The 56,467-nt window shown below is 63.0% G+C and carries 59 protein-coding genes (1 of these 59 running past the window's edge); 32 read left to right on the top strand and 27 right to left on the bottom strand.

All coding sequences use genetic code 11. From position 1 onward, the window contains the following. Positions 1-56: 56 nt before the first annotated feature. The gene (locus tag RR_RS05140) at positions 57-935 is read left to right on the top strand and encodes a carbohydrate kinase family protein (RefSeq protein ID WP_049938731.1); all 879 of its coding nucleotides are present in this window, start codon (positions 57-59) and stop codon (positions 933-935) included. Here RR_RS05140 and RR_RS05135 read toward each other — a convergent pair. Both RR_RS05135 and RR_RS05130 read right to left on the bottom strand, forming a co-directional pair. Further along, positions 932-1,948 carry a phosphotransferase family protein gene (locus tag RR_RS05135; protein WP_004962837.1) on the bottom strand — a complete coding sequence of 339 codons (1,017 nt, stop codon included), beginning with the start codon at positions 1,946-1,948 and terminating at the stop codon, positions 932-934. The two genes, RR_RS05140 and RR_RS05135, sit on opposite strands and share 4 nt — an antisense overlap. Before the next feature lie 96 nt (positions 1,949-2,044). Beyond that, entirely contained in the window at positions 2,045-3,217 is a 1,173-nt protein-coding gene (locus RR_RS05130; RefSeq protein ID WP_232508548.1) for a sensor histidine kinase, read from the bottom strand. A 135-nt stretch (positions 3,218-3,352) separates the two neighbouring features. Here RR_RS05130 and RR_RS05125 point away from each other — a divergent pair, with 135 nt between their 5' ends. Beyond that, a complete protein-coding gene (locus RR_RS05125) occupies positions 3,353-4,510 on the top strand; it encodes a dihydropteroate synthase (RefSeq protein WP_011222913.1) in 1,158 nt (385 codons plus the stop codon). Positions 4,511-4,645: 135 nt separating this feature from the next. On the opposite strand, the gene RR_RS05120 is transcribed toward RR_RS05125, so the two are convergent. After that, positions 4,646-5,299: a potassium channel family protein gene (locus tag RR_RS05120; protein WP_004962845.1), complete on the bottom strand. Its 654-nt coding sequence runs from the start codon at positions 5,297-5,299 to the stop codon at positions 4,646-4,648. Between the two features lie 3 nt (positions 5,300-5,302). Then, entirely contained in the window at positions 5,303-6,757 is a 1,455-nt protein-coding gene (locus tag RR_RS05115) for an APC family permease (RefSeq protein ID WP_007188349.1), read from the bottom strand. Between the two features lie 211 nt (positions 6,758-6,968). Here RR_RS05115 and RR_RS05110 point away from each other — a divergent pair, with 211 nt between their 5' ends. Next, entirely contained in the window at positions 6,969-7,622 is a 654-nt protein-coding gene (locus RR_RS05110) for a potassium channel family protein (RefSeq protein ID WP_007188348.1), read from the top strand. Between the two features lie 353 nt (positions 7,623-7,975). Here the strand turns inward: RR_RS05110 and RR_RS05105 are convergent, their stop codons facing one another. Together RR_RS05105 and RR_RS05100 are read right to left on the bottom strand one after the other, a co-directional pair. Next, complete coding sequence (locus tag RR_RS05105) at positions 7,976-8,656, bottom strand: haloacid dehalogenase type II (protein ID WP_049938727.1); 681 nt, start codon at positions 8,654-8,656, stop codon at positions 7,976-7,978. 108 nt (positions 8,657-8,764) lie between these two features. Continuing rightward, a complete protein-coding gene (locus RR_RS05100; protein ID WP_049919248.1) occupies positions 8,765-9,097 on the bottom strand; it encodes a DMT family transporter in 333 nt (110 codons plus the stop codon). Positions 9,098-9,348: 251 nt separating this feature from the next. On the opposite strand from RR_RS05100, the gene RR_RS05095 reads away from it, so the two are divergent. Continuing rightward, the gene (locus tag RR_RS05095) at positions 9,349-10,347 is read left to right on the top strand and encodes a TIGR04024 family LLM class F420-dependent oxidoreductase (RefSeq protein ID WP_049938725.1); all 999 of its coding nucleotides are present in this window, start codon (positions 9,349-9,351) and stop codon (positions 10,345-10,347) included. A gap of 15 nt (positions 10,348-10,362) precedes the next feature. Here RR_RS05095 and RR_RS05090 read toward each other — a convergent pair whose 3' ends face one another. Continuing rightward, positions 10,363-11,055 carry a 6-hydroxymethylpterin diphosphokinase MptE-like protein gene (locus RR_RS05090; protein ID WP_011222909.1) on the bottom strand — a complete coding sequence of 231 codons (693 nt, stop codon included), beginning with the start codon at positions 11,053-11,055 and terminating at the stop codon, positions 10,363-10,365. 329 nt (positions 11,056-11,384) lie between these two features. Between RR_RS05090 and RR_RS05085 the strand changes: the two genes are divergently transcribed. Further along, the gene (locus RR_RS05085; RefSeq protein ID WP_049938724.1) at positions 11,385-12,845 is read left to right on the top strand and encodes an alpha,alpha-trehalose-phosphate synthase (UDP-forming); all 1,461 of its coding nucleotides are present in this window, start codon (positions 11,385-11,387) and stop codon (positions 12,843-12,845) included. A gap of 22 nt (positions 12,846-12,867) precedes the next feature. Here RR_RS05085 and RR_RS05080 read toward each other — a convergent pair whose 3' ends face one another. Next, entirely contained in the window at positions 12,868-13,704 is an 837-nt protein-coding gene (locus RR_RS05080; protein WP_011222907.1) for a DUF7537 family lipoprotein, read from the bottom strand. A gap of 174 nt (positions 13,705-13,878) precedes the next feature. On the opposite strand from RR_RS05080, the gene RR_RS05075 reads away from it, so the two are divergent. Continuing rightward, complete coding sequence (locus RR_RS05075) at positions 13,879-14,997, top strand: polymer-forming cytoskeletal protein (RefSeq protein WP_011222906.1); 1,119 nt, start codon at positions 13,879-13,881, stop codon at positions 14,995-14,997. Positions 14,998-15,040: 43 nt separating this feature from the next. On the opposite strand, the gene RR_RS05070 is transcribed toward RR_RS05075, so the two are convergent. Next, complete coding sequence (locus tag RR_RS05070; RefSeq protein WP_011222905.1) at positions 15,041-16,120, bottom strand: dipeptide epimerase; 1,080 nt, start codon at positions 16,118-16,120, stop codon at positions 15,041-15,043. Further along, on the bottom strand, positions 16,117-17,160 hold the full coding sequence (locus RR_RS05065; protein ID WP_011222904.1) for a DUF1611 domain-containing protein: 1,044 nt from the start codon (positions 17,158-17,160) through the stop codon (positions 16,117-16,119). The genes RR_RS05070 and RR_RS05065 overlap by 4 nt, the downstream gene beginning before the upstream one ends. Before the next feature lie 120 nt (positions 17,161-17,280). On the opposite strand from RR_RS05065, the gene RR_RS05060 reads away from it, so the two are divergent. Continuing rightward, positions 17,281-18,027 carry a helix-turn-helix domain-containing protein gene (locus RR_RS05060; RefSeq protein ID WP_011222903.1) on the top strand — a complete coding sequence of 249 codons (747 nt, stop codon included), beginning with the start codon at positions 17,281-17,283 and terminating at the stop codon, positions 18,025-18,027. 105 nt (positions 18,028-18,132) lie between these two features. On the opposite strand, the gene RR_RS05055 is transcribed toward RR_RS05060, so the two are convergent. Then, the gene (locus RR_RS05055) at positions 18,133-18,885 is read right to left on the bottom strand and encodes an IclR family transcriptional regulator (protein ID WP_004962892.1); all 753 of its coding nucleotides are present in this window, start codon (positions 18,883-18,885) and stop codon (positions 18,133-18,135) included. 330 nt (positions 18,886-19,215) lie between these two features. On the opposite strand from RR_RS05055, the gene RR_RS05050 reads away from it, so the two are divergent. The 9 genes from RR_RS05050 (at position 19,216) to RR_RS22270 (ending at position 27,560) form a co-directional block, all read left to right on the top strand. Next, complete coding sequence (locus RR_RS05050) at positions 19,216-20,769, top strand: Na+/H+ antiporter NhaC family protein (protein ID WP_004962895.1); 1,554 nt, start codon at positions 19,216-19,218, stop codon at positions 20,767-20,769. Next, positions 20,766-21,038 (top strand): DUF7513 family protein, encoded by a 273-nt coding sequence (locus RR_RS05045; RefSeq protein WP_004962897.1) that lies wholly within the window; start codon positions 20,766-20,768, stop codon positions 21,036-21,038. Before RR_RS05050 ends, RR_RS05045 begins: the two co-directional genes overlap by 4 nt. A gap of 78 nt (positions 21,039-21,116) precedes the next feature. Then, a complete protein-coding gene (locus RR_RS05040; RefSeq protein ID WP_011222902.1) occupies positions 21,117-22,130 on the top strand; it encodes an alanine dehydrogenase in 1,014 nt (337 codons plus the stop codon). 116 nt (positions 22,131-22,246) lie between these two features. Continuing rightward, positions 22,247-23,206, top strand: a complete 960-nt coding sequence (locus tag RR_RS05035; protein ID WP_011222901.1) for a nucleoside hydrolase — start codon at positions 22,247-22,249, stop codon at positions 23,204-23,206. 130 nt (positions 23,207-23,336) lie between these two features. After that, a complete protein-coding gene (locus RR_RS05030) occupies positions 23,337-24,419 on the top strand; it encodes a M24 family metallopeptidase (RefSeq protein ID WP_011222900.1) in 1,083 nt (360 codons plus the stop codon). Positions 24,420-24,517: 98 nt separating this feature from the next. Continuing rightward, on the top strand, positions 24,518-26,215 hold the full coding sequence (locus RR_RS05025; RefSeq protein WP_011222899.1) for a glycoside hydrolase family 13 protein: 1,698 nt from the start codon (positions 24,518-24,520) through the stop codon (positions 26,213-26,215). 80 nt (positions 26,216-26,295) lie between these two features. Beyond that, positions 26,296-27,066 (top strand): creatininase family protein, encoded by a 771-nt coding sequence (locus tag RR_RS05020; protein WP_004962915.1) that lies wholly within the window; start codon positions 26,296-26,298, stop codon positions 27,064-27,066. Positions 27,067-27,141: 75 nt separating this feature from the next. Next, on the top strand, positions 27,142-27,306 hold the full coding sequence (locus tag RR_RS22275; RefSeq protein ID WP_167467343.1) for a hypothetical protein: 165 nt from the start codon (positions 27,142-27,144) through the stop codon (positions 27,304-27,306). 89 nt (positions 27,307-27,395) lie between these two features. Next, entirely contained in the window at positions 27,396-27,560 is a 165-nt protein-coding gene (locus tag RR_RS22270; protein ID WP_004962921.1) for a hypothetical protein, read from the top strand. A gap of 92 nt (positions 27,561-27,652) precedes the next feature. On the opposite strand, the gene RR_RS05015 is transcribed toward RR_RS22270, so the two are convergent. Beyond that, positions 27,653-27,853, bottom strand: a complete 201-nt coding sequence (locus RR_RS05015) for a hypothetical protein (RefSeq protein ID WP_004962924.1) — start codon at positions 27,851-27,853, stop codon at positions 27,653-27,655. Positions 27,854-28,012: 159 nt separating this feature from the next. Continuing rightward, positions 28,013-28,300 (bottom strand): DUF5789 family protein, encoded by a 288-nt coding sequence (locus RR_RS05010; protein ID WP_004962927.1) that lies wholly within the window; start codon positions 28,298-28,300, stop codon positions 28,013-28,015. 133 nt (positions 28,301-28,433) lie between these two features. Between RR_RS05010 and RR_RS05005 the strand changes: the two genes are divergently transcribed. The 3 genes from RR_RS05005 to RR_RS04995 all read left to right on the top strand — a co-directional run bounded on the left by RR_RS05005 (position 28,434) and on the right by RR_RS04995 (position 30,592). After that, positions 28,434-29,528, top strand: a complete 1,095-nt coding sequence (locus RR_RS05005) for a DUF7139 domain-containing protein (RefSeq protein ID WP_011222898.1) — start codon at positions 28,434-28,436, stop codon at positions 29,526-29,528. Between the two features lie 116 nt (positions 29,529-29,644). Next, a complete protein-coding gene (locus RR_RS05000; protein ID WP_011222897.1) occupies positions 29,645-29,971 on the top strand; it encodes a transcription factor S in 327 nt (108 codons plus the stop codon). A gap of 9 nt (positions 29,972-29,980) precedes the next feature. Then, positions 29,981-30,592, top strand: a complete 612-nt coding sequence (locus RR_RS04995) for a hypothetical protein (RefSeq protein WP_004962935.1) — start codon at positions 29,981-29,983, stop codon at positions 30,590-30,592. Here RR_RS04995 and RR_RS04990 read toward each other — a convergent pair. The 4 genes from RR_RS04990 to RR_RS04975 form a co-directional block, all read right to left on the bottom strand. Continuing rightward, on the bottom strand, positions 30,573-30,953 hold the full coding sequence (locus RR_RS04990; protein ID WP_049938720.1) for a hypothetical protein: 381 nt from the start codon (positions 30,951-30,953) through the stop codon (positions 30,573-30,575). The two genes, RR_RS04995 and RR_RS04990, sit on opposite strands and share 20 nt — an antisense overlap. A 2-nt stretch (positions 30,954-30,955) precedes the next feature. After that, complete coding sequence (locus tag RR_RS04985) at positions 30,956-31,165, bottom strand: hypothetical protein (protein WP_004962941.1); 210 nt, start codon at positions 31,163-31,165, stop codon at positions 30,956-30,958. 75 nt (positions 31,166-31,240) lie between these two features. After that, the gene (locus RR_RS04980; protein WP_004962944.1) at positions 31,241-31,963 is read right to left on the bottom strand and encodes a methyltransferase domain-containing protein; all 723 of its coding nucleotides are present in this window, start codon (positions 31,961-31,963) and stop codon (positions 31,241-31,243) included. 1 nt (position 31,964) lies between these two features. Then, positions 31,965-32,357: a nascent polypeptide-associated complex protein gene (locus RR_RS04975; protein WP_011222893.1), complete on the bottom strand. Its 393-nt coding sequence runs from the start codon at positions 32,355-32,357 to the stop codon at positions 31,965-31,967. A 146-nt stretch (positions 32,358-32,503) separates the two neighbouring features. Between RR_RS04975 and RR_RS04970 the strand changes: the two genes are divergently transcribed. After that, complete coding sequence (locus RR_RS04970) at positions 32,504-33,454, top strand: AEC family transporter (RefSeq protein WP_007188326.1); 951 nt, start codon at positions 32,504-32,506, stop codon at positions 33,452-33,454. On the opposite strand, the gene RR_RS04965 is transcribed toward RR_RS04970, so the two are convergent. Next, positions 33,455-33,940 carry a hypothetical protein gene (locus RR_RS04965; RefSeq protein ID WP_011222891.1) on the bottom strand — a complete coding sequence of 162 codons (486 nt, stop codon included), beginning with the start codon at positions 33,938-33,940 and terminating at the stop codon, positions 33,455-33,457. Between the two features lie 119 nt (positions 33,941-34,059). Further along, complete coding sequence (locus RR_RS04960) at positions 34,060-34,527, bottom strand: PUA domain-containing protein (RefSeq protein WP_011222890.1); 468 nt, start codon at positions 34,525-34,527, stop codon at positions 34,060-34,062. 589 nt (positions 34,528-35,116) lie between these two features. Here RR_RS04960 and RR_RS04955 point away from each other — a divergent pair. Next, positions 35,117-35,299, top strand: a complete 183-nt coding sequence (locus RR_RS04955) for a hypothetical protein (protein ID WP_049919236.1) — start codon at positions 35,117-35,119, stop codon at positions 35,297-35,299. 147 nt (positions 35,300-35,446) lie between these two features. Here the strand turns inward: RR_RS04955 and RR_RS04950 are convergent, their stop codons facing one another. Continuing rightward, positions 35,447-35,944: an NYN domain-containing protein gene (locus tag RR_RS04950; protein WP_004516675.1), complete on the bottom strand. Its 498-nt coding sequence runs from the start codon at positions 35,942-35,944 to the stop codon at positions 35,447-35,449. Positions 35,945-36,137: 193 nt separating this feature from the next. On the opposite strand from RR_RS04950, the gene RR_RS04945 reads away from it, so the two are divergent. From RR_RS04945 to dapB, 3 genes are all read left to right on the top strand, one after another. Then, on the top strand, positions 36,138-36,425 hold the full coding sequence (locus RR_RS04945) for a hypothetical protein (protein WP_004962960.1): 288 nt from the start codon (positions 36,138-36,140) through the stop codon (positions 36,423-36,425). A 388-nt stretch (positions 36,426-36,813) separates the two neighbouring features. Continuing rightward, entirely contained in the window at positions 36,814-37,734 is a 921-nt protein-coding gene (gene dapA / locus RR_RS04940) for a 4-hydroxy-tetrahydrodipicolinate synthase (protein ID WP_004962963.1), read from the top strand. Next, positions 37,731-38,480, top strand: coding sequence for a 4-hydroxy-tetrahydrodipicolinate reductase (gene dapB, locus RR_RS04935; RefSeq protein ID WP_007188322.1), 750 nt, complete (start codon positions 37,731-37,733; stop codon positions 38,478-38,480). Before dapA ends, dapB begins: the two co-directional genes overlap by 4 nt. A 380-nt stretch (positions 38,481-38,860) precedes the next feature. On the opposite strand, the gene RR_RS04930 is transcribed toward dapB, so the two are convergent. Next, positions 38,861-42,109: a glycoside hydrolase family 97 catalytic domain-containing protein gene (locus tag RR_RS04930; protein ID WP_049938716.1), complete on the bottom strand. Its 3,249-nt coding sequence runs from the start codon at positions 42,107-42,109 to the stop codon at positions 38,861-38,863. A 184-nt stretch (positions 42,110-42,293) separates the two neighbouring features. Between RR_RS04930 and RR_RS04925 the strand changes: the two genes are divergently transcribed. Further along, positions 42,294-43,124, top strand: a complete 831-nt coding sequence (locus RR_RS04925; RefSeq protein WP_007188320.1) for a 2,3,4,5-tetrahydropyridine-2,6-dicarboxylate N-succinyltransferase — start codon at positions 42,294-42,296, stop codon at positions 43,122-43,124. A gap of 283 nt (positions 43,125-43,407) precedes the next feature. Beyond that, the gene (locus RR_RS04920; protein WP_049938714.1) at positions 43,408-43,935 is read left to right on the top strand and encodes a hypothetical protein; all 528 of its coding nucleotides are present in this window, start codon (positions 43,408-43,410) and stop codon (positions 43,933-43,935) included. Positions 43,936-43,963: 28 nt separating this feature from the next. Here the strand turns inward: RR_RS04920 and RR_RS04915 are convergent, their stop codons facing one another. After that, complete coding sequence (locus RR_RS04915; protein ID WP_011222887.1) at positions 43,964-45,085, bottom strand: bactofilin family protein; 1,122 nt, start codon at positions 45,083-45,085, stop codon at positions 43,964-43,966. Positions 45,086-45,569: 484 nt separating this feature from the next. On the opposite strand from RR_RS04915, the gene RR_RS04910 reads away from it, so the two are divergent. The 5 genes from RR_RS04910 to RR_RS04890 all read left to right on the top strand — a co-directional run bounded on the left by RR_RS04910 (position 45,570) and on the right by RR_RS04890 (position 50,637). Then, positions 45,570-47,096, top strand: a complete 1,527-nt coding sequence (locus tag RR_RS04910) for an aldehyde dehydrogenase family protein (RefSeq protein WP_004962982.1) — start codon at positions 45,570-45,572, stop codon at positions 47,094-47,096. Between the two features lies 1 nt (position 47,097). After that, positions 47,098-47,469 carry a hypothetical protein gene (locus RR_RS04905; RefSeq protein WP_049938713.1) on the top strand — a complete coding sequence of 124 codons (372 nt, stop codon included), beginning with the start codon at positions 47,098-47,100 and terminating at the stop codon, positions 47,467-47,469. A 121-nt stretch (positions 47,470-47,590) separates the two neighbouring features. After that, complete coding sequence (locus RR_RS04900) at positions 47,591-48,070, top strand: Tfx family DNA-binding protein (RefSeq protein WP_004962990.1); 480 nt, start codon at positions 47,591-47,593, stop codon at positions 48,068-48,070. A gap of 204 nt (positions 48,071-48,274) precedes the next feature. Beyond that, on the top strand, positions 48,275-49,510 hold the full coding sequence (lysA, locus tag RR_RS04895) for a diaminopimelate decarboxylase (protein ID WP_049938710.1): 1,236 nt from the start codon (positions 48,275-48,277) through the stop codon (positions 49,508-49,510). After that, positions 49,510-50,637 carry a M20 family metallopeptidase gene (locus RR_RS04890; protein WP_011222883.1) on the top strand — a complete coding sequence of 376 codons (1,128 nt, stop codon included), beginning with the start codon at positions 49,510-49,512 and terminating at the stop codon, positions 50,635-50,637. The genes lysA and RR_RS04890 overlap by 1 nt, the downstream gene beginning before the upstream one ends. Before the next feature lie 25 nt (positions 50,638-50,662). On the opposite strand, the gene RR_RS04885 is transcribed toward RR_RS04890, so the two are convergent. The 5 genes from RR_RS04885 to RR_RS04865 form a co-directional block, all read right to left on the bottom strand. Next, a complete protein-coding gene (locus RR_RS04885) occupies positions 50,663-51,307 on the bottom strand; it encodes a phosphoribosyltransferase (protein ID WP_011222882.1) in 645 nt (214 codons plus the stop codon). A 92-nt stretch (positions 51,308-51,399) separates the two neighbouring features. Then, positions 51,400-52,707 (bottom strand): MFS transporter, encoded by a 1,308-nt coding sequence (locus tag RR_RS04880; RefSeq protein WP_011222881.1) that lies wholly within the window; start codon positions 52,705-52,707, stop codon positions 51,400-51,402. 93 nt (positions 52,708-52,800) lie between these two features. Continuing rightward, positions 52,801-54,183, bottom strand: coding sequence for an adenylosuccinate lyase (purB, locus tag RR_RS04875; protein ID WP_004963008.1), 1,383 nt, complete (start codon positions 54,181-54,183; stop codon positions 52,801-52,803). A gap of 130 nt (positions 54,184-54,313) precedes the next feature. Beyond that, positions 54,314-55,381 (bottom strand): zinc-dependent alcohol dehydrogenase family protein, encoded by a 1,068-nt coding sequence (locus tag RR_RS04870; RefSeq protein ID WP_004963011.1) that lies wholly within the window; start codon positions 55,379-55,381, stop codon positions 54,314-54,316. Positions 55,382-55,627: 246 nt separating this feature from the next. Next, positions 55,628-56,182, bottom strand: coding sequence for a hypothetical protein (locus RR_RS04865; protein WP_011222880.1), 555 nt, complete (start codon positions 56,180-56,182; stop codon positions 55,628-55,630). A gap of 145 nt (positions 56,183-56,327) precedes the next feature. Between RR_RS04865 and purH the strand changes: the two genes are divergently transcribed. Beyond that, positions 56,328-56,467: the beginning of a bifunctional phosphoribosylaminoimidazolecarboxamide formyltransferase/IMP cyclohydrolase gene (purH, locus tag RR_RS04860; RefSeq protein ID WP_011222879.1), read on the top strand. Its footprint extends 1,441 nt past the window's final position; only the first 140 of its 1,581 coding nucleotides appear in the window; it begins with the start codon at positions 56,328-56,330; the stop codon falls past the right edge of the window.

Below are 56,467 nucleotides of genomic sequence, written 5' to 3'. Positions count from 1 at the left end.
TGCTGCATAGACCGCAGTGGGAAACTGCTATGATAGCGCCCCTCCCAGCCGTGGATATGCGCGTCATCTGTGCCGGCCACGTCAACTGGGACGTGACGCTCCACGTCGACCACCTTCCGAAGCCCGACGGCGAGGGGCGCATCACTGACCGGTCACAGTCTAGCGGGGGGAGCGCATCGAACGCGGCCGTCGCACTGGCCGGACTTGATGCGGACCCGCTAGTCCTCGGTAGCGTCGGCCGGGACGACCACGGCACCATGGCCCGTCGCGAACTGGCAGCCACCGGCGTCGAGACGTTGCTGATCGAGTCGGACGAGGCGACGGCCGTGAAATATCTCATCGTGGACGAGAACGGCGATGTCGCGGTGCTTGGAAACGACGGGGCCAACGAGGCGTTCAACGCGTCGGACCTCCCGGCCGAGACCCTAGCCGAGGCCGACCACCTCCACCTGACCGGCCAAAATCCGACGACGGCTGCGACGCTCGCACGCGACGCCGCGGCCGCGGATGTTCCGGTGAGCTTCGACCCCGGCCGGCGGCTTCCATACCGCGATTACTCATCGGTGCTCTCACATGCGGAGATCCTGTTTTGCAACGACCGGGAGGCCGACCACGCCAGAGACAGCGGGCTCTTCGAGACAGTGCCGACAGTTGTGGTCAAGCACGGGGACTGCGGCGCAACGGCCCACATCGGCGACCAAACGGTCACGAACGCTGGGTATCCAATAGAGTCTGTGGACACTGCAGGCGCGGGCGACGCGTTCGCTGCCGGGTATCTGCTCGCCAGCGCACAGGAGACTGACCCGGAGCGTGCGCTCGCAGTCGCCAACGCCTGTGGCGCACTCGCAGCGCAGTCATCCGGCGCACGGACGACACTCGACTGGGAGTCCGTGTGGGAGCTTGTCGACAGCGGCCAACCGCCCGAAACGGCCTAATTCGTCTGTATCTCCTCGACGAGCCGCTCGAACTGCTGGCGGTACTGGGCTTCGGCCCGAGCGGCGGCAAGGCCTGACTTGTCGTCGAAGACGGCCTCGAAGCCGGCCATCCGCCACAGGAGCGTCGAGAGCTGGTAGAGGGGCCGTCGCTGCTCGTACCCCTCGTCGAACTCCATCGGGCGCATCTCCTGATATCCCTCGTGGAACACCGTTCGGAGCGATTCGCGCCGTTCCGGGTCCTGAAACGACGAGTCAATGAAGAGGAACTCGGTCTGTGCGAGGTTGTACTCCGGTAGCGCCGCGAGTACGTCCTGCCAGTCGAGGACAGCTGTAATCGGCGATTCCTCCGTCTGCTCGAACATCAGATTTGCCGGCCTGAAATCGTCGTGTACCAGCCGCGGAACGCCGTCTTCGGGCACCATACTCAGGGCCGGTTCGATACAGTCCCACGCCCGGTCTGTCATGTCCTCGAAGGGCGTCCCATCGAGGTGGGACAGGTGGGATCTAGTGAGACTCTCGAAGTACTCCTGCCAGTTGCCCATCCAGTCACTCACGATGATCCGGTCGTCATGAAGCGTGAGCCGACCGAACGCCTCAAACCCGATCTCGGAGTGCATATCGCCGAGTATCCGGCCGGACTGGGCCAGCACCCGCCGTCGGTCCGCAGTCGAAAGCCCGGCGAACTCCTCGGCCAGATTCTCGCCGTGGATACGCTCGGTGACGAAATACGGCGGGACATCGGCGTCGGGGTTGTCCTCGTAGACAAGGATGCGTGGAACAGGGACATCGGTCCGGCCGGCGACGAAGTCGTGGAGACAGGGTTCGACAGCAAACGGGACATCGCCCTGTGGCTTGAACTTCACGACCACCTCGTATGCCTCGCCGTTGTGGCGCAGCGTTACCATGTAGACATCGCTCTGGTGGCCCCCACCCGGGGTCTCGAACTGGAACCCCTCGTACTCCGGACCTGACTCTTTGAGCACGGCTTCGATGTCCTGTTCCGGGGTCTGCACTGACTTACCATACAGTGGGCGACCAAATAAATCTGTCAATCCCACCACGGACAGCACTGGCACCCAGTTCAGACGCTGTCAGTCGCCAGTTCCGTGCTACCAGGAGTGAAACGGTGAGACTGGTTTCGTCCCGTCGGTCACTTCGAATCGTGCGCCGCCGGCCCTGCTCTCAGACACCGAGATGTCCCAGCCGTGGGCGTCGGTGATCTGGGCAACGATAGACAGGCCGAGGCCGTTGTTACTGCCTGAGAAGGCGTCGACCGAGAGAACATCGTTCAGTTTGTCGGCTGGAATACCCGGTCCGTCGTCAGCGACGTAGAAACCTGTCACTCGGCCCTCGCCTCGCTCGTTCGCACTGTCTCTCTCGGCTGCCCCGTCGCCGACAAGCGGACCGACCCAGACGGTCACGTCATCGCCAGCGTGGTCCGCCGCGTTCCGAAAGAGGTTCTCGAACACCTGTTTGAGGCGGTTCTGGTCACCGAACACCGGGGCGGACCCTTCGATCTTTAGCGTTGCGTCGGCTGTTCTGGCCATCTCCCACGTCCGTTCGACAATGGTGTCAAGTGAAATCGTTGTTCGGTCTTCGACCGCATACCCCTTCTTTGCGAGGGTCAGCAGGTCATCGATGAGCGATTTCATGCGAGCCACGCCTTCTGCCGCATCGTCGAGATGGGACAGGTCGCCGGTCTCTCGAACGAGTTCGAGTCGCCCCTCGACAACGTGAAGCGGGTTTCTGAGATCGTGTGAAACGACGCCAATGAGCTGTTCCATCCGGTCGCGCTGGACGCGGAGGTCGTGCTCGCGCTCGGCTTTCTGCAGTGCCGCCTGAACGTGCGTTGCGTACATCCGCGCGAGTCGAACCGTTTCATCGTCGAATGTAGCTGGGGTCAGCGACCCGATGTTGATAACCCCGTACTCGGCGAGCGGCAGAATGATCTCGCTACTGACGGGGGAGTTTTCGTTGTACTGGCTTCGCTCGTCGTCGAGTTCGGAGTACGTCCGGACATCGTCCTGCTCGAACGCCTCCCACGAGAGGCTGTTGCCGGGTCGGTACGTCACCGGCCGGTCGAACACCTCGTCCGCCCGCTCCGTCGACGCAGCCAACTGCAGTTCCGAAGCGTCGCTATCATACAGCCACAGCGCTCCGAGTGGCACGTCGAACACAGACGAAACTCCGGACATTGCGATCTCACAGATCTCCCGCTCGGACTCCGCAGCCATCAGCTGCTGTGTTACAGCCTCGAACGAATCGAGATCGAATCTGATCATTAACTCCCCACCCATCCCGTACAATTCATGCATGAATATAAAAACTCGGTGATTCTGTATCAGTGATATGTCGCGTGGCGTTGCCGTTTCGCCGATGCCGCGAGACCTTTGTATCCACAGTCCTCAGAGAGCGGTATGCGAACGGTCGAAATCGATGGCCTCCCGGTGGGCGATGGTCACCCGACACGCGTCATGAGCGTGCTGAACATGAGTTCGAACTCCGGGTACAAGCCGAGCGTGTATCTGGACCCCGCGGAAGCCGCCGAGGCTATCGAGGAGAACCTCGTCCCCGCCGGCGCGGACATCATTGATGTCGGCCTCCAGTCAGCGAACCCCAAATACGAGTCCAAACCGGTCGAGATGGAGAAAGACCGACTCGAAGAGGTCGCGCCGCTCGTCGACGAACTCGACGCCGACGTGCCGCTGTCGCTCGAAACGCGCTATGCTGAGGTGGCCGAGGAAGCGATCGGCCACGGTTTCGACGTTATCAACGACGTGTGTGGCTTCGCCGACCCGGAGATGAAAGGTGTCGTCGAAGACCACGATATGCCGGTCGTCAAGATGGCCAGTCCGCCGGACCTGGCCAGTCCCGGTGCGCTGAAAACCATCGACGACATCTTCGAGGCGCTCCAGCGGGACGGGTTCACGGATAAGACCATTATCGACCCGGCGTTCGGCGGCTGGTACGACGGCAAGGAGTTCGAGGACAACTGGGAGATGTTCCGCCGCCTCCGGGAGTTCCGCGCCTTCGACCGGCCGATGCTCACCGCGACCAACCGCGAGGACTTCCTCGGCGATCTGGCCGACCAGCCCGAGACGGAGAACCAGCTCGCCGTATCACTGGCCGCGGCGACGATGGAAGCGGAACGCGGCGCACACATCATCCGAACCCACGACACTCGTGAAACCCACGACGTGGTCAAAGTGGCCGACGCGCTCGGTGACGAGCGGACGACACGACCGGAGACCGACTCCGGTCCCACCGTGGCGGAACTGACCGACGTGACGCTGCGGGAAGTGGCGCGTCATCAGGCGCTCGGCGAGACGGTCGCCGGCGGGACCGACGACGGCGCGACACTCACGTTCCTGCTCGGGGATGTGACCGACGACGCCCGGGCAAGCCTCCGGGCCGTCGCCGAAGTGACTGATGTAGTGGTGGTCGAGAAAGACGGCGGGAGTCTCTACGTCGGCGGCTCCGCGGCTGCGCTGAAGGTCGTCACCGACAGCCTCGCCGAAGACGGGCACCGGGAGCTTGCCGGCGAACTACGGACCTCGCTATCCCGGCGCGTCTAAGTGCCGCGGCTGGTCGTACTGCAGCGACAAATTTTCACGCACTCCTGCGTCGCATCCTGACTGCCCGCGGCTGTCCGTGGAAAAGAGCGTATCACACGGAGCGCGCAGCGATGAGGGAAGGCTGACTGCGGGTCACTAGCCGCGCATCAAGTTCAGTACTTCATCGACGACATCAGGTTCAACGGCGATAACGTAGCGGCTCCCCGGTGTCAGGGTCGTGTCGGCACGGGCGATCCGCTCACCGTTATCGTCGGACACAACGACGGTGCCTTCGGGAAAGCGGACGTCTGTGAGTGCTTTTCCGGCGGCCGGAGCGCCGTCAGTAACGCGGACGAGCATGATATCGAGGGTGCCAGTCACGTCGGCAAGCGTCTGGACATCGCTCCCCAGGATTTCGTTTGCTGCCACCCTCGCACCGGCTCGTTCGGGAAAGACCACCGCGTCGACAAATCGGGTGTACGCCTCACCAGCTGTGCGGTCGATGCGTGCAATCGTTCGGATGTTGGGCGTCAGCTCCGCAGCAGCTAAACAGACCGCAAGGTTCAGTCCGGTTTCACCTGTGAGCGCGGCAATTGCGTCCGCTCGCTCGATGCCTGCCTGTTCGATGATGTCCGGATTCGTCGCGTCACCCTGGATAACCGTTGCTACCCACTGATCGGCGATATCCGAAACCATCCGCTCGTCGCGTTCGATAATCGTCACATCGTGACCGCGGTCGGCGAGTATCTCGGCTGTCTGGAAACCGACGCGTCCACCGCCTGCGATGATAATATCGAGTGTTCGGGTCATGAGTTAGTCTTCAGCCTCGGGTTTTATTTCGCTGACGGCAGTCGCTTGTTCACGGTCCGATTGCTGTCTTATCCGTTTGAGGGCGAAATACACGACTGCGCCGAGCAAGATCCATGCGACGCTGAGTCCCAGTGCCAGTGGATCCGTCCGGAGCAGGAACTCTATCAGCACCCCCGTCAGAATCAGATTGAGTGCGATACCGATTATCGGCGGTGCCGGGTAGAACGGCATCTCGTACGGCCGGTTCATGTTCGGTCGTTCCCTGCGGAGTCTGATGACCGCGACGTTGACGATGATAAACGAGAGCAGGAAGAACAGGCTCGACATATTGCCGGCGCTCTGTGTCGGCAGTGCGACTGAGCCAAGCATCACGATGGCACTGGTGAGGATGGCGACGAACGGCGTCCCGTAGCGATGGTGTATCTGGCCAATCGAGGGGAGTAACTGCCCTTCACGCCCCATCGAGAACGCGACGCGTGACGACGCGATAACGACGGCGTTGAGGGCAGTGAGCGTCGAGAACACAGCGCCAAAGACGATGAGTGCCCCACCGTTCTGGATAATCGGTAACCCGGTCGGCATGAACGATGTTGCTGCCGTGGCGATGCCGGCTTCGCCAGCGTCGGCGAGTCCCTCGGCCCCGAGCGTCCCGATGGCGACTGTCACAACGGCCAGATAGACGACGACAGTCACAGCGAGGCTAATAAAAATCGCTTTGGGGATGTTTTCCCGCGGGTTCTGTACTTCCTCCGTGACAGTGGTGATGAGGTCGTATCCCTCGAAAGCGATGAAAGTGAGTCCCATCGCCGGCAAGACGGCAGCCGCTCCACTCCCTTCCGGAAACAGCGGCTGAAATTCGGCCCCCGAAAACATCGGTGAAGTGAGCCCGAACGCGACGAACACGACCAGAATGGAGACTTTGATGATTGTGAAAATCGTCTCGACACTACCGCTGGCAGCCGTCGAGACGGCGTTGAGCGCCACGAGGCCCAGAACCGCGATAAACGCCAGCAAAAAGGCCGGTGGGAGCCCGACATCAATGACCGGAACTGCAACAGCGCCGATCTCGTCCGGTGACGGGACCACGTCGTAGACGTGCAACAGTTCGAGAAAGTTCGGCGCAAAGCCCAGCGCATACAGTGCCCCCGCAATCATGTAGGCGAACCAGAGCATCCAACCCATGATGAACGAGGCGAAGTCGTCGAATATCTCCCGCACGAACGCGTAGCCACCGCCGCTCTTCGGAATCGAGGCGGCAAGCTCCGCGTAGGACAGTCCCGTGAATGCCGTCACGACGCCGTTCAGTGCGAAAACGAGGATCGCGGCTGGTCCAGCGATTTCGGCGGCCAACCCCGTTAACACGAAAATACCGGCCCCGATCATCGCACCCATCCCGATCATCGTCGCGTCAAGTAGCCCAAGTTCAGCTTCGGGCGACCGCGTCTGGCTCTTACTCATGCATCCTGTTTGTAATCGGCGCGCCGTCCATCATACGCTGTATGTACTCTATTCGGTCCATTTGAGTACCGGGGTGAGTTCTTCTATTGTAAGAACTGTGAGGGGATTTGATAAAAGCTTCTGCTGACTGGCCCCCAGTACGGCCGACTGTGTTCTCAGTCGGTTGGAACTGTCGGGGCATTGAAGATGGCACGTTGTCAACAGTAGGCTAATGGCCCAGACAAAGCGATTCGTCATCGCCGGCGGCGGCCGCGTCGGGAAACAGACCGCCGAAAACCTCGTCGATCAGGGTCACGACGTACTGCTGATCGAGTCCGACGAGGAGCGCGTCGAGGCGCTGTCAGATGCGTATATCGGGCCGGTCATCCACGGTGACGCCACGCGACCGTCGATTCTGCAACAGGCCGACCTGGCCGAGGCCGACGCTATCGCAGCGCTCACCGACGAACCGGGCACGAACCTCGCCATCTGCATGGAAGCCCAGCAGTACGCGCCCTCGATTCGGACCATCGCGAGAGCGGAGACGGAGGCGGATCATGAGTACGATGAAGTCGTCGACGCAACGCTGCTACCCGAATATCTCGGTGGGGACCACGCGGCAGATATCCTGACCGGGGAAGACATCCGGACACTCGTCTATCCGACCGCAGACCTCGATATCATCAAGGTAACCGTCGCCCCGTCCGCTCCTGTGGCGGGGCGTCGTCTCGACGAAATTGCGCTTCCGTCCGGCAGCCTGCTGATCTCGACGGCGGACCGAACGGAACTCGCGGGAGCTGATACGGTTCTGAAGGCTGAGGAGCAGTATATTCTCGCCGTCGAAACCGATGTCGTCGACGAAGTGTTGAAGCTTATGCGCGGGTAGTGATACTGAATTGTCGGACTGGTAGCTTGCTATGTTGATCCGAGATAGTGGATACATGCGCTTGACGGCGAATAGCTTCACCCACCACTGTGAGCGGTGAGACACGGATGAGGACCTGATTGAGCGACTGTTCTGATTGGGACAGTTTCCTCAAGCCACCTCCAACACGTCTCCTGACCGAACGGCTATCCTCGCTCTCACTCGAAGGTTGTTCGGCCGAGAGTGCCGCTCCGATCGACTCCATTGGTTTTCTAGCAATTCTACGCCGGGTACGGACAGTGATTCCGAACAGGGCGTTCTGCCTCCCTCGATAGACCCGCCCAACCGGAACCACAATATACCGGTTCGACTCCTCAGGTCAGTTCGTCGTGAAGGTCGTGGAACGACCCGATAGTGAGGTCTGGCTGGCCGGCGAAGGCGTCCCACGGGCCGTCGTCGCGGTTGACCCAGACACCCTGCATCCCGGCGTGCATCGCCCCGTACACGTCGAAATAGCCTGCGGTGACGTGGGCGATCTCCTCGATGTTGGTCGCCGTTCGCTCCGCTGCGTGACGGTACAGCTCTGCTGCTGGCTTGAACGTCTGGATCTCGTCGGCGCTGACGGTGTCTTCGAGCAGGCCGCCGATGCCGGCGAACTCAACCATGGAGTCGAGCATCTCGGGGTTGCCGTTCGAGACGACATAGAGGTCGTAGCCGGCGTCGTAGAGTTTGTTCATGCCGTCACGAACGTCGTCGAACACGTCGAGTTCGTGATAGACTGCGAGAATCTCGTCGCGCTCTTCGGTCGTGATGTCGACACCGTGAGCATCTACTGCGTACTGGAGCGCATCGCGGTTCATCTCGTAGAACGGCTTGTAAGCGTCAATCTGGTTCGCGAGGAACGTGTACGCCAGCGAGCGGGAGCGCCAGAGCCGGGATACCGGTTGGGGGTCGTCTACCCGGTCGGCGAGGGCTTTCTGGGCGGCCTCAACGTCGACGATGGTGCTGTACGAGTCGAATGTGATCGTCGTCACGCGGTCCGGGTCGAACGGCATAGGCACCCGTAGAACCGGGTGCCTCATATAGCCGGTCGCCGAGTCAGGCACACAGCCGTCAGGCACGGGCGCGCTCTCGACGCTGGGCGTGTCGTGACCGGGTCCCGCTCAGTGCGCAGACATCTCCGAGAGGACGTTGACACAGTACACACCGATGATGATGAGCAGGATGCCGACAGCACCGGGGAGGTCGATAGGCTCGTCGAACACGACAATTCCGATTGCGGCCACACCGACGATTCCCAGCGCGGCCCAGGTGCCGTAGACAACGCCGATGGGGAGGTCTTCAAGCGTCAGCGACACCAGATAGAACGCCAGGCCGTAGCCGACGACGACCCCGAGGCTGGGGACAGGGCGTGAGAAGCCTTCCGAGAGTTTCAGCGACGTTGTCCCGAGCAGTTCGGACACAATCGCGGCTCCGAGGAGGGCATAGGGATTCACGGGTTCACTCGCCGAGAATTGAGAACAGATAATATACATTTCGGCTGCCGTCAGGTCCGCAGTCTCCTCTCCCGAAACGCTGCCAACCCGGTCACCCCCCTGTCAATAAACCGCGGACAACGGGCGACACTCCCCCTCTCATGTGGCTTTATCTCCCGTGCGGCCGCACTGCGAGCCATGTCTCAGATACATATGTTCCAGTCGCTAACAGGAGTCTGCCCGGTCACCGCACAACGCGTGGAGGGCGACAGATGACAGCGCGAGACGTGTATCTCCCGGTCGCAGCCCAGCCGTCGGTCGACACGCTCGTCGGGATGAGCCAGCAGGCCGAGGACCGAGGTTACGACCGGGTCTGGCTCCCAGAAACGTGGGGGCGGGACGCGGTGACGACGCTGACCAGTATTGCCGAACATACGTCGACGGTCGGCCTCGGCTCCTCGATTCTGAACGTGTACTCGCGGTCGCCGGCGCTGCTCGGCCAGACCGCGGCGACGTTACAGGAAGTCTCGGACGGCCGCTTCCGCGCCGGCGTCGGACCCTCCGGGCCTATCGTCATCGAGGGCTGGCACGGCCGTGAGTTCGAGAGCCCGCTCAAGTACACGCGGGAGACCGTCGACATCATGAAACAGGTGCTCTCCGGGGAAACGGTCGACTACGACGGAGACATCTTTTCGCTGTCCGGGTTCCGACTGCGCTGTGAGCCGCCCGAACCCGCGCCGCCCGTAGATGCCGGTGGTCTCGGCCCGAAGTCGGTCGAACTCGCCGGTCGCTTCGCCGACGGCTGGCACGCACTCATGCTGACCGCGGACGGCTTGCGGGACCGGCTGGAAGACTTCGAGCACGGCGCGGACCTCGGCGACCGCGACCGCGCCGACCAACGAGTGACGCTGTCGCTGACCTGCTGTGCGATGGACGACCGGGAGCAGGCCCGCGAACTGGCCCGTCAGCACGTGGCCTTCTACATCGGCGGGATGGGGACCTTCTACCGCGACGCGCTGGCCCGGCAGGGATACGAGGACACCGCCTACGAAATCGCTGAGCAGTGGGGGTCGGGCAACAAGGGGGCCGCCGTCGATGCCATCAGCGACGAGCTACTGGACAGCATTGCCGTTGCCGGCACGCCCGAGGACTGTCGCGACCGCATCGCACAGTTCGAGGACATCGATGGCGTGGACGCAATCAACATCTCGTTCCCCCGCGCTGCAGAACGAGACACTATCGACACGACCATCGACGTGTTAGCGCCCTGAGTCTGCGAGTCGGTTTCAGTCGGTAGCGACCGGCTCAATATCGTCGCGTCGGCCGTCAAGCACGTCGAATCGCTCGCCGCGGCGCTGTTCCAGCCAGCGCAGCAGGCGCTCGGCCCAGCGGAGTTTCTGGCGCTTTTCGGCCGTCACAGACGGGTCCTCGAAGTCCCAGCCGGGGAACACCAGCGAGGCAGCACCGAACTGGTCCGCGAAGAACGCAGCACGGTCGCCATCAGTGAAGCCGCCGTAGTTGCGGACCGGCGAGGCAGGGGCCGCCTGTGTCGTCGGCACAACGAACTCGCTGTCGTAGGCCGGAATGTGTGTTTCCAGTGCGGGGATGTTGTCACCGTGAGCGTGGGCGACGACTGGTGTCCCGGCAGCTGTCAGTTCCCGCCCGGCGTCGGCGTTCTTGTCCAGATCCGTGACCATGCAGTCAATGGCGACGCCTTCCGCCCGGAGGCGGTCGGCGGCCGTGGAGGCCGCGAGTACCACATCGGCGTCGGCTGCCCGGTCGGCCTCGGATTCGAGCGACGGGCCGGCCCCGGCGACGGCGACCGCTGCGCCGTCGAGTCCAAGACTCGCCGGGTCGTACGTCCTGTCGTCACCGAGCAGTTCGACGAAGCGGTCACAGGCGCGTTCGTCGCCGTCACGAGGGTAGCCGAAGTCGTCGAGGATAGCCTCGTACACTGGTTCCCAGGTGCGAAATTCCATTTCTCGTCACGCACTACGCGGGGGGCGTGTTTCTGTCTTGTTCACCGAGCCAGTCACATCGCACCCACACACAAATGCCCCACAGCGTAGCTCTCGCTGCCGAATTCGTGTCCAGATAAACCGAGTTGAGCCGAAATGGCACGTCCGTGTACCCCTACCCGGGTGCCCTTTCGGCTTTCACCCTTTTCTTTCGAGGCCTCCGGTATAAGTTTTCTCTTACCGTCAGACACAGATGGCGGGCTTCACAGGCAGCGATGACTTGTTACGCTATGTCGCTACGCCAGCGCTCCACGACAGCCTCAAGACGGGGCAGTCCTTACCAGCGGCAAATGGGCCCGGGAGTGTCAGGAAACGCGCAGAACGATGCCGTTCCGGACTCGCTCGTGGTCGTCTCGAACCGCGAACCGTATAGCCACGAGCAGGACGACGACGGCGAGATACAGGTCCAGTCCGCAGCCGGTGGCCTGACAAGCGCACTCGACCCGGTGATGCAGTCACGGGGCGGTACCTGGGTCGCCTGGGGTAGCGGCGACGCCGACATGGCCGTCGCCGACGAAGGCATCGTGGAAGTACCGCCATCTGACCCCGCGTACGACCTGAAACGCGTCCCGCTCTCCGACGCGGCGGTGCAGGGCTATTACTACGGCTACGCCAACCAAGTGCTCTGGCCGCTCTGCCACGAGGATACGGGTCGGATATGGGCAGAGCCGGCCTACTGGGAGCAGTACCGCGCCGTCAACGAGCAGTTTGCTGAGGCCGTCGATACGGTCGCCGATGCGGGCCAGCCGGTCTGGTTCCAAGACTACCACCTAGCGCTCGCGCCCAGACTGGTCCGGGAGCGACGGCCAGATGCGACGTTGTTGCAGTTCTGGCATATCCCCTGGCCCGCGCCGTCGGTGTTCCGGCACTGCCCCCACAGCGACGCGCTGCTTGACGGATTGCTGGCCTGTGACATCATCGGTTTTCACACGGCAGGGTACGCCGAGCAGTTCCTGCACTGCGTCGACAGCGCGTTCCCTGCGGCGACCGTCGACACGGACAGCGGGACAGTTACTCGCGACGGTGACAGGACGCGCGCCGTCGCGAACCCGCTGGGTATCGACGTCGGGGGGGTTCGGGACCGAGCGCGGGCCACTGATGTGGCCAGTATCCGGGATACCGTACTGGGCGGCAGCCGCTCGGACACGTCAATCCGTCTCGCGCTCGGCGTCGAACGGCTTGACTACTCGAAGGGCATCCCCGAGCGGATTGAGGCGTTGGCACACCTCTGGGACCGGCGGCCGGACCTGCGAGGCGACTTCACGTACGTGCAGAAGGCGAGCCGAACACGGGAGGGAATCGCCGCCTACCGACGGTACCGAGCGGACGTCGTCGACGCCATCGAACGCGTCAACGACCGGTTCGGAACCGACGACTGGCAACCCATCGTCTACACCGAGGCCAACCTCGACAACGAGACGCTCGCCGGGCTGTACCGGGCCGCAGAGGTCGCGGTCGTGACGCCCCACCGCGACGGGATGAACCTCGTCGCCCACGAGTACCCGGTCGCCTGTACCGATGGCGATGGGGCGCTCGTGTTGAGCGAACTAGCTGGCGCGGCGACCCATCTCGACGGTGCGCTGACGGTCAATCCACACGACATCGAGGCGATTGCGGACGCCATCGAGCGGGCGTTGGAACTGGACGAAGCTGAAACCAGTGACCGGCTTTCGCGCCTGCAGCACAGCGTCGAGACGCTCGACAGTGCAGAGTGGGTCGCCAGACAGTTCAGCGCCGGGCAGTCGCTGTAGTCTTTGCCGTCGGTTACCGGCGCTACGCGTTCGCCAGCCAGTCCGGTTCCGCAACGGTGGTGTCGTCGACCTGCGAGACAGAGAGCGACAGCGTCACCGTCACCGGCTGGCCGTCCCGCTCGGTGGTCACCCGGTACTGGAACGACCGGACGACGCCGTCCTCATCAACGAGAACCGTTGCACTGGCCGTGTCCGTCGTCCCGTTGGCCGAGACGTTCGTCGAGACAGCGTTGTCGGCCGCGAAGCCAGTGACGTTGCTCCCGGTCGCTTCGAACCGCGAGACGCTGTCACCGTTAACCGTCTCGGTTCCGGCGTAGGTCCAGTTGATGTCCGACCCGAGCGACTGGAGCAGTGAGCGGTCGATGACGCTGCTCTCGTTGACGGGCTGGACCTGGCCATCGTACGGCGGTGATGCCGAGCGGTAGTCCGTCCTCCTGTCGTCACCGCGGGTGAGGACTCGACGCTCGGCGGTGGTCCCGTCAGCCGTGTAGGTCGTCGTCGCCAGCGTGTCGCCGCTGGCCTGGACCAGTTCGCCCGTCGCCAGCGACCTGTCGCTCTCACGGTCGATAGCGACGGTTCGGTTGATGAACACCGACCGGTTCTTCCCGTCCCGGACTGTCGAAAGCTGGAACGACAGCGAGGTGGTAAACGACGAGTTCGACAGCGTCTCAAAGTGTCCACGTTCGATGGCCCCCGCGTCGAAGCCGGACGAACCGGGTGCGGGGCCGTTGGCATCAGCCGAGGTCGGTGTCTCAGATGTGCCCGTGCCCGTTTCAGAGCCGAACAGCCCGCTACAGCCAGCGGATGCTATCAATAGCACCACAAGTGCAAGCGAGAGGTGGCGGCGTTCGAGTAACATACTGGAGTCACTGTAGCAGCGAATTAGTTCGTTATGGCCGCTCAGCTGTCACGTTCCCCTATCGTCGAGATTCGATACCCCGCCACTGACTGTGCCGCCAGCGCGAAACCGCGGCGATGCCGTTCCCGTCTGACCCGCGTCAGACGCCCGTCATGCACGTCATGAGGGTTTAATATGAACGAAACCGCTATAGAAACCGTGCCTCTCGGCTCCGACCCGCTGTCCGAACTCGACATTCCTGACGGGACGACTGTCGAGGAACACGACCTGGTGACCGACGGTGACGTCATCGTCGGCGGCCAGTCGACCGTGGAGTTCGGCGTGCGCGGGCGGACAGTCATCGCCGACGAGCGAGTCCGCTTTGGCGGCCACATTGAAGCCGAAGGTGACTGTCGGCTCGATATGTGGTGCGACGTGGCGGACAACGTGCTCGTCGGCGAGGACGCCTACATCGGCGAACGGGTACATATCGGCGGCGAACTCCGTGTCGCTGGCGACCTGGATATCGGCGACGACGTGGACATCGAGAACGGGTTCGAGGCGAACGGCTGGATCGTCATCCGCAACCCGATGCCGACCATCGTCTTCCTGTTCGTCTACCTCTCACAGCTCCTCCGCATCGGCGAGGAAGACGCGGCCGAAGAGGTAATCGACGAGATGTTAGACGACGGGAGTGACGAGCACGACCCGGTTCTGATTCCACGCGGTGCGAGCGTCTCGGACGACGCCTGGCGCGTCTCGACGCCGGCGACGGTCGGCGACGACTGCCGACTCCACGGCAACATCCGCGCGAAGTCCCTCGAAGTCGGCCGTGATACGGTCGTCTTCGGGAGCCTGCGCGCGAAAGACGATATCGTGGTCGGCCGGGGCACGGAGATCAAAGGGGACGTAACGACCCGCAGCGGCACCGTCCGCGTCGGCCCGGGCGCGAAGGTCTGGGGCGATATCTCCGGGACGACCGTCGAACTCCACGAGAACGCGACGGTGGACGGAACAATCCGGGCCAGCGAGGAGATGCGGATGCACACTGAGACAGTGCTAGACCGGCCGGACGAGTCCGCTGCAGCAATGGCGGAGATGGCCGAATCGCTCGAAGCTGACACTGACACTACGGAGCCAGCCATCGAACGGAGCGATTCTGACGATACCGAGCCGGCGGCCGATACAGCCGACGACAACTCTGCCACTGTGGACAGTGCGACAACCGACGACGGAGATATAGACGGAGCGACTAGCAGCGATACGTCCGAGGACAGTCCCGACGTCGAAGAGGCAGCAGAGTCCGCAGAGTAAGCGCTCGGACGCTATTTTGCGTGTGAAATCGAGCCACGCAGCTTCAGTTCTCAGTCGCCTCTGACACAGCCGCCGGCGGTGAAACGCCGTGTCCCGGCCCGTCGATATCGATACGCGGGCCGGATGACATCGATGGCGGGCACTCCTCAAACAACAGGTGGCCGTCGAGGTCGACGTAGTCGAAGGCACCGAGCCCAGCGGCAAGGTGGGCACTCGTCGCAATCCCGGTTGCGCCTTCGAGCATACAGCCGAGCATACAATCGAGCGAGGCGGCCTCAGCGATGGCCGCAATCGCAGCTGCCCCGAGGAGCCCTGATTTTCCGAGTTTGACGTTGATCACGTCGGCGGCCCCATCACGAACCACAGCGGTCGCATCCGCCGGCGTGAATACGGCCTCGTCCGCGGCGACGGGGACCGAGAGTCTGTCGCGGGTCCTCGAGAGACCGCGGATATCGTCCTTCGGCGTCGGCTGTTCGACTAGGGCGAGGTCAACCCCGGCCGCCGTCACCTCGTCGACAAACTGCTCTGTGGCCTTCGGCGTCCAGCCCTGATTCGCGTCCACCGTAATCGTCGCGTCGGGTGCAGCGTCCGCGACCGCAACCGTTCGGGCAACGTCGTCGTCGATGGCCCCGCCGGTTTTGACCTTGATGTGGTCGAAGCCCGCAGTTGCGGCGCGCGTGGCTCGCTCGGCTGCCGCGTCGGGCGTGACTATCGGAACGGTGATATCCGTCGTAACTGGGGTCGGCGCTCCGCCGAACAGCTCCGAGAGCGGGATGCCCCGGTCGCGGCAGTAGGCGTCGAGCAGTGCCGTCTCGACAGCAAACAGCGCCGAAACCGCTCCGGGCATTGCGGCCCGCACCTCGCCGACAAGTTCGCGGTAGTCAGCGAGTGGAGCCCCCTCAAGCATCGACGTTACCGACCGAGCAGTCGCCACGGCAGCTGCCTGCGTCTCGCCAGTCACTGGCGGTAACGGGGACCCTTCCCCGTGGCCGACAATACCTGAGTCAGTCTCCACTGCAACGACCAGATTCCGTGCTTTCTCTCGGGTTCCGAGTGAGATTTCGAACGGCTCATCCAGTTCGTGCTCAAGCGGTTCGGCGGAGACGCGCTCGATACGAGTCATAGCGCCCCCAGAACGGCCGCAAGGAGTGTCTCCGGGCCGTCATCATCGTAGATGTTCGCCGCCGGAAGCCCTGTTCTGGCGGTTTCCGCCTCCGGGTCGCCCCACGTGGAGAGGGCGGCGACTGTCGTTTCTGTGAGGTCGGTAATTGCGCGGCGTTCGGCCTCGACGCCGGCCACGGTGAGGTCGTCGAAGTGGGACCGGGCCTTCCGCGAGGGGTCGTCGGCTAGCACGACTGCATCGGGGGCCGCTCCGTGGAGCAACCCAAGCGTCACGCCACCGTATGCGGTGTGCGTGAGGGCGGCCTGTCCTTCGACGAACACGATATCGTGGTCCCTTGCGACATCGAGCACCATGTCCTCGACGACGCCCGAGACGAAGTCAGCCGGAACCCGGTCGATGACGACACCGCGGTCCGCGCCGACGAGGATGCCGGTCTGACCCGTTGCGACCCAGCCGGCGTCAAGTCCGGCCTCGGTCGCCGCACGGTACAGTTCGAAGGTCGTCGTTCGCTTCCCGACCGCACAGTCGGTCCCCATCGTCAGGACGACATCTGCGTCGGCCTCGTCCCCGCGACCATCACCAAGGGTCAGGTCAGATACGGACGGTGGTTTCCGGACATCAACGAGGTCGACACCGTGTTGCTGGGCGCGCTCGGTCCAGACTGGGCGCTCACTCAGGAAGACATGCAGGCCAGAGACAACATCACAGCCGCGCTCCATCGCGCGCTGGATGGCCTCAACCCACGCTTCTGGAAGGTCACCGCCAGCGGGCGCGACACCGATGACAAGGACGGCCGCGTCCGGAGCCTGATTCAGCGCTTCGGTGACGGTTTCGACGACCGGCACGTCGTCAGCAGCCGACCAATCGAGAGCCGCGCCGGCGTAGGAGCTTGGACACGTCGAGTCCACGACGGCTTGCACGTCGAACAGCTCTCCGTGCATAACGATACCGTTGGCCGTCTTCCCTTCCGGGTGTCCGAACTCCCCCTCTGCGAGTACAATGGCGGGCGTGTCTTCGTCGTATTTTCGCCGCAAGTCCATACTGATGCACACCGCGGGCGTGACTGACAAACCAGAGCCTTACATGTGTGGCATCGTTACCGTCGATGGAGGACGACAACCCGTAATGAGAGCGAGACCACGTCCCAGAACCCAGAAAGAATGGACACTGACAGCTCCGATATGACCGCTGCTCGGTCCAGCGGCGGCCTCCAGTTGACGCTCGAACTGGAGCATCCTGACTGCTGGATGCGGGAAGTGACGGCGGCCACTGCGGCCAGACTGCTGGTCAACGCTGCGTACTTAGTCGACGGGAAGGTCAAGGCCCACGTCGTCGCATACGCTGAGTCGGCAGCCGCGGTCGAGGCGCTCGTTGCGGCGACCCGAGCGTCGGACCACACTCATGCAGTCACGGAAATGGATACCCGCCGTAGTTTCGGCGGGATATCAGCACCGGTAAACAAAGCGACGCGGACGCTCCTCGTCGAATACGGCCCCGAAGAGAGCATCCACGACGCGCTGGTCTCACACGGGTTCATGAATCAAGAGCCGATCCGAATCCGCGACGGAACCGAGTACTGGACAGTCGCTATCGACGAATCGCGAGCGACGATACAGGAGAAACTCGACGCCGTGTGCGCACAGAAGGACGCGACGATAACCGTCACACAGATCACGTCGGCGACCACCGGTAGCAGGGAGCGGGACGGACTGGCTGTCCGGCAACTTTCCGACAGGCAGCGGGAAGTGTTCGAACTAGCCCGCAAACGCGGCTATTACGACTACCCGAGAGCGGTAAGCGGAAGTGAGCTAGCCGACGAACTCGGTATCGCGAAGACGACGTTTCACGAACATCTCCGGAAAGTCGAGGCCACGCTTCTCGGTCCCAGCGGCACTGACCGAGACTGATGGCAGTAGAGCCGCGCAGGCCGTACTTTGATTTGGCACGTCTGTGGTCACAGAATCGGCGTCACACAGCTGCTCCTCGCTTGTGACGACAGGCGCGACTGAGCGCTACTGTACCCCGAGTTCCGACTCCAGTTCATCGACAACGTCCTGCAGCATCGATGCGAGTTCATCGTTCGGCGGCAGCCGATACAGCGGGCCGGAGATGTCGAGTGCGCCGAGAACGCCGCCGTGTGGGGCGGTGACCGGCACGCCGACCGACCGAAGCCCCTCGACTGCCTCCTGGTCGTTCACCGAGTACCCGCGCTCTTCCGTGCGGGCGATGTCTTCCAGAAGCGTCTCTCGGTCGGTGACCGTGTACTCTGTCTCAGCGGGCAGTCCCCACCGGTCGAGAATCTCGTTGACTCGGGTCTCCGGCAACGCGGCGAGGATCGCCTTCCCGACTGCCGAGTTGTGCAGGTAGTAGTACCGGCCCACCTGGAACCCTTTCGACGGGACGTTAGCGACGACGTTGAACAGCGTTATCGCACGCCCGTACTCTTCGATGGCAAACGTGACCTCCTCACCACAGCTATCGGCGAGTTCGTGTGTTTTGCGACGGGCGACCTCGTACCACTCGTTCCGGGTTCGAGCGCCTTCCCCGAGGTGGAACAGCTTCATGCCGAGTCGGTACTGCTCGCCTCGTTTGACCAGATACTCCTGGTCTAGAAGTGTCTTGAGGTGGACGTGAATGGTGCTCGTCGAGAGGTCCAGCCGGTCCGCAAGCTCACTCATTCGAGCCTCCCCCAGCTCGTTTACCGCATCGATGATTGCGAGGGAGGTTTCGGTCGTCTGGAGACGACGACCGCTAGAGCTATCCATACTACTGTGAACTTGATACCGGTATAAAAAAGTCCGGTCATAGTGGAACAGATTCGGTGAATATTATTCCAGAATATGATGTCTATTGAGTGTCTGATTACTATTGGTTATATTTTGTAGAAATGTGCATGAAATTAGCATCCGTCCCTTCAATTTGGGCTATATACAGGGTCGATACGTCTCCCAAAATCCAGTAGAAGTGGACTTTTATATATTTACAGCGCTCGTGACGAGATGAGACTTTACCAGAGGCGGCTCCGATGATTTGTTACCGGTGAGTTAGCTATTATCATGAACTTTTGCGTGTGTATCTGACGAGGCACAGAATGTATGTCAGACACGGATAGTGGCGATGGGACAGAGATCGAGGAGATCTCCGGCCCGGATGTCGAAGCAATCGAGTTCTACGGCGGACGGTGGATGAGTGTTATTCCCATAGGGTTGTTTATCCTGTGGGCGATTGTCCAGAGTGGCCTGTTCGGTATCGGGGATACGACTGGACTCGTCGCGGGAATGCTCGTGGCGCTCATCGTCGGGATGTTCTTCGCCAAAGGGGACTGGAAGAACTACGCGAACACCATCTTCGATGGGATGACGAAGCGAGTCGCCGCGACGGCGGTCGTCGCGTGGCTCTGGGCAGGGATGTTCTCGAACACGCTCCAGGCAGGCGGCTTCGTCGGCGGGCTCGTCTGGGCAGCGAACGCGGCCGACGTCGGGGGCGCGCTGTTCCCGGCCGCCACGTTCATCCTCGCAGCGTTGTTCACGACGGGTATCGGAACCGGCTACGGCGCAGCAGTCGCCTTCTCGGCGCTGTTCTTCCCGGCTGGCATCCTGCTCGGTGCGAACCCGGTGTTGCTGTTCGGGGCAATTCTCTCCGGGGCCGTCTTCGGGGACAACCTCGCGCCAGTCAGCGATACGACGATCGTGAGCGCGGTGACCCAAGACGCTGATATTGGCGGCGTCGTCGCCTCGCGGTTCAAATACGCCGTTGTTGCGGCGGTACTGGCGCTTGCGGCGTACGTCTTCGCCGGAAACGCGATGAGCGGGCTGAACATCTCCCAGCAAGCACAGGACCTGTTCGTTCAGAATAGCGAACCAGCAGGACTGCTGCATCTCATTTCCATGCTCGTCGTCATCGTGACGGCAGTCATGGGCCGACACATTGTCGAAGCGATCTCGTGGGGACTCATCGTTGCGGTTGTCTTCAACGTCGTCTTCGGTCTCGCACCGCTGAGTGACGTGTTGCTGTTCAAGGTTCCCGAAACGTCAGCAGCCGCGAGCTGGGCCGGCGGACTACCAATCGCGGAAGTCGTTGCGGCAGAGAACGCCGGCGTCACCGGCTCTATTTACAACGGTGCAGCCGGCTTCTTCCCGCTAATCGTGCTCGTGTTGCTCATCGTCGCCGGGTCAGAGATTATGATCCGCGGCGGTGGCTTCGAAGCGATACAGGAATGGCTGCTTGAAAACGTCGCAACGGGCGTCCGAAAGGCCGAGACGACGATGGTGGTCGGCACCGCCCTCGTCAACTCGATGATCACGATTAACACGGCGGCAGAAATCGCGATTGCGCCGTACATCGCCCGCATCGGCCAGCGGTACAATATCAACAGCTACCGCCGGGCGAACATCCTCGACGCGAACACCTCGGCACTCGGATACATCTTCCCGTGGGGCGGTGGCGTCCTCATCGGCTTCGCGACGCTACAGGGTCTCCCGGGACAGTACGAGTGGTTCACCAGTGCGATGATTGTCAACCCCGTGCAGGTGTGGCCGTACGTCTTCCACGGCTGGTTCCTGTTCGGCGTATTCCTCGTTTCCGCGCTGACCGGCTTCGGGCTCGAGTACACCACTGACCGCAAATCCAAGGATGTGACCCGTCTATGAGTATGTTCAGCAAGTTCCTCACCGGGATGTCCTTCAGGTCGACCACGCCGACGTTCGAGGCGGGCGAAGAGATAGAAGTGTACGTCACCGAACTCGACGAGGAATCCGGCGAGTTGGTCGCACAGGTCGGCGAGACTCGCCTTCACTTCGAGAACGGCGAGGCAGATATCGTTGGCTGTCGTGTGCTCGCGAAGGTCGAATCGTTCGACGACGGCGAGCACCGCGGCCGTGTCACTCACAGAAAGACGCTGTCTCAAGGGTCGTTCTAGGAGTGCCACAGAGAGCTGAGCAGCCACTGAATCAGTATCGCGCGGTCAAATAAACCGATATAATACATTCACAACACTATGAGCAATTCACTATATTCCACAGCACGACAGGACAACCAGACGACTATCGTCCCCAGCACGGACATCGAAGCGACCGTCCAGATGGCGGACCTCGTTCCGGCCATCGAGGCCGCGTTCGCCGCATACGAAAACGACACGGCGCAGATGCCGCCGAAGTCCTACATCGACCTGCCACAGCACAACGGTGACTTCCGGTCGATGCCGGCCTACCTCGAAACGGACGACTGGGAAGCGTCGGGCATCAAGTGGGTGAACGTGCACCCAGACAACCCCGACGAGTTCGACCTGCCGACCGTGATGGGGACGCTCGTGTACACGGACCCCGAGAGCGGCTTCCCGCTTGCGGTGATGGACGCGACGACACTGACCATGAAGCGAACCGGTGCGGCCGCCGCCGTGGCGACGGACCACCTCGCCGTCGAGGACGCGACCTCGCTCGGCATCATCGGCGCTGGCGTCCAGTCCTACACGCAACTGGAGGCCATTTCCCAGGTGCGACCGATAGAGTCCGTCATCGTCAGCGACCTCGACGACGACCGTGTCCAGCGGTTCATCGACACCTTCGGCGACGAGTTCGACGTCCGAGCAGGCACGATTTCGGAGGCCGCCCAGTGTGACGTCCTGTCGACGGTCACGCCGGTCGAAGACCCCATCGTCACGCTTGAGGACCTCGGGGAGCACACCCACGTCAACGCCATGGGTGCCGACGCCGAAGGGAAGCAGGAACTCCACACGGAGGTCATCCGCGAGGCGACCCTCGTCATCGACGACTTCGAACAGACGACCCACTCCGGCGAGATAAACGTCCCCTGGAGCACGGGCGAAATCGACGAGTCGGATATTGACGCCGAACTCGGCGAGATCGTCGTCGGGAACGCGCCGGGCCGTGACGACCTGTCCGGGATTAGCGTCTTCGACTCGACCGGTCTCGCGATTCAGGACATTGCTGCCGCGCGTATCGTGTACGAATCGCTCGGTGACGACAGCGGACACCGCCTCGAAATGGTGTAATCCCGGCGGTTCACGGCGTCGGTTGGTCGTTCATCCGTCGCTATCGAGTGCCGGAGTGTCGATGTGGCACACAGTTGCGGCCCGAGACATTTGTATGGGCCCTGCGATGAGCGGGTATGCGACGCGTCATCATCGATACGGACACCGCGGGCGACGACACACAGGCGATTCTCCTTTTCTGTCTCAGTGACCGAGTTACCGTCGAAGCTATCACGGTCGTTGCCGGGAACGTGCCCTTCGACAGAGAGGTCGAGAACGCGAATTACACGCTCGAACTCGCCGATTCACTCGACGTGCCCGTCTACGAAGGGGCGAGACAGCCGCTTCTCAAGGAGTTCGAACACGCGGCGTATATCCACGGTGAGGATGGCCTCGGCGGCGACCTGTTTCCCGAAACGGACATCGAATCAGCGAGCGGATTTGGACCAGATGAGATCGTCGACCGCTGTCGGGCGGCCCCTGGCGAAATCACGCTGCTCTGCATCGGCCCGCTGACCAATCTGGCGCTGGCGTACGCCCGCGAGCCTGAACTTCCGGAGCTTGTCGATGAGGTGTGGGTGATGGGCGGGAACGTCAACTGTGAGGGGAACGTCACTCCTGCCGCGGAATTCAATCTGTGGGTCGACCCCGACGCTGCCAAACGCGTGTTCAACGCCTTCGAGGTGACGCTTGTCGACTGGGGTGTGTGTCTTCGAGACGCGGTGTTTGGCTCATCCGAGTTCGGAGCAGTATCAGCGTTCGACACTGAGCTGGCGTCGTTCTTCGAGTCGGTAACCGAGCAGGCCCGGGCGTTCAACAGCGAGGGCCCCGACGACCCCGGATGGACGGCACTCCCGGACAGCGTCACCGCCGCGCTGCTGGCGTATCCGGAACTCCGCGAGGCGGTGTCGACGTACCACGTCGCGGTGGACGACCGCGACGGGCTCACCCGCGGGTACACCAGCGTCGACGTCAACGGTGTGACCGACGGGGACCCGAACACCCATGTCGTAGAATCCGTCGACAGCGACGCCTTCCAGTCCGTCATGTACTCGCTGCTCCAGTCCCGGGACCCTGACAGCGGCATCGCCGAGTGAGTCAGGAGCGGCGTCGAACACGATAGGAGCAAGATGTGTGTCGTGGTTGCCGCTGTGGGAGACCTGTGGCGCCGGTCCTGTCGCCGCGTGTTGTCCCTGGTTTTTACTGGGGCCGGCGGGATGTCAGGGCATGACGCTCACAGACCGACTCGACCAGTATCTCCGGACAGCGGGACTCGAAGCCGTCTGGTTCGCCCGACCGAACTCCTTCGCATGGCTCACAGGGGGAGGCGACAATGTCGTCGACCGGGAGGGTGACATCGGCGTCGCCGCCGCGGGCTACGACAGCGACGGCGTACGGGTCGTCGCCAATAACATCGAAGCGCCGCGGCTCCGTGACGAGGAACTCGACGGCGATGTGACCGTTGCGACGTTCGACTGGCACGCGGAGTCACTGGCCGAGGCTGTTGCTGATGCGAGTCCGGCCCCGGCGGCGGCTGATTTCGATGTCCCCGGCTTCGAGTCAGTCGACGCCACACAACTCCGACAGCCGCTGACCGAGACCCAGATGAAGCAGTGCCGTGACCTCGCGCGAGACACGGCTGAAGCAGTCGAGGCTGTCGCGCGGAAAGTCGAACCCTCGCATACCGAACTCGATGTGACCGCGGTGCTTCGACAGAAGCTCGAAGGCCGGGGCATCGCCACGCCCGTCGTGCTCGTTGGCAGCGCCGAGCGGGCGCAATCATACCGCCATTACACCTCGACTGACACTGAACTCGGCGACTACGCGCTCATATCGGTGACCGTCCAGCGAGACGGGCTCCACGTCAGCACCACCCGGGCAGTCGCGTTCGACCCGCCGGAGTGGCTCATGGAGCGAACCCACAAGGCCGCCCGCGTCGAGACCACTGCGCTGGCCGCGACACAGGTGGTCGGTCAGGGTGGCGGCACAGCGGGCGACGTGTTCGACGCGATTCAGGACGCCTACGCCGCGGTCGGCTGGGAGGGTGAGTGGCAGAACCATCATCAGGGCGGCGCAACGGGCTTCGCCGGCCGTGAGTGGATCGCCACGCCTGGACATGAGGGCGAGGTCGCGTTGCCACATGGGTACGCCTGGAACCCGACCATCGACGGGACAAAGAGCGAAGACACGTATCTCGTCTCCGACGACGACATCGAACTGCTGTCCGGGACCGGCGACTGGCCGACTGAGACGGTTTCGGCCGTCGGCTACGACCTCGAACTGCCGCGACACACGGTGCTGGAACTGTAGCGGTACTGGGACCGCCGTTGCTCGGCATGGTTAGAGAGTTTACAACGGGTGTTGTATGAACCCGTGGATTTAAGCGACGTGTCAGGCTACCCCTGTGTATGACCGCAGCGCGCGCCTGGTGGAAGGAAGCAGTCGTCTACCAGATCTATCCCCGGAGCTTCAACGACAGCGACGGCGATGGCGTCGGCGACTTGCAGGGCATCATTGAGCGCCTGGATTACGTCGCCGACCTCGGCGTCGATGTCATCTGGCTCAACCCGGTGTATGACTCTCCCCAGAAGGACAACGGCTACGACATCAGCGATTATCAGACCATCTACGACGAGTTCGGGACGATGGCCGACTGGGAAGCGCTGGTTGAAGAGGTCCACAACCGGGATATGCGGCTCGTTATGGACCTCGTCGTCAATCACACGTCGGACCAGCACGAGTGGTTTCGGAAATCCCGCCAGCGCGACCCGGAGTATGAGGACTATTACATCTGGCGCGAGGGCGGGACAGATGAAGACGGCGACCCCGTGCCGCCGAACAACTGGGAGTCCTTCTTCGGGGGCTCCGCGTGGGAGTACGACGAGGAGCGCAGCGAGTACTTCCTCCACCTGTACGACACCTCACAGCCGGACCTGAACTGGCGCAACGATTCGGTCCGGACGGACATCTTCGACACCATCGAGTGGTGGCTGGAGAAGGGCATCGACGGCTTCCGGATGGATGTCATCAACCTTCTGTCGAAAGTCGAGGGGCTGCCCGACGGCGACCCGGACAGCGAGTGGGTTGGCGCCGAGCATTTCATCGACGGCCCGGAGATGCTGTCGTACCTGACGGCGTTAGATGAGGAAGTGCTATCGAACTATGACGTGATGACCGTCGGGGAGATGCCACAGCTCACCGTCGAATCGGCTCTCGAGTACGCCGACACAGACGGCCCGCTGGACATGGCGTTTCACTTCCAGCACACGAAACTCGATTACGCTGACGGCGAGCGGTGGTCTGTCGGTGACTGGAGCCTGCCGGAACTGAAGCGTATCATCGGCCGCTGGCAGGACGGGCTGGCGGCGGACGGCTGGAACACGCTGTACTGGGAGAACCACGACCAGCCGCGGAGCGTCTCCCGCTACGGCGACCCCGAGAACTATCGCCGGGAATCCGCAAAGCTACTCGGAACGTTCATCCTCACGCTCCGTGGCACGCCATACGTCTATCAGGGGCAGGAACTCGGGATGACGAACGCCGACTGGGAGACGATGGACGACCTCCGCGACGTGGACGCGATCAACCACGCGCGAGAGTTACTCGACCGAGACGGGGTCGAGGAGTACGATGACGTGAAAGATATCGTCGGCTACCGGACCCGCGACAACGCTCGAACGCCAATGCAATGGGACGACTCGAAAAACGCCGGGTTCACCGACGGCGACCCCTGGATTCAGGTCAATCCGAACTACAGAGAGATCAACGCTGCCGACCAGCAAGCCGATGTGGATTCCGTCTACAGCTACTACCAGCGGCTCATCCAGTTGCGCGCCGACAGGGACGTGCTGGTGTACGGGGACTACACCGACCTGCTCCCCGACCACGAAACTGTCTTCGCCTTCACACGGTCGTTGTCGGCGGACTCGGGAACCGAGCGAATCCTCGTCGTCTTGCATTTCGACGACGCAACGGAGACCCTCGACCTCCCGGTCGAGTACGCCGATGCGACGCTGCTCGAGGGCAACTACGACTGTGACGACACGGACCCGGGAACGGTGACGCTCGCGCCGTACGAGGCTCGCGTCTACGAGCTATTCGACTGAGCACGTCCTCCCTCGCCTACTCCCAGCGTAACGGTCGTCACGAGGCACAGATTGAAGACTCGCCCGTTCCAGCACGTGATATGTATCTCGCTGACGAGACCTGGCCGGACCTCGACGACTATTTCGAGACGGAGTCGCTCGCGCTCGTCCCGCTCGGATCGACCGAACAACACGGGCCGCACCTCCCGCTGGCGACCGACCACCTCATCGGGGAAGCCTTCGCCCGGGAAGCCGCCGACAGGACTGGCTACCTCTGCACCCCGACGATCAACGTCGGCGTGAGTCCCCATCACAGGCAGTTCAACGGGACGATGTGGGTCGACGCGCCGGTGTTTCGTGACTACGTCGAATCGTTCACTCGGAATCTGGCGTACCACGGCATCGACCGGGTCATCTACGTGAACGCCCACGGTGGGAATATCGAGCACCTCCGGGAGGTCGGCCGCCGGCTCCGGGACGATGAAGTGCTGTACGCTATCGAGTGGATGTGGGACGAGAGCATCCCGGACCTCGTGGACGACCTGTTCGAGCAGAACGGACCACACGGCGGGCCGAAAGAGACGGCCATGATTCAACACCTGCGCTCCGAACTGGTTCACGACGACCGCCTCGAAGACGCACGGGACGGCGGGATTCCGAGCGTCGAGGCGGCAGAGACAAACAAATACGGCTCACGGACCTTCTACGACGCCGCCGATAACACCGACAACGGCGTTCTGGGCGACCAGACGGACGCGACGGCCGAGAAGGGCGCGGAGATGTTCGAGGCCGCGACCGAACAGCTTGTCAGGCTCTGTGAGTGGCTGGACGCGCAGGCGTTCGACGACCTCCTGCCGGAGCCACACGTCTAAGCCTGACGCCGTGGGAGCGAGTCCACCCGCTCACTTGGCAGGTGGCTTTTTGCGACGGGCGGATGTACGATGGGTATGGCCCTCCTCCTGTTTCCCGGTATGCCCGGCGCTATCGAACTGGGCATTCTCCTCGTCATGATGGGACTGTTTCTCGTCGTTCCCCTCGCACTCATTGTCGCCGCGTACCTGTTCGGGAAGCGCCGCGGCAGAGCCGAAGTGAGCGACCGAGCCGAATCCTGACCAATCGCCAGACGGCGGCCAATCGGCGCGTTACGGCCCTCTCGCCGCGAATCGACTCGTTTATCGGTCCCACCCTATGAGGGTGATGTGTGTCCCCACCGAGTCCCCATCCGGAGTCGCTTCGTAGCCGAGCGTTCGAAATAACGGTCGATGACGGACGAGAGACCTTCAACGCGCTCAGTATCGAGCACGCCGACTGTGAGACGGAGTGGATTATCTCCGACACAGTGTGTGCGCTCGAAAATATGCGGTAACTGTACGCTGTTGTGTTGTGGCGCTACGGTAGCGAACCGTACTGCGTCGGACCGCTGACCCGCTGTGACCGCACAGACGCTCTTCTTGTGCTTCACTCCGCAGAGAGCCGTCGCCAGACTGGCATGAACACACCGTAGAACGAGCCAAAGAACAGGACAACAGCAACGATAGCTAATTCGCGCCCCTCCACGCCGAAGACATCATACAGGGTTCGGAGAACGATGATAACCCCGAGTCCCCAGATAGCGAATGCCGTTTGCTCTTTCCAAGACATCCCCCTCCTACGGAACACACGCTGTCTCCACAACAGACGGTATCAAACCCTGTGGTTCAAATACGATGGCGGAATGCCGCGTAGAAAGCAGTGCCACACGGCCCATGTCGTCAGACGGACCACTGCTAGACCAGATGATGTAGCCATGTCCGGCCAGACAAAAGTCCGCTACCCAGATTACTCGGTCGGAACAGGACCGGTCCCGAGGACATCTCGGACTGCACTCTCGAACTCCTGGCGGTCGGAGAAATACGGCACGTCGACGTCCTCAAGCACCGTTGCCAGTTCCTGCGGGCCGTCGGGCGTCCGAACCGTCGTGTCACCCTCGCGGTCGACGATAGTGCTGTGTTCGATGCCCCAGGTGAGCCGGGCCGAGACGCGGGAAAGCGGCGCACCGGTAACGTCGGGTCCGTCGCCGAGTTCGACAGCCGGCTCCTCCGCGTCCTCGCTTTCGTCGTCGCTCATACCCGAACAGTGCCCGTGGGTCCGATTAGTGCTTTCGGAACGGCTCGCGTATCTGTCGGACTGCGTACGCGCGTGCCCGCGTCATGCATCTGTCTGACGGGTAGTTTTATCGGATGTAGCAGTAGTGTACTGCATGACTAGTCTCACCGACGTGTACGAAGGGGAGGTTGGACGCGTCGCATCGCGTCGCCAGCAACTCGTCGGGACGGCTCTGTTTCTCGTTGGTGTTGCCGGACTCGTCGGGGCAATCGCACTCGCAACGACCGCCCTCGGAAACAGATACGGGCTGGACGCTTACGCAGCCAGGCGAGTCGCCGGCATCATCGCCGGGCTCGGGCTGCCGTCGGTTATTCTCGGCGTGTTCGCGGTATTGCCGGCCAGTCGTCGAATCCGGCTGACTGCGCTCGGCGGAACAGGTGTCGCAGCGGGCGGCGTCGGCCTGTTCCAGTCGCTGTACCCCTACAGCTGGACCAGCAGCGACCCGCTGCTGGCACTGCTTACCGGCGTCGTCTACTTCGCTGGTATCGTAACGACGTTCTGGTGCCTGTTCGCGTCGCTTGCGACGTTCAAGACGCGAAACGACCCCGGTGGGACGGCACGCATGGAGGTGACCGAGGAAGGAACGATTCGCCTCGTCGAAGAAGCCCGAACGCTCCCGGGGCTGGGCGGCATCGGATTTTTCGGACAGGACCCGGACGGCACAGTCGAGACGCAGACGAATCGGCCGGGGACGGGTACCGAGGGCGCTGTCAGCGACGGCGGGACCGGACAGCGCTCGAACGATACACGCAGGGCCAACAGCTGCCGTCGGCAACCGACGGGGGACACGCAGTCTGACCGCAGCACGCGGTCCAATCGACAGTCGGGCAGCGGTACAGCGACGGAGCGACAGTCGGGCCGTCAGGCGAACACTCGTTCGAGCACCGGTCAGCAAACCACCGCCTCAAGTGGAGCAGACCAGACCGGCCCCTCCGAGAACACACTCGACCCGAGAATAGCTGAGGCAGGCCCGGAAGCAACGCCGTCGGCTGACGGCGGTACGGCGACGACGGGACGCGATGCGATTACCGAGACGGCGGTCCATCAGGGCGAACCAGACACATACTGCGGGAACTGCCGGCATTTCGAGTATGTGATGCAGGACGGCGACATCGAGCCGTACTGTTCGTTCCACGGCGAAGTCATGGACGACATGGAAGCCTGCTCGGCGTGGGTTCGAAACGACTGAGACGGTCGACACGCCGATTTTATTGTTCGTTCCACACTACACGGCAACACGGAGAGAGAACGGCCCGGGCGAAACCGGGTGTTTAACACGGTCGGCAAGCAAACGGTGGTACTACAATGGAGTTTTGCGACGAATGCGGTTCGATGATGAAAACGGACGACGAGCGCTGGGTCTGTGGTAGCTGCGGCTACGAAAAGGCTCGAAACGCCGAGGCCGAACAGGAGATGGCCGTCACCACGCAGGGCCAGGAGGAGTCGGAAGTCGTCGACACCTCCGAGGTCGATGCCGAAGACATGGGGCCGACGACGGGCGCTCGCTGTCCCGAATGTGGCAACGAGCGGGCCTTCTACGAAATGAAGCAGATCCGCGCGGCCGACGAGTCCGAGACTCGGTTTTTCACCTGCACCGAGTGCGAACACAAGTGGCGAGAGGACGACCACTGAGGCCAGCCCGTGCCCACTGACCCCGCGTACCCGGACGTACCCGCTGACCAGTTACGCGATGGCGGCTGGGAGCTCGTCGACGAGAGCGTCGAAACAGTCTTTCAATTACCGACAGCCCGCGTCGAGGGGGCGACGAAGGTGTACGATGCTGCCGAGACGCGTGAGGCCGTCCGGGACGCAATCGGGCTCGACCACCAGTGGCGGTTCTTTTTCGCGACCGCACTATCGTTTACCCCGCCGCTTGCGCCGGGCATCGGGCCGGCGATGATTCTCCCGACAGTCCGCTCAGAGGCCCAGTCAGCCTTCGCCGATGAACTGGCCGACAGGGGGTTCGAGTCCATCGAGCGCGGGCGGAGAGAACGAGTCCGCGTGGACAGCGGCGACCGAGCGCGGCTCCGGACCTACAGCGCCGAACTCGATCTCGAAGCGATCGACGCGACGCTGTCGATTACCGGCTGGGTTGGCGTCTGGCACGGCGACGGGTTCCGTATCGCCGCTGGGGCGTATCCCGACCGGTCGCTGGCGACCCTCTTGAGTGTGGAAAATCCGCCTGAACCGCTCCGGCGGACGCCGTCGGACTACCGGGCCGAACTGCTTTCCCTCATTCGCGCCGTGGCGTAATCGCCAGGAGCGCGCCGTCGAGGAACAGTTGGATCGGCCCGAGACCGAGTCGGTTTATAAGCGAACTCGGAACGGCGTCCGCGCCGAGGCGGGCAACGGGCGCTCCGCGAACGCGGATTTCAGCCGTCAGTCCGGCAGCGGCCAGCGCCGCGGCGGCGTCCCGTCCTCCGACCAGTCGATCCCGCCAGAGATCGAGCGCCGCCCCGAACGACGGGAAGTCGACGGCGACGAGGTCGTCGTATCCGCGGACGGTGAACGCGACCCCGTCCCGCTCGACGGTCAGGTCGGCGTCGACGAGGAGGTCCGGCTTTCGCTCGATCAGGTCGAACAGATCACCGACCGCCTTCGTCGTGGTGACCACTGTCAGTCGTTGTCGCGTGTCGTGATGGTCAGCGTGCCGTCGACCCGCCAGCGAGCGTGCTCGGCGTCCTCGCCGGCCTTGCTCGGGACATCGACTTCCATGTCGTCGAAGTCGTACGTTATTTCGGCATTGCGCCCAGTCAGGCGGTCGTAAAGCCCGATTGCGAGGTCTGGCCAGGTTGTCGTCTCCATCGGCGTCTCTGATTCGCTCATGCAGTATACCATACGCACTCCTACATGTTTAAAGTCGACCCCAACAACAGGGGGTGAGCAGACCGACGGAGGCCGTCAGGGCCGCCGCGCGAATGTCAGGTATCCGGTGTGACCGACGCCACCGGTCGATGGGCGGGAGCCGCGGTCGTCGAAGTCCATCTCCCGCTGGATGGTGTCAAGCGTTTCGACGCCGTCGAGGCCGACCTCGGTGGCCGTTGCGACGACTTCGCGCGTGTTCTCCACGAACGGGGAGTACACCGCCAGCGACCCGCCGCGGTCCAGCAGCGTAGGCGTTCGCTCGACCACAGTCGGTGCGTCTTCGGTGTCGAGTGTCAGCACGTCAAAGCCCGAGAGGTCGTCGAGGTCGTCCGTAATGTCACCGGTCCGGACCTCGACGGTATCAGCGACGCCGGCGATCTCCATGTTCTGGCGCGCGACCTCGGCGAACTCTGGGTCCTGCTCGTAAGTAACCACGTCAGCGCCGATACGGCCCATGTACGCGCTGAGGATGCCGGTCCCGGTCCCGGCATCGAGGACACGGTCCGCAGCGGCTACCCCGGTCTTGCCGACGACCAGCCCCACGTCGCGGGGCATCATCGGCGCGCCGGTGCGTTCGAGGTGGGTAAACAGGTCCGGGCCGCGGAGTCGACGGACGGTGAAGCCGGTCCCCAGATGCGTCTCGACGACATCGCCCGGTTCCACGTCTTCGGGCACTTCCAGAATGCCGAGGTCGGATTCGAACCGCTCGCCGGGGTCCAGCAGGTACTCGCGGTCTTCGTGGACGAAGAGGTACGCCACGTTACTCTAGTTCGTCGACCGCGTCCGCGAGGTCGCCGTCGTTGGCTTCGAGCGCCTCTCGCGCGGTGTCTTCGTCAACGCCGGCCCGCATCGCGACGAGTTCGACGTCGTCCTCGTCGACGCCGGAGCTGCTGTCGCTCTCGTCCGAATCGCCCTCAGCCGCGGCCGAGCCTTCGCCGGAGCCGAGTTCGCGGCTCTCAGGCTCGCCGACGACCTGATACGTTTTCTGGCCCTGGGCTTCCATGAGCTGGACCTCCGCGTCGTCGAAGACGAGTTCCTCGTCAGGTGTGCGGATAATTACTTCCTGCGCATCGATGTCCTCCATGTCGATGCCCATCTGTTCCATCATCTGCTTCATCTTGCGCGGGTTCATCCCGCCGCCTCCGCCAAACATACGTAGGACTGGCGGGGCAGGGCAGAAAAGCGTAGCGACCCGGACTCGGACCGACGTTTGTCGCGGGACAGGCCCGTCGACCGGACGAAACCGGCACACACCCACGGCTTCGTAACGATTCTAAGGCTCGCCCGTGCATCTCCGCCGTGTCACTGCTGTCGATCTTCGCCACGGCGATCCTCCCGGTCGTCGCCGTCGCTGCGGCGGGCTTCGCGCTCGGCCGACTGCAAGGCACCGACCCCGACGCGCTCAACACCATCACGGTGTACGTCCTCGCACCGGCGCTCGTCGTCCACAGCCTGACCACGTCCTCGCTGGCCGGCGACACGATTCTGAGCGTCGTCCTCGCCGTCGTGTTGTTCACCGCCGCAATGGTCCTCCTCGCAGAGGGTGTCGGTCGCCTCACGGGCCACTCGGAACCCTTGCTGGGCGCGTTTGTCCTCGTGTCTATCTTTCCCAACACCGGGAACTACGGCATTCCACTGGCGGATTTCGCCTTCGGTGCGACGGGGCGGAGCACGGCCGTCCTCGTGACCGCACTGCAGGGCGTGTTGCTCTACACCGTCGGCATCTACATCGCCGCGCGGGGCAGCGGCGGCAGCCCGCTGGCGGATATGCGTCGCGTGTTCGGTGTGCCGCTCATCTACGCCGTCGTCGTAGCGCTGGCACTCCGGTGGGTCGGCGCAGTACCGCCGACGGAGTCGACAGTGATGCAGACGCTGGAACTGCTTGGCAACGCGTCGATTCCAGTGATGTTGCTCATCCTCGGGATTCAACTCTCGAACGTCGACGGGAACAGCGACTTCCAGTCCGTCGGTATCGCCAGCGCATTGAAACTCCTGCTCGCGCCAGTGTTCGCGTTCGCCGCAGTGCTCGCAGTCGGGTTCCAGAACCAGACGGTCGCGCGGGTCGTCGTGCTACTGCTGGCGACGCCGACCGGCGTGACGACCATCATCCTCGTTGGCGCGTTCAGCCATGGGACAGGGGACCAGTCGCCGAGCGAACTCGTCAGTGCAACGGTGTTCCTGACGACCATCGCAAGTGCCGTAACGGTCACGCTGCTAGTGTGGCTACTGCAGTCGGGACTGGTGCTGTGACTACTCTTCCCAGTATATTCTGATCTCGTCAGCGGTAATATCGACAAAGTGATTCGAGCCGCTGCTGACCGCGAACCGACCGATGTTCCGTTCGATAGTCCGGCTGGGACCGCCAGCGACCGCGACAGTAATCGTGTATGTTCCGGTCGCACCAATGGTCGGGTCATACTCGACGGACTCGCCGGCAACCAGCGTCTCCGTCTCATCGAGCACCGTCGCTTCGTCCCGTGTGATGGTGAGTGTGACAGTCTGTTCACTGTCCGTGTCGTTGTCGATGATAAACAGGATCGGGTCGTCGGGGGCGGGCGTTACTGTCGGTGTCGGCGTGTCCTGCGGTGTTTCGGTCACGGGTGCTGTCGACTGTTCCGCTGGCGTCGCTGTGGCTGTCGGTGTCGTCGAGCCGGTCGTCGCCGTGTCGTCACCGGGCGCAACACAGCCGGCGACTGGGGAGAGCGCGAGCGCGGCGAGGAGGGTGCGGCGGCGCATATCGCTCGTCCCGACGGGAGCAGCAAATGCTTTTTGTCATACGGGATGGTGTCGAGCAGGGCCGGAGAGTCCCAACCCCGGGGTCGGCACGTACCGGGCGGTCACGACGCCACTCCGTCTCAGTCCTCTGCACCCTGCCGGACTTTCACGGCCATCCCCGTCTCGAAGTCGTCCATGCCGCTGCCGGGCAGTTCCGCGCGGCCGACGGCGAGCAGATAGCCGTCTTCGTGGACGACGAGGGCTTCGTCGCCCGGACGGAGGGCGCTGTCGGCGGACTGCACAAACTTCGCGAAGGCGTTGCGGCCCTCGCGGATGAACGGCTCGCTCTCGTCGCCAACGACCACGCGATGTCGCGGCCCGTCGAATGCATCAAGGAGCCGGTTCCCGCCGGCGAGTCCGAGCCGAAAGCGCCCGTCGTCGCCGTACGTAGCGATCCGGCCATCCGTGGCATGGACCTGCCGCGGACGGCCGGAGCTGGTGTGTGTTACGTCGAGGGTATCGGGACCTGCGAACAGCGCCGTCCCGCCGCCACCGCCGAACTGGTAGTCGGCTGCACGCCGGAGCCCGCGGAACTCATCGTCACTCATTGCCCGTGTTCGATGCCGGGTGATAAACCGCCTTTCGGTTCCGTCCGTGCCACTATCCAGTGGAATCCGAAACGAAATGTGTGCCAGACCGTGGCTGCCCGAACCACGGCCGACAGAAATTGTGTGGCGATGTTGAGTGCCACTCCCCCCGGTCCGTTCCGAATCAGCGGTCCGGCCCTCTGGGTGACAGACTCGAACCGGAATGCCAGTGGTTCGCTCCGTCACTCGCCCCGGCCCGAGTGTGCGGGGCGTGTGCCTCTGTATCCAATCCGTGTCGGAGGTCCGACGACGATGCTTGGAACTGCAGTGGGTCTCTATCTCGCGCCTGGTCCGTGACGAGCAGCCGCGAGGGTGTACCGACACGCCTCAACACGTGGCAACATGCTGTCGCTATGACCCAACTGGTCGGGGGCACTACGAGGGGATGTATGTACTGCTTCAGTTGTGCAGGTGGGCCCGAAATACCGTGCTGCCGAGCTGGAGCGGTGGCGTTTCGCAGGAGAAATATGGGTATTGCTGTCCTGTCCCATACTTTCCTCCATCGGTTTTGGGGAAATTTATACCCGATGACTTCTTAGGGATTGGTGATATGGCTACAGACACGCGAAAAGTAATGCTGGGCGCTCTGCTGCTGGCGATCAGCAGCGTGCTCATCCTTGGTACAGGGGCAATCGACATCGGCATCCCGGCCGCTGCCGGAGCGCTGGCTGCGCTGGGGCTGGCCGCCGGAGCGCTCCTCGTTGGAACGTCAGAAGACGGTCGCCCGGTCTAACCGCCGAGAGAACCTTTTCCTTCGACAGTAACCCAAACACCGTAGCTGTAGGCCCGTCGAACCGCAGAAAACCGCGGGAGAATGTCGGTTACGTGGGTAAACAGCAGTGGACAGAGCGGCGGAGCGACCGCCCAGACACTGATTCGGCTACAGCAGGAACCGGTCGGAGTCGTCGCTCATGTCGATAAATCCATCAACGGCCGCTTTGAGGTCTTCGGAGGACGACTCCTCGAATCCCATCGCTTCGACGCGACAGCCCTCGTGGCGGAGATATCGACACACGCGAGCGAAATCCCCGTCGCCGGTACAGAGCACTACTGTATCGACGTGATTCGCCAGCGAGACGGCGTCGAGGCTCATCCCGACATCCCAGTCGGCTTTCTTCGACCCGTCCTGAAACGTCTTGATGTCCTTGATGCGTGTCTCGAAGCCAATGTCGACGAGCGCTTCGAAAAACGACTCTTCTTCGGGCGAGTCCGCTCGGATGACGTAGGCGATAGCACGGGTCAGTTCGCGGCCGTCAACGGCCTCTTCCAGTAGTGCCTCGTAGTCGATGTTCCGCGAGTAAAGACTCCGGGCAGTGTGATAGAGGTTTTGCGCGTCGGCCAGTACGGCCACGCGCTGTCCCGGCTGGGAAACTGTCATATCAGGTATTGGCTATCGGTCCGAATATGCTTTCGGGATACAAACGTGAAACAGCGGGGTAATTATGCCCCAACTAACCAGTTGTTGTCGGTTCAGCAGTTCTATCCGTGCAGAGAATATATCAATACAGCAACCGGACATCCGGGCAGTGCAGCCGGACAATTTATTAAATCCACCGTCTGTCAGTATGTGTATGACAATTCAGCGAATGTTATTTCGTGAGCCAGACGGACGGCAGAAGGGGCTCCTTTTCTCACTCTTCTCGTTCATCTGCATCCTTGGGTGGGTGTATTTCGGTATTGTACTCGACGGCCCTCACAACATGCTCTTTTTGGGTATCGCGTTTGCGTTCTCTGGGTTCGCGGAATTCCTGCCCCCGAATCGACGACGTTCAGCGGGAGTCCTGCGAATGCTCGGCCTCGGGACGCTCGTTGTCTTCGTTATTCTCCTCATCTCGGTTCCAGAATCAATCTGGGGCTGAGCGCGAGGAAATGGGTATGACCAATATGCACGTCTACTGACCGGTTGTTTCAGGCAGAACTCAACTTTACAGGTGCAGTCGCGCCGTCCACGATTCGATAGCGCTTCGAACACACTGTGAACGGCGACCGCGAGAACACAAAAGCTAAGTCAGTCACACGCAGTTACTCGACCATGCGACGACGCCGTCAGTCCGGAACCGCTTCATGGCTCCCCGGTGAGGGCGTCGTCCGCGCAAAGCGCAAGCCGACGTTTTAGCGACTCGTGGCGGACGTGGCGACTCCGTCTCGGGTCAGGTCGTTTGACACACAACAGCCGGCGGTATCGGCCGGCTACCGCACCGTTTCCGACCGGACAACCGAACCCACAGCGACACCAGACACACAGCAATGACAGCGATTGACTTCCACGGCGTGTTCCCAGCGATGTGCACGCCATTCCATCAAGACGGCAGTATTGACTTCGAAACACTCAGAGACGACGCCCAGCGGCTCGAATCCGCCGGCGTGGACGGACTCGTGCCTGTCGGCTCGACCGGCGAATCGGCGACGCTCTCCCACGACGAACACATCGAGGTTGTCGAGGCGGTCATCGACGCCGTCGACGACGTGCCAGTCATCGCCGGCTCAGGGTCGAACAACACCAAGGAAGCACTGGAGCTATCGCGGCGCTCCGCCGAGGCCGGCGCTGATGCCCTGTTGCTCATCTCGCCGTACTACAACAAGCCCGAACAGCAGGGGTTTATCGACCACTACACGACCCTAGCCGACGCTGTCGACCTGCCACAGATCGTCTACAACGTCCCCTCGCGGACGGGCCAGAACATCGAGCCGGACACGGCGGCCGAACTCGCGTCGCACCCGAACATCCGCGCATACAAGGCTGCGAGCGGCGACATGAACCAGATTTCCGAGATCATCGAGCGCACACGAGACGAGGACTTCGCGGTGCTGTCCGGTGACGACGGGATGACGCTACCGATGCTGTCAGTCGGTGGAACTGGTTGTATCTCTGTCTCGGCCAACATCGAACCGGAGCGCACCTGCGCCATGGTCGGGGCGGCGCTGTCTGGCGACTTCGAGCGAGCGCAAGCGATTCATCACGAACTCGGGCCGCTGTTCCGCGCGATGTTCGTCGAGACCAACCCCATTCCGGTCAAGGAGGCGATGCGAATCCGGGGCTACGGCCCAGCACACCTCCGCTCGCCACTGACCCGCCTGTCCGACGAACACCTCGACCACCTGCGTGACGTGCTCGCCACGCTCGAAACCGAAGACCTCGAAGATGAGTACGCGGAGGCCGAGCGATGACGCGAGTGGCGGTCAACGGCGTCACCGGCCAGATGGGCGGGGCCGTCATCGAGGCCGCCACCGACAGCGAGGTCGTGGTCGGCTTCGCGACCAGCGACACGGATGCGGTTGACGACGTCCCGGTCGTCCACCCGGCCGAGGCCGCCGCTGCGCTCCGGGAGTACGACGTGGACGTTGTGGTCGATTTCGCCGTCCCTAAGGGTGCGCTGACCGTCGCCGAGGCCTGCGTCGAGGCGGGCGTCCCGATGGTTGTCGGAACCACCGGCTTCGACGAGGACGGGCTGGCCCGCCTGCAAGACGCCAGCGAGGAGATTCCGCTGCTGAAAGCCACGAATTTCTCACAGGGGATTCAGGTCCTCCAGCGTCTCATCAGCGAGGCCGTCGGCACGCTCGACGACTACGACCTCGAACTCATGGAGACTCACCACAACCGCAAAGTCGACGCCCCGTCGGGAACGGCCAGCAGCATCCTCGACGTAATTCAGGAAGAGCGCGACGTGGAACCAGTGTACGGCCGCGAAGGGCACGCCCCGCGTGAAGACGACGAAATCGGCGTGTTCGCTCGCCGGGCCGGCGACGTTCGCGGGGAGCACGAACTCGTACTGGCCGGCAATGACGAAGTCCTCTCGCTCTCCCACCGAGCCGAGGACCGCGGCGTGTTCGCCGCCGGCGCACTCGACGCCGCGACGTGGCTCGTCGGCCGCGACAGCGGATGGTACGAGTTCGGCGACGTGGTCGACGCGTAGAACCGCGAGAGATACATACCTGATTATACGTCCTTGTATACTTCGGCCAATATTAGAATCAGCCTTATACGTCTCTCTGCGCAACGAATCTGTATGGCAACAAAGCAATCTGTCCAACTCCCCGCGTCCGATTGTCCCCACTGTGCGGCCTCCTTCGAAGCCGCGGCACCCCAAATCAGCATGTGCCCCGAGTGTGGTTACATTCCGGGACACGGGTCAGACTGAGGCAACACGCCGCTGGCAGACCTGAGAGGCAAGATACTGGCTGAAACGGACGAATTCACCCGCGACCCGGTTTCGCCGCACGTCTTCCGGGTCATCGCACCGAAACGAAACTGCAAGCAGCGAAGATTATTGCCGGTAGGGCGACGCTGCGTGGCCTACAGTTGCTCGAAGGTCCACTTCTGGTTGTCGCCGCCAACGTAGCTGTACTGCTGGACATTCGCGCCGTCGCTGGTCGAGGCGGCTTCAACATCCAGCGCTTTGCCGCTGTGGCGGGCCAACAGTCGGTAGCTTCCGTCGGCGTTCTCCTCGATAGCCCACTGCTGGTTCTCACCGCCGGCATAGGCGTACTGCTGGACGTTCGCGCCGTCGCTGGTCGAGGCGGCATCGACATCCAGCGCCTTGCCGCTGTGGACCGCTTCCAGTTTGTAGTAGCCGTTTCCGAGGTCGGTGACGACCCACTGCTGATTGTCGCCACCGCTGTACTCGTACTGATGGACGTTCGCGCCGTCACTGGTCGAGGCGAACTCGACATCTAGCGCCTTGCCGCTGTTGCGGTTCCGGAGGACATACGCCTCACCGGAGACGATGTCGTTTCCGTCGCTGCCGTCGGACGGGAGGATGCGCATGGCGGTCCCGCCGCCCGCGCCCATGGAGATGCTGACGCTGTCGCCAGCCGAGACGTTGTAGTCGCTGATAACGACTGCGGTCGGGTTGTTGTCCACGTCGGCCTCGGCGGCGTCAGCGTACTCGGTGACCGTCCAGCCGTCGGACTGACTCGACAGGAAATCGAGTGAGACAGTCAGGTCGCGGGCGGTGCCGTCGGTCATCGCCCCGAGGTACCACTCGTCGCCGCTCCGTTTCGCCGTCACGATGTAATCGCCAATCTGGCCGTCGACGGCGACCGTTTCGTCCCAGCTCACGGGGACGTTCTCGATGTAGTCGAACTCCGGCTCGGTGTCGTAGTTTTCGGCCGCTGCGACGCTGTCGCTGAAGTTGCTGTAGGCGGCCGGGAACGGTGCGCCAGCGCCCTGGTCGGTGACCCCAACGGTGTTGAGGTTGAAACCGCCGACATCGTTCGACCCGAGCTTGATGCCGATACGGTTCGTGCCCGCGTCGAGGTCAACAGACACTGTGTGGATATCCCAGGTGTCCCAGTAGCTCGTGAACGACGGCGCGAGCGTCTGTTCTGTGCCGTTAACGACGAGCGTCGCCTCGGGACTGCCGTTGTCCTGAACCGCTGTCGAGTTGTCTTCCTGATCGGCCGCGTAGCGCAGATGGAGGTCGTAGGTCCCGGCGCTGGGGACGTTTTTTACCGTGAACCGGACCGTCGCGCCGTCGGGCTCCCGGTTCGGGTCGACCGGGACGTAGTGCGCGCCGAAGGCGTTGCGCCATCTGTCGGCCGTAATCATGCCGTTGAGGGTGCCCGAGGGTGCCTGGACGAACTCCCCGACCTCGAAGGACTCGTCGACGTAAGCTTCCATCCGGTCGGCAGCCATCTGGATACCGCCCAGATAGTTCGGGTACATCGCGAGCTGTTTGGCGCGCGTGGTCTGAATCTGGTCGCCCTCGCTGTCGTTGAACGTGATGTCGAAGATGCCGGGCTGGTAGCTCGTCGGCCCGGCGAGCATCCGCGTGAACGGCAGGAGAACGTGGTGGTCGCGGCCGACGTTCGACCCCAGCGAGCCGAACCCGTCGTACTCTTGGGCCTTGACGACCTCGCGAGCGGCGACGTTGGGGTACGTCCTGATTTCCCCGGTTGGTTTGATACCCTCGTGAATCTCCAGCATCTGCCGGTTCGAAGCGGCTTCCTGGATAACGAGTCGGTGGTGGTTGACAGAACGCTGGCAGTGCTGGTTGTGGCTCACCGTCGTTGAGTCGCTCGAATCACCGTACAGCCCGGGGTCGTTGACGTACCCGTTCTTGATTGAGCGAATCCCCTCGTTCTCGTAGCCACTGAAGATGCCGTCGTTCTGGATTTCGTCCTCGTAGTTGACGAGGTTCCCCGACGTCTCGTCGTGCATCGTCATCTCGACGGGGTTCGAGAGGCTGGCCCCGTAGCTGGTGACCTCGGGCACGTCGAAGTCCGGGTAGGACTCGGTCACGCCCATCTCCAGGTCGGTCCCGTCCTTGTTGGCCCCGTAGCTGCTCCACCCCTTATTCCAGCCCTCCGCGAGCACGCTGTCTATGCCGTGTTCACTGGAGAAGGCCATGTAGCGTTTCATCCGCTCGGTCCGGGCCCCGTGGATGTACTCTGCGGGGTTGTTGCCGTTGTTCTCGATTTCGCTGTCGCTCTTGTACTCCCAGTTGGCGCTTCCGGCAATCATCGTCCACCAGATGCCGGTGTACTTGCGGCCGTTCTCCAGCCAACTTGTGTCGACAGTGCCGTCGGAGTTCGTCGGGAACACGCTCCCGTCCAGTGGGTCAGCGAGCAGCGGAACCAGCTGTGATTCGACGAGGTCGCTCGGCGAGGTCCCGAGTTGGACGGTTCGCCACGGCGTGACGTGTGGGGCCGACGCCGACACCTTGTTGCCGTCCGGCAGCGGGGCCAGGTCGACGGCCATCTCTTTGCTCCCGCTGTCGGACTGTGCGGCAAGCGCCATCGTCGCGTAGTCCTCGAGGTTCGACTCGTGCACGCTGAGATACGTGCCGTCGCCGGCCTGCATCGTCACCGGCGTGTGTGCGCCGGCCCGCTTGACGTTGTTGTTGGGACTGGTGCCGTCGTCCGTCTCGATGACCTTGTCACCGGCCGGGATGGCACTCAGCGAACTCTCGGTGTACTCCTGTTCGAAGCGCGGATTCACGTACTCGTTCTCAATCCACCAGGCCGTGTAGTCGCCGCTGAAGTTGAACTCCGTCGTCTCGGAGCTAATGGTGAAATCGCCGAAGTCGCTGTCGAATGCGACCCGGAAGCCAAGCCCGTCGTTGAACACCCGCACCTCGATGTTCGCCGAGCGGCCGGGACTCGCCGTTTCCTCCAGCCCCAGCCGGAGGAAGTTGTAGTCCTCTGATACCGTTTCGAAGTCACCCCATTCGGGCTCCCACGTCTCCGTCTTGGTGCCGCTCTCGCTGCCCGTGACGGTGATGTCCGGTCCGGACCCGCTGACGGCCGTGCCAAACGCCGCCTGGTTCGCGAACTCGAACCCGATGGGAGACAGGTCGATGTACGTCGTCCCGCCGAACGCCACGTCGTACTGTGGGACGCCCGTGGACACGTCGACGGTCACCTCGATTGCGCCATCCGGAGACGCCACGCTCTGAACGTCGGAGTTGTCGCCAGAGGTCACCTGCGCAGCGATTCCTTCGGGAACCTCCATGGAGTAGGCTGCTGCCGCTACCAGCCCTGAGATGCCACTGAGGAAGTCTCGTCGATTCACCGAACGGTCGTGCCAATCGCCGTCAGTCATCCGCGTTGTAAATTTACAATAATCATAATAAACTTTTTTCTGGGTCAGTTGACACCCCCCGTCGGCGAGTTTAGCGTGCCGAAAATTGCCGGCTGCCAGCACGGCCCAGAGACAGAGATGTGCCGGGCGCGGACTGCGGTCGAAAACCACGATAAGTAATAGCGTCCATGAGAGATGGTTGGTCATGAGTTTGCAAGCAGATGTCGAAGCCCTCTGGGAGCGGAAACAGGACGGCCTCTCAGCGACCGACGCGACTGACGACCATCTCGACGTACTTGCGGAGTTCCTCGCGGCGCTGGAGGCCGGCGAGGTCCGTGCCGCGGAGAAGTCCGGCGGCGAGTGGGAGGCAAACGCCTGGGTCAAACAGGGGATTCTGCTGAACTTCGGCCTCCGCGAGACCGTCGCTCGCGAGTACGGCGGCGTTGACTACCACGATGTACTCCCGCTGCGAGAGACCGCGGACCTCGGCGAGCGCGGGACTCGCAACACGCCGGACGGGACGACCATCCGCCGGGGCGCGTACCTCGGCGAGGACTGTATCATGATGTCGCCCTCCTTCGTCAACATCGGGGCGTACGTCGGCGACGGCACGCTCGTCGACTCCTGTGATACCGTCGGCTCCTGCGCACAGATCGGCGAGAACGTCAAACTCGGCGCAAATACGCTTATCGGCGGCGTGCTCGAACCGGTCGAAAACGCGCCGGTTATCGTCGAGGACGAGGTGTCGCTGGGCGCTGGCTGCCGTGTCACCAGCGGGTTCGTCGTCGGCGAAGGGTCTATTGTCGGCGAGAACACGCTCCTGACACCCCGGATTCCGGTGTACGACCTCGTCGAGGATGAAGTACTGTACGGCGAACTGCCGCCAGAGCGGCGCGCGTTCCAGCGCTTCGTCGACTCCTCGGTCGGTGAGAACGACCTGATCCCCGGCGGGGCGTACAAGCCTGCTGTCGTGGCGACCGATGTGGAGGAGGAGACGCTGGAAGCGACAGAGAGAGAAGACGCGCTTCGGGAGTAGCGAGGCGCGAGCGCCTGGAACAACGAGCGGGGAACGGAGTGACCCGCGAGTAGCGAGGTTCTGAGCGAAGCGAAGAACCTCGGCGGAACGGCGGGGGAGCCGTGGAGCAGCGAGGGGTACGCGAACCGCGGCTCTCGACAGAGCAACCGTCGTGAGCCGTGAAGTATCGTCTCCGGGTGACGGTGGGCATCGGATGTGTTGCTATGGCCGCGCGAACAAGCACTCGTTACCGCGGCGTGAACAATCGTCTGTATATTTGTTACCATACTACAAACCATGTCGCATGAGCCAGAGACATACCGTCTCTCGCCTCTCTGCGGTGACGAAGTACAGATGGGTCGCTGGCGGTGTGAGCGGGCTGGTCGCTGGCGTCGGCATGGGCGTCGTGTTCCACGCCGGAGCGAACCTCATGCCGTTTATCGGGGCGCTGTACGGCTGGCCGACCGTGGTCGGCGGATGGGTCGTCCACCTGTTGAACAGCACCCTCGCCGGCCTGCTGTTCGCGTTCGTCGTTTCCCGGCCGGTGTTTCACAGCCAGATCGAGTCCGTCGGGGAGAGCGTCGCGGCCGGCGTGGTTTTCGCAGCCGCGATTGGTCTGCTCTCGACAGGGTTCTTGCTCCCAGTCTCGATGAGTGCGCTGGGGGTCCAGTCGTTCCCGGAGCCGCTGGTCCCGCTGCCAGGTATGCTCGGGAGCGTCCTCGTCGTGGCGTCGGTCGGCGTCGCCCACCTCGCCTACGGGCTGCTCCTCGGCTGGACCTACGCCGCGGCCAGGGGTCGCAGGGCTCCCGACAGCGTGGCGAGCGAGGCGTGACCGTCGTCGCAACTCCGTCAGCCGTCGTTCACGCCGCGGCGGTGTCGCCGGCGCTCTCATCAAGCGTCGTTTGCCGGCCTCCAGATGGCTCCGCGCCGCGGTTTCGGTATGACTCTCGGAGTGTGAGCGCCAGGGCACCGAGGCCGAGCAGGAACGCGACCAGTTCGAGCAGGCCGCCAAGGACTGGAATCGCGCCGAGGAGAGCGAAGCCGACGAGGCCGACGACGAGCGCGAGCCAGCGGTTTTCCCGGTCAGCGAGCGAGAGCGCCCACGACCCGATGGCGAACTGGCCGTAGACGACCGCGACCCACGCCGCGACCCCGAAGGCGACGGCACCGACGAGCGAGAGCGGGATGCCGACGATGGTGAACAGGAGGACAACGAGGACGACGGGAACGGCGACGAGTGCCAGCAGGCCGACGCCGCCGGACTTGGCCGGGCGCTCCGCGACGTGGCCGGCGACGCGCGCCGAGAACGACGGGAAGATAGCCAGTAGGATCGCGCCCAGCAGGAGGTTCACGAACAGGCCGTAGACGACGCCGAACCACGACGGCAGCGCGAACTCACCGAACTCCGGACCGGCGCTGGCGCCGATGCTTTCGTCCCGGACCACACTTCCACCGACCGCGGCCTCGGGGGCGCGGGTGAACGTCGCGGCGTCGTAGCGGACATCGCCGCCGACCGACGCCGTCGGCCCGAGGACAAACTCCTCCGCGCCGGCTTGGACGGTCCCGTCGACTGTCCCGCGAAGCGCGAGGTAGCTCGCGCCCACATCGAGGTTCCCGTCGATCTGTGCCGTCTCACCGATCTCGACTGTGCCGCCGGCGACGCTCACGTCGCCGCCGACGGTGCCGTCGATGCGGACGGTCCCCGCTGCAGCTTCGATGTTGCCGCCCACCTCGCCGGTCTCGGTGACGTGGACGGTTCCCGCTGCGGTTGCGATGTCGCCGGTCACCGTCCCGCGGACGATGACCGTTCCGGCGACCCCCTCGACACTGTCGTACGTCTCGTCAGGTCCGATGACTATCGTTCCACTTGCTCCCTGATACGACTGCGCGGCGACGGTACCAGTCACAGCTGAGAGCAAAACGAGCGAGACGACCGCGAGCGTCGCGACCCGGATGCCACCGCTTGAAAGTCTGGAAGACATACGGTCCAATTATATTGGAAAGATAATAAATATAGGTTGATATTATCGGGCAACGAGAATACTACCCAAGGAGTGTGAATCGGGCTGTACCCGTCCGATCCAAGCGGTCGGTTCGAAACGCGGCGGTGTCGTCGCCAGTGGAGGAGATGACGCTGGAAACGACGAGGACAGGAGCCACACTCAAAGTGTGGCGGAAGCGCGCGAAGCACCGGAACTCAGAACGTGGGCATCGGCTGCTGGGGCTGGACCCGGGCGAGTATTTCTGTATTGCCTATCCGACATTTGGGGATAGGTCGACAGTGGTTCCCGACGACGTTCTTCGGCGGTATCCCGGGCGACAGGTCGATTGTAATTTAGGACTGTGTTTGGCAGAACGAAACCAATACTAGTTTCACTCCTTCTAAAAGCCGGCATTTTGTAATTGCTACTGACTACACCACCATGCAGATTTAAGTGTTAACGGCATGGAATATTGGTCGTAGATATGTCTAGTGACAGCAAGCAACAAAGCGCCACAGAGCGGAAGTCAGCGATAAAGAAGCGGCACGAACAGGCGGCAAACGAGGTGCTGCCGGATCGGCGGGAGTTGTACATCGGTGGCGAATGGGTCCAGAGCAGCGGCGGGGAGACATTCGAAACAATAGACCCGACAACCGGTGAAACGCTTGCAGAAGTGCAAGCCGGCACAGCCGAGGATATTGATAGCGCGGTTGCGGCCGCGTGGAACGCATACGATGAGACGTATAGCGAGCTATCCACAGGCGAACGTCAGGCGATGCTGGACGGTATCGCAGACGCCATTGCGGAGCGAAGCGAGGAGTTCGCAAAGCTCGAAAGTTTAGATAACGGGAAACCGATTACCGAGGCTCGGATCGATATTGACCTCGTTATCGACCACTTCCGGTATTTCGCAGGTCTCGCCCGGTCGGGCGAGGGACGGACTATTGAAACCGACGATAGCCGCCACGTCCAGACACTCCGGGAGCCGTACGGGGTTGTCGGACAGATAATCCCGTGGAACTTCCCGCTCCTGATGGCGGCCTGGAAGCTCGCGCCGGCGTTGTCGGCCGGGAACACGGTCGTACTGAAGCCCGCTGAGGAGACGCCGCTGAGTATTCTCAAACTGATGGAAATCACGGAGGACGTGATTCCTGACGGCGTCGTTAACGTCGTCACCGGGTTCGGCCCGGAAGCAGGAGAGCCACTCTCGAAACACCCTGACATCCGGAAACTAGCATTCACTGGATCGACAGAAATCGGGAGTAAAGTAATGCAAAGCGCCGCCGAAAGCATCACCGACGTGACGCTGGAGCTGGGCGGAAAAAGTCCGCTCGTTGTGTTCCCTGATGCAGACCTGGAACAGGCTGTCCAGACGACGATTACGTCGATCTTCTTTAATACTGGTGAGTGCTGCTGTGCCGGGTCACGGTTGTTCGTGCACGAAGATATCAAAGACGAGTTCCTGGATGAGCTTGCGGCTGCAGCTGAGGACCTGACTGTTGACGACCCACTGCTGGAGTCGACAGACCTCGGCCCGAAAGTGACCGCGGAGCAGGTCGAGCGGACGCTGGGCTACATCGAGGAGGCAGAACGAGAGGGGGCAGCCTTCGTCACTGGGGGAAGTCAGCCGGACGACGAGGCCCTTTCGGATGGGTGCTTCGTCGCGCCGACGCTCATTGACGAGATTGACCACGACAGCAAAGCAGTCCAGGAGGAAATATTCGGCCCGGTTCAGGAAGTATTCAGCTGGAGCGAGTACGATGAGATGATCGAACTGGCTAACGATGTCGACTACGGCCTCGCAGCAGGAGTCCTCACAGAAGACCTCTCGAAGGCACACCAGTGTGCAAAAGACATCGAGGCGGGGAACATCTGGGTCAACACCTACAACGACTTCCCGGCAGGCCAGCCGTTCGGCGGATACAAACAGTCGGGAATCGGTCGAGAGATCGGGCAGGAGACAATCGACCACTACACGCAGACGAAGACGGTGAATATCTCACTCGATTGATGTGACCGTCCCGTTCCCGCAAGTCCCGCCCGGACAGATCGAGGCCACCAACGTGTCCATCGCCCCCGACGGGACGAAATACATCGTCCCGTCAGGGATGCACGAGCGACTGTACCGGGCGGTGGTGCCCGACGCTGCTGAGGGAACACTGGACCCCAAAACCGAACTGGCACTGGCGGGGTGGGTGTCACTGCACACGGATGGGCTGACCAGACGGGTGTACATCGACGCTCCGGATGACTTCGCCGAAGCTGCCGTCGTAAAGCGGTTCGCCCGGTCACACGACGCCGAATCGATTGTCATGGCACGCCACCCAAGCGGCGACGTGACCCGCTGGCAGTCGCCAGGCGCTGTGTCCGTTACCGAACAGTGAACTCGGCAGTCAGCAGTCTGTGCTGTCGCTCAGGGTCAGTCCACCTTACTTAGTACGGCCTTGGATGGCCGCTCGCGGCTGGCAACAACGTTGTTTTCAGTCCAGCTACCGACCTGTGGCTATGGATGAGCGAATCGACCCGGACGAACTGCTCGCTGCTGTCGGCTTTGATGCGGACGAGAGCGTGCTAACGCGTCGTCAGGCGGAGGTGCTTGCGCTCCGCGAACATGATATTCGTCAGAGTGATATCGGGGAGTTGCTCGGCACGTCACGTGCGAATATTTCAAGTATCGAGCGCAATGCGAGAGAAAACGTCGAAAAAGCACGCCAGACGGTCGCCTTCGCAAACACCCTGACCGCACCCGTTTGTGTTGACATCGAGGCCGGGACCGATATCTACGATATTCCACCGACGGTGTATGCCGCCTGTGATGAGGCCGGTGTGGAGGTCAATTACGGCTCCTCGAATCTGTTGCAACTCATCGATGACGCCGTCGATGGGGCGATTCAGCAGGACACGGTGCAGGTGCCACTCCGCATCGATGTGACAAACGACGGTGTCGTACACGTTCGAGGGCAGTCGGCAGAACGCACAGAGTGACCGGGGATAGCGTCCGGCAACAGTACTGTTTGCGTGAATCGAAGTACATGGCGCACGTACCGACGTGTCGTTGAGTCCCGACAGACGATTGTTGCGTGCAGCGCCGGCCCCAGCTAGGCGTCAGCCAATAGCGAGATGGCCAGTTGGGGCGCTGCGTGTATCGAAACGGAACCCTTGTTAGCCGCCGACACCGTGGTTTCCCCAATGAGCCACGACTCGCCGCCGGTCCGCCGCCTCGCGGACTGGGACCACGAGCGTCTGGAGGCGGTAGCTGCCGAGCACGGCACGCCGCTGTACGTCGTTGACCTCGACCGCGTCGCCGAGAACTACGAGCGGTTCGCCGCGGCGTTTCCCGACGCCCACGTCATGTACGCCGCGAAGGCCCACACCGGTCAGGCCGTCCTGTCGAAACTGCTTGAGACAGGCGCTGACATCGAGTGTGCCGCCTGGGGGGAACTCCAGCGGGCTATCGACGCCGGCGCAGACCCGAACACGCTCCAGTACACGGCCGTCAATCCGCCGGACCGCGACCTCGACCGTGCCGTCGAACTGGCGGCAGAGCACCCCGGGCTGACGATTACGGGGGGCGCGCGGGACACCTTCGACCGCCTCGAAGAGCGGGGCTACAACGGCCGGGTCGCCATCCGCATCAATCCCGGTATCGGGACGGGCCACCACGAGAAGGTCGCGACGGGGAAAGACGCTAAGTTCGGCATTCCCTACGACGAGGTGCCCGAGGTCGCGGCCGACGTGCGCGAGCGGTTCGACCTCGTCGGCCTGCACGCCCACGCCGGCAGCGGCGTCCTTCACGACGACCTCGACGACCACTGTCGGGCCATCGGAAAGGTCGCCGACATGGGCCGAGAGGTCATCGCCGACGGCGCGGAACTGGACTTCGTCGACTTCGGCGGCGGCTTTGGCGTGCCGTACCGAGAAGACGTCGAGCCACTGGACATGGAGATTGTCGGCGAGAAGGTCCGCGAGGCGGTCGGGGACCTCGACGCGCAGGTCAAACTCGAACCCGGCCGGTACGTTGTCGCCGACGCCGAGTGCATCCTCACGGAGGTCAACACGGTCAAGGAGACGCCGGCGGCGACCGTCGTCGGCGTCGACGCCTCGCTGGCAACACTCATCCGACCGGCAATGTTCGGCTCCTACCACCCGATCCGGAACGTCACCGCTCCGGAGCGGGAGGCCGAACCGGTGTCGGTCGGCGGCCCCTGCTGTACGAGCGCCGACGTGTTCTGCACTGACCGACCGCTCGCTCGACCCGAGCGAACTGACCTGCTGGCAATCGGCAACGCCGGTGCGTACGGCTACGAACTGGCGAACCAGTTCCACTCCCAGCCACGGCCGGCAGAAGTTGCCTTCGAGGGCGGCGAGACGCGAGTCGTGCGGGAACGCGAGACGCTGGCGGACGTGACCCGCATGGAACGGTAATGGCGTTCGACATCCCATCGTTCCACCGGCGGGCCGTCGAAACGCGGTCAGACGAGCACGTCGACGACATGCGCTCGCTGCTGGTCGACACGCTGGAAGACGCCGGCGAGTACCCGGAGATAGACGACCTCGGGAACGTCGTCGTCTCGCGGGGCGACGAGGACGGAACGCATATCCTGCTCAATACGCACATCGACACCGTGCCGCCGCATCTGCCCTACGAGCGGCGGACAGAGCCGCCGGGGCCAGACGAGACTATCGACGGCACTGGCGGTGACGGGGACGGCGATATCGTCTGTGGCCGCGGAGCCTGCGACGCGAAAGGGCCGCTCGCGGCGCTCCTCGATGCGTTCCTCACCGTGACGCCCGACGACGGCCGGGTCACACTGGCGATTTCTACCGACGAGGAGACGACACAGACCGGCGGCGCACACCTCGCTGACACCATCGACGCCGACGGCTACATCGTCGGCGAGCCGACTGGCCTCGATGTGTGTACGGCCGCCCGCGGCCAGTTCGAGGGGACGGTCACCATCCACGGCGAGAGTGCCCACGCCGCCGACCCCGGCAGCGGCCACAACGCGATTCGAGCCGCCGCGCCGATACTGCAGGCGATGGAGAGTTACGAGGAAAAGAAAGGGCCGGGCGAACACGAAACGCTTGGTTACCCCATTCTCACCCCGTCGATGGTGGAGGGCGGCGAGGCGACCAATCAGGTCCCAGCCGAATGCACTATCACGTTCGACCGGCGGAGCGTCCCGCCGGAGACCAGCGAGTCATTCTGTGCGGACCTGCAGGCCCACCTCGAACAGTGGCTCCCGGAATCGATGGGCCTCACCGTGGACCTCATCCGCCCGGATACGCCGTTTCCCGAGGCGTTTGCAACCGACACCGACGCCGAACTGGTCCGCACACTGCAGGAAGCTAGCGGCGGCGGGGTCCGGCAGTTCGGGGCCGCGACAGAAGCTTCGTATTTCGCAAACAACGGGCCGACTGTGGTGTTCGGCCCCGGCGACCTGAGCGACGAAACAGGTGCTGTCGCGCACTCGAAACGCGAGTACGTCCGGCTCTCGGAAGTTCGAACCGCCGCACGAGCTGTGCGAGAGACAGTCGAACGGCTGGTCTAAGCCACGGCCTCGCCGACGGACTGGCCTACGCCGACCGCCGCTGAACGAGGTCAGAGAGCGCCGTGGTTGCGTCTTCGTCTGTCACGCTGTCGAACTCCTCGTAGTAGTCCGAAGTCGCCTGAAACGCCGCCGGTTTTAGCGGGACGACGACGTCGTCGGCCCACCGCCGCACCTCATCGAGCACGTCCGGCGGTGCGACGGGGGCAGCGGCGATAACCTCGTTCGCACCTGCCTTTCGCAGACGCTGAATTGCGACACGCATCGCCGCCCCCGTCGGAATCCCATCATCGACCAGCAGAACCCGTTTGCTGGCCACGTCAAGCGGCCCCCACGTCTCGCCGTAGTTGACCGCTCGTGACTCAACAGTGTCGCTCGCGTGCGTCTTCGCCTCCTGCACGTACTCCCAGTTCACGTCGAGGAACCGCATCATCGGGCTGTTAATCCACGAGAAGCCGCCCGGCGCGACGGCCCCAATAGTCAACTCAGGGTGGTTTGGCGCGCGTATACGTTGTATGACGATGACATCCATTGGAAGTCCGGTCGCGTCAGCGACCACGTTGCCGACCGGGACGCCGTTCGGTGCGAGCGTGACAACGACATCGCCGACGACATCCCGCTGGCGCAGCGCGGCTACAAGCTGTTGCGCCGCATCCGAGCGGTCTGTGAACATACCACATTATATGGAATCGTACATCCTAATCGTTCCGGTTAGCGGTCTTCGTGGCTGACGGCCGGCTGAGCAGTCGGTCGCAGTCCTCGGTCTCAGTCCTGCGGTGCCGGCTGGTCCGACTCCTGCCCGAGGTCTAGCGTCTCCTCGACCTGCGTGTACGTCAGGACAAGTCCAACGAACGCGAGCGCGGCACCCGCGGTGAAGGGCGTACTGAACGACCCAAAGTTGTACAGCAGGCCCGACGCCAGCGGCCCAATAGCGACGCCGAGGCCGAACGCCATCGTCAGGACAGACAGCGTCGTTCCGGACCCGCGGGCACCGGCCAGATCACCGGCAAGAGCGAGCGACGGGGCAAACACCAGCGCAACGGCGATGCCCTGAACGAACCGTGCCAGGAGCATGAGCCACGGACCTGTTACGATTCCCTGTGCGAACACCGACGGGACGAGGATGACGAACCCGGCGACGATGAACGGCCGGCGTCCGAGCCGGTCGCTCGCCCGCCCGATGGGCACCTGAAAGACGACGTTCGCGATGACGACGGCGGCGAACTGGACGCTGAAAAACAGGGTCGACTCATTCAGCCGCATTCGAACCGGGCCTTCGAGCGTGGCAAACAGCGCGATGGTGGACGCCATCATGAACGTGCCGACACCGAGGACGAACACCGAATCCAGCCCCTCGCCGTCCCGGTCCAGAATCGCTATCGAGAGGTCTTTTCCGGCCTCTGCCTCGAACGGCGGGTCCTGAATCAGCGCCCACACGAGGGCAAGGCTCACAACAGCGCCCAACACGGCGATAGCGAAGGCGGCGGTGAAGCCGGATATCGCGGTCCCGGCGATCCGGTAGGTCACCACGTCGTTCGCGGCGAGTCCGCCGGTGATGACGACGCCAGCGATTATCGGCCCGAAGCCGAAGCCGATGAGCCGGAAGGTGTTGAACACGCCGAAGTTCCCGCCCCGCTCGGCGTCACTCGCGGCGTAGTCGTTGACCAGCGCGACCGTCGCTGGAATCGTAAAGGCTGCGCCAAGGCCCTGAAACGCCCGCGCAGCGAGGACTGCCCAGTACGAAGAGAGGAACGGGTACGCCGCGCTCCCGATAGCGAACAGTACCAGTCCGGTAAGGACGAAAACCCGGCGCTTGCCGGTCCGGTCTGAGAGTCGCCCGGTAAACGGCTGGCCAAAACTGTTCAGCAGACCGAACAGGGAGAGCACCAGTCCGATCAGCGTCTCCGTCTGAAGCGTGAACCCGAGTATCTGCTGGCCGGCAATACCGGCGAGCGACACCTGTCCGCTGGCGATGTACAGGGGGAGAACGATGATGAGAAACGAGTTCCCCAGCGCGTCCGCCATCCGGGCGAACGCGAGCGTCAGAACCCGCGTGTCAGTGCCGAAGACCATCTATTGCCAATGAAGGCGGCCACACTCGTGATAGTTGCGTTTACCGCGGGGGGACGTGTCGACCCGAAAACGGTGGCGGCCAGACAGCGCTCCTCAGCTGTCGTCGGCCTGCTGCTCCGCGATGCCCGTGTAATCGGTCGGCGTCAGCGCTTCCAGTTCGGCCCGCACCTCGTCGCTCACGTCGAGGTCGGCGAACATATCGTGGAAGTCCTCGATAGTAACCTCGCGGCCCCGCGTCGCCTTCTTCACCTGTTCGTAGGCGTCAGCGTACCCTTCGCGGCGAAGAATCGTCTGGACGGCTTCGCCGATGATCTCTGGCGTCCCAGCCAGGTCGTCGGCCATTACCTGCTCGTTGGGGACGACCTTCGCCAGCCCGTTCTGGCACTTGCTGTAGCCGATGAGGCAGTGAGCGAAGGCGGCCCCGATGTTGCGCTTGACCGTCGAGTCAGAGAGGTCCCGCTGGAGCCGGGAGTTTGTGACGTAGTCGCCGAGGAAGCGAAGGTCTGAGTTCGCTTTCGAGAGGTTCCCCTCGCTGTTCTCGAAGTCGATGGGGTTGACCTTGTGAGGCATCGTCGAGGACCCAGTCTCGCCCTCGACGGCCTCCTGCCCGAGATAGCGGTCCGAGACGTACAGCCACACGTCGAGGTCGAGGTCAAGCAAGATGTTGTTCGCGCCCCGGAGCGCGTCGAACAGGACCGCGAGGTCGTCACAGGGGTTGACCTGTGTCGTCAGCGGTTCGTGTTCCAGTCCGAGGCCGCCGACGAAGGACTCTGCGAACGTCGGCCAGTCCACGTCAGGGTAGGCGGCGACGTGGGCCGCGTAGGTTCCCGACGCACCGGCGAGCTTTCCGGAGAGGCCCTCAGCAGCACGCTCCACACGACCGATGGCCTGCCCCAGCCGCGAGGCGTAGACCGCCATCTCCTTGCCGAACGTCGTCGGCGTCGCAGGCTGGCCGTGTGTGCGAGCCAGCATCGGCACGTCAGCGTAGGTGTGGGCCATCTCCACCAGCGTATCCCGAATCTCGCGGAGTTCGGGAATCAGCACCTCCTGAGCGGCGGGCTTGACCAGCAGCCGCTGGGCGAGGTTGTTCACGTCCTCGCTGGTCAGCCCGAAGTGAATCCAGTTGGCGGCATCGAGGTCGTCGGGCATACCCAGTCGGATGAAGTACTCGATGGCTTTCACGTCGTGATTGGTCGCCGAATACTCCCCGTACCCCTCAGTTTCGAGTTGCTTGACGACGCTCGCGTCCTCGTCGTCGAACTCCTCGTACAGCGCCCGGAGTGTCGCGCGCTGACCATCGTCGATTGACAATGGTGTGGCGTCGAGGTCGGCAAGTGCGATGAGATACTCGACTTCGACTTCGACGCGGGCGCGCATCAGCGCCCGCTCGCTGGCGTACGGGACGAGCGGTTCGGTGTAGCGGGCGTATCGGCCGTCGAGCGGCGAAACAGCGGCCAGTGGCCCTCTCTCGGTCATACCCGAGTGTGCGCGGGAGGCGCGAAAAAGCGTGTCGTTCTCCCGCAACCGCGACGCGGTGCAGTTGCGACGCGTGGCGTGACGGTGGAACGGGGCAGAAACGGGGGTTCGGTAAAAAAGAGGCGCGTCGTTAATTGCTGAACTCGTTGCAGACCGGGATACCGACCGTGTTGTAGTCACTCATCGCGGCCAGTTCGTCGGGCACCTGGTGGATGTCGACCGTGTCCTCGACCAGCGCCGTCGGGTCGAGTTTGCTCGATTCCACCATGTCCAGCATTTCGCTGTACCGCGACGGCTGGAGCCCGAGTGACCCCTTGAAATCGATTTCTTTGGCGACGAACTCGTCGGTCGGGAGCGACACCATCCCCGCCTCCTCGCTGGTGGTCAGTCCGATCTGGACGTGCGTTCCTCCCTTGCGGAGCGAGTTTACGGCGTTCTGGCAGGTCGTTGCGATACCGAGGGCGTCTGCGGATACGTCGGCCCCGCCGTCAGTGATGTCCCTGACCGCCTTTGCGGGGTCGTCGACCTCCTGTGCGTTGACGGTGGCGACAGCGCCAAGCTCTTCGGCGCGGTCCAGTTTCTCGTCCATCAGGTCGACGCCGATGACGTTGCCGCCAAGAGCGTTCGCGATATGGACCGCCGAGAGCCCGATGCCACCACAGCCGTGGATGACGACGTCGTCACCAGCACTGACCGGTGCCCGGTGGGCCATCGCGTGGAAGGAAGTCATGAACCGACAGCCCATGCCGGCGGCTGACTCCGCATCGATGTCGTCCGGGAGCGGAACGGCATTGAGGTCGGCGTTGGGAATGTGGACCTCCTCGGCGAACGCGCCGGGTGCCTGATTCATGAACCCGAGACCGATGTGGTTCTCGCAGATGTTTTCCCGCCCGTTTCGACAGAGGTCGCAGTTCCCGCAGGCGAAGTTGAACGGAATGGCGACCTCCTGTCCCTCCTCGATGTTTTCGACGTCTTCGCCGACAGAGACAATCCGGCCTGTCGGCTCGTGACCGAGGACGTGTGGCGGGTCAGGCCGGTACCCGAACCAGTCCCAGTCCCCCTGCCAGCAGTGCCAGTCGGACCGACAGATACCACAGCCGATGACCTCGGCGACGGCACCGTCCGGCTCCGGTTCGGGGCGTTCGACTTCTTGTACTGTTAGCGGCTCCTGAAACTCTTCTAGTAGTACTGCTTGCATTACACTATTAACATAGAATATCTTACTAATGAATATTATGGTTTTTGAGCTACATATCTTCGCGAGTGAGGCGGTCCGAACCCCTGATATTGTGGTTACTCGGCTGCGTCAATCTAAGTCTAGAATAATTTTAAATAACTGCCGCTGCTGTCGAAGCCGATGACACATATCAAGTAGCCATATTTTCGTCCACATCGAAATACCTTCGACAGAGAGTGAAAAGGTGGTCCCGCTAGCGGCCAATCCTCAACTCAGCCAGCCGTAGTCGCCGTCGGCATCGCCAAAGCGGCCATCCGGTGGGTCAAAGCGATAGAGGTCCTGTCCAAGTGCGACCCACGCGAGGCCGTAGACGGTTGCCGCCGCTGGCTGGACTTCGAACCCGAGGAACGCGATAGTCCCGAGGCCAAGCAACACGCCCAGCCACGGCGGCTGGATGCGCGTCCTGACGAGACCGACGGTGACCAGTAACGACCCGCTGACCAGCACGAGTACGCCGACCGCGATGACCGCCTCGCCACCACCGGAGAGGAGGCGGACCAGTTGTCCGATGGCGAAAACGAGGCCGCCGAGGCCGCCGGCCCACGCACCGATGGTCCCTGGCCGCTTCATCCGTGCGCCGTAGAAATCCTCAATGGCATAGTGACCGGCTACGACACCGAGTGCGGAGAGGGCGGTTCCGGCGAGGATGGAGGTACTCATTTCGGTCTGACCGGTCGCGGACAGCACCACGGCCCAGCCAACCCAGACGACACCACCGACGGCGGCGACCGCACCCGCGCGCTGACACCGTAGCTTCGCCATACGGGCGAGTTGGCGGCGGGCTACAAATGCGCACCGAACCGGTACACGCCGAGAATACAGACATAGCTAATGTGGCGTGGTCGCACACAACAGTCCAGCCGGGGGTTTCGCAACAACTTTGCACGGTCCGGTCGGTCAGTCCCACATGAAACTCGCCGGTATGGCCAGTAACCGCGGCCGAAATCTCATGAACATCGCGGACCGCGCCCCGGGCGGGGCGGAGTTCGCCGTCGTTCTGACTAACGACGCAGATGCGCCGGTACTCGAAGCAGCCGCCGAACGCGG

Source organism: Haloarcula marismortui ATCC 43049 (assembly GCF_000011085.1).
Classification (GTDB): domain Archaea; phylum Halobacteriota; class Halobacteria; order Halobacteriales; family Haloarculaceae; genus Haloarcula; species Haloarcula marismortui.
The sequence above is the reverse complement of the archived record's forward strand: the minus strand, read 5'-3'. Positions and strand labels throughout refer to the sequence as shown.

Coding starts and splice junctions, on each gene's coding strand:
- RR_RS05140 (WP_049938731.1), top strand. CDS start 57: ATGCGCGTCATCTGTGCCGGCCACGTCAACTGGGACGTGACGCTCCAC.
- RR_RS05130 (WP_232508548.1), bottom strand. CDS start 3,217: ATGATCAGATTCGATCTCGATTCGTTCGAGGCTGTAACACAGCAGCTG.
- RR_RS05125 (WP_011222913.1), top strand. CDS start 3,353: ATGCGAACGGTCGAAATCGATGGCCTCCCGGTGGGCGATGGTCACCCG.
- RR_RS05120 (WP_004962845.1), bottom strand. CDS start 5,299: ATGACCCGAACACTCGATATTATCATCGCAGGCGGTGGACGCGTCGGT.
- RR_RS05115 (WP_007188349.1), bottom strand. CDS start 6,757: ATGAGTAAGAGCCAGACGCGGTCGCCCGAAGCTGAACTTGGGCTACTT.
- RR_RS05110 (WP_007188348.1), top strand. CDS start 6,969: ATGGCCCAGACAAAGCGATTCGTCATCGCCGGCGGCGGCCGCGTCGGG.
- RR_RS05105 (WP_049938727.1), bottom strand. CDS start 8,656: ATGCCGTTCGACCCGGACCGCGTGACGACGATCACATTCGACTCGTAC.
- RR_RS05095 (WP_049938725.1), top strand. CDS start 9,349: ATGACAGCGCGAGACGTGTATCTCCCGGTCGCAGCCCAGCCGTCGGTC.
- RR_RS05090 (WP_011222909.1), bottom strand. CDS start 11,055: ATGGAATTTCGCACCTGGGAACCAGTGTACGAGGCTATCCTCGACGAC.
- RR_RS05085 (WP_049938724.1), top strand. CDS start 11,385: ATGGGCCCGGGAGTGTCAGGAAACGCGCAGAACGATGCCGTTCCGGAC.
- RR_RS05080 (WP_011222907.1), bottom strand. CDS start 13,704: ATGTTACTCGAACGCCGCCACCTCTCGCTTGCACTTGTGGTGCTATTG.
- RR_RS05075 (WP_011222906.1), top strand. CDS start 13,879: ATGAACGAAACCGCTATAGAAACCGTGCCTCTCGGCTCCGACCCGCTG.
- RR_RS05070 (WP_011222905.1), bottom strand. CDS start 16,120: ATGACTCGTATCGAGCGCGTCTCCGCCGAACCGCTTGAGCACGAACTG.
- RR_RS05065 (WP_011222904.1), bottom strand. CDS start 17,160: ATGGACTTGCGGCGAAAATACGACGAAGACACGCCCGCCATTGTACTC.
- RR_RS05060 (WP_011222903.1), top strand. CDS start 17,281: ATGGACACTGACAGCTCCGATATGACCGCTGCTCGGTCCAGCGGCGGC.
- RR_RS05055 (WP_004962892.1), bottom strand. CDS start 18,885: ATGGATAGCTCTAGCGGTCGTCGTCTCCAGACGACCGAAACCTCCCTC.
- RR_RS05050 (WP_004962895.1), top strand. CDS start 19,216: ATGTCAGACACGGATAGTGGCGATGGGACAGAGATCGAGGAGATCTCC.
- RR_RS05045 (WP_004962897.1), top strand. CDS start 20,766: ATGAGTATGTTCAGCAAGTTCCTCACCGGGATGTCCTTCAGGTCGACC.
- RR_RS05040 (WP_011222902.1), top strand. CDS start 21,117: ATGAGCAATTCACTATATTCCACAGCACGACAGGACAACCAGACGACT.
- RR_RS05035 (WP_011222901.1), top strand. CDS start 22,247: ATGCGACGCGTCATCATCGATACGGACACCGCGGGCGACGACACACAG.
- RR_RS05030 (WP_011222900.1), top strand. CDS start 23,337: ATGACGCTCACAGACCGACTCGACCAGTATCTCCGGACAGCGGGACTC.
- RR_RS05025 (WP_011222899.1), top strand. CDS start 24,518: ATGACCGCAGCGCGCGCCTGGTGGAAGGAAGCAGTCGTCTACCAGATC.
- RR_RS05020 (WP_004962915.1), top strand. CDS start 26,296: ATGTATCTCGCTGACGAGACCTGGCCGGACCTCGACGACTATTTCGAG.
- RR_RS22275 (WP_167467343.1), top strand. CDS start 27,142: ATGGCCCTCCTCCTGTTTCCCGGTATGCCCGGCGCTATCGAACTGGGC.
- RR_RS05010 (WP_004962927.1), bottom strand. CDS start 28,300: ATGAGCGACGACGAAAGCGAGGACGCGGAGGAGCCGGCTGTCGAACTC.
- RR_RS05005 (WP_011222898.1), top strand. CDS start 28,434: ATGACTAGTCTCACCGACGTGTACGAAGGGGAGGTTGGACGCGTCGCA.
- RR_RS05000 (WP_011222897.1), top strand. CDS start 29,645: ATGGAGTTTTGCGACGAATGCGGTTCGATGATGAAAACGGACGACGAG.
- RR_RS04985 (WP_004962941.1), bottom strand. CDS start 31,165: ATGAGCGAATCAGAGACGCCGATGGAGACGACAACCTGGCCAGACCTC.
- RR_RS04975 (WP_011222893.1), bottom strand. CDS start 32,357: ATGTTTGGCGGAGGCGGCGGGATGAACCCGCGCAAGATGAAGCAGATG.
- RR_RS04965 (WP_011222891.1), bottom strand. CDS start 33,940: ATGCGCCGCCGCACCCTCCTCGCCGCGCTCGCGCTCTCCCCAGTCGCC.
- RR_RS04960 (WP_011222890.1), bottom strand. CDS start 34,527: ATGAGTGACGATGAGTTCCGCGGGCTCCGGCGTGCAGCCGACTACCAG.
- RR_RS04955 (WP_049919236.1), top strand. CDS start 35,117: ATGGCTACAGACACGCGAAAAGTAATGCTGGGCGCTCTGCTGCTGGCG.
- RR_RS04950 (WP_004516675.1), bottom strand. CDS start 35,944: ATGACAGTTTCCCAGCCGGGACAGCGCGTGGCCGTACTGGCCGACGCG.
- RR_RS04945 (WP_004962960.1), top strand. CDS start 36,138: ATGACAATTCAGCGAATGTTATTTCGTGAGCCAGACGGACGGCAGAAG.
- dapA (WP_004962963.1), top strand. CDS start 36,814: ATGACAGCGATTGACTTCCACGGCGTGTTCCCAGCGATGTGCACGCCA.
- dapB (WP_007188322.1), top strand. CDS start 37,731: ATGACGCGAGTGGCGGTCAACGGCGTCACCGGCCAGATGGGCGGGGCC.
- RR_RS04930 (WP_049938716.1), bottom strand. CDS start 42,109: ATGACTGACGGCGATTGGCACGACCGTTCGGTGAATCGACGAGACTTC.
- RR_RS04925 (WP_007188320.1), top strand. CDS start 42,294: ATGAGTTTGCAAGCAGATGTCGAAGCCCTCTGGGAGCGGAAACAGGAC.
- RR_RS04920 (WP_049938714.1), top strand. CDS start 43,408: ATGAGCCAGAGACATACCGTCTCTCGCCTCTCTGCGGTGACGAAGTAC.
- RR_RS04915 (WP_011222887.1), bottom strand. CDS start 45,085: ATGTCTTCCAGACTTTCAAGCGGTGGCATCCGGGTCGCGACGCTCGCG.
- RR_RS04910 (WP_004962982.1), top strand. CDS start 45,570: ATGTCTAGTGACAGCAAGCAACAAAGCGCCACAGAGCGGAAGTCAGCG.
- RR_RS04900 (WP_004962990.1), top strand. CDS start 47,591: ATGGATGAGCGAATCGACCCGGACGAACTGCTCGCTGCTGTCGGCTTT.
- lysA (WP_049938710.1), top strand. CDS start 48,275: ATGAGCCACGACTCGCCGCCGGTCCGCCGCCTCGCGGACTGGGACCAC.
- RR_RS04890 (WP_011222883.1), top strand. CDS start 49,510: ATGGCGTTCGACATCCCATCGTTCCACCGGCGGGCCGTCGAAACGCGG.
- RR_RS04885 (WP_011222882.1), bottom strand. CDS start 51,307: ATGTTCACAGACCGCTCGGATGCGGCGCAACAGCTTGTAGCCGCGCTG.
- RR_RS04880 (WP_011222881.1), bottom strand. CDS start 52,707: ATGGTCTTCGGCACTGACACGCGGGTTCTGACGCTCGCGTTCGCCCGG.
- purB (WP_004963008.1), bottom strand. CDS start 54,183: ATGACCGAGAGAGGGCCACTGGCCGCTGTTTCGCCGCTCGACGGCCGA.
- RR_RS04870 (WP_004963011.1), bottom strand. CDS start 55,381: ATGCAAGCAGTACTACTAGAAGAGTTTCAGGAGCCGCTAACAGTACAA.
- RR_RS04865 (WP_011222880.1), bottom strand. CDS start 56,182: ATGGCGAAGCTACGGTGTCAGCGCGCGGGTGCGGTCGCCGCCGTCGGT.